The sequence below is a fragment of the Paenisporosarcina sp. genome, assembly GCF_057785155.1.
The window spans coordinates 1-57,671 of the sequence record NZ_JBYNRN010000013.1; the positions used below are offsets into that span (position 1 = coordinate 1).

The following is a 57,671-nucleotide window of genomic DNA, read 5'->3' on the forward strand; positions in this document are numbered from 1 at the left end:
GTTCGTCGAGCCAAGATTTTATTCCACGCTTCCTCCAGCCCTTACCTCACGATAAGTACCTTGCGCTTCCTTAGTGGTTGGTCGATGTGTACCCCCACAGTGGACTTTCACCACTTAGATAGTTGCCATGCCTGGCACACACAAAAAAGGCTGCAATAGCAGCCCAGATTAGTTCTTTTACGCTTCGCTTCCTTTAGAGCTACTAGCAACACTTGTGTCATGGAACTCAGAAAGACCTTTCTCTTTCAAGAGTTAATCTTTCTCATTCGCGTGATAATCTTGCTCTTTCAGGCTGACCTTTCACTCAAAGTCGATTTCTACGCACGAAAGACCAGGAGTTTCCAATTCCCTCAACTGTCGAAACAGTCACTTTTACTTATCATTTACTTTCTTCTATTTTATCTTCGATTCTCCAACCATTTTGCAGTTCACGAATCGATAATCCAAGAGTATATTCAAAGTGAGGATAGTCTTTAAAGCCACGCCAGTCGCCACCCCATGTAAAACCAAGTTCTTTTCCTATTTGGGCAACTTCAAACCAGTCTGCTTCTCCATTTCCATTGGAGTCTCTTTGTAAATCATAAGAAATGGATTTGTCTTGATTGAGTAAGGCAAAATCGATCGCAAGTCCGTAATTATGATAACTTTCGCCTCCTTTTGCATAGGAAACAATTGCGCCACTACTTGTTCTGCCCTGTTCGTATATTTCATTTTGTGATTCTATGGATCTAAATCCATCTGTAATGAGGATAGGAATTCCTATTTTATTCGCTTGTTCGACTAATTCCATACTCTTGTCTTCTACTATTTGGTGCAAACCGCTAGGCAATGGTCTTGCCTCTCGAATTCGCTTATTTTCGATTTCTCTTTCAATCCATACAAAAAGGAGTCCGCCTAAAACGAGTAAAAATAAGATATTTACGATAGATAGAAATTTTTTCACATTCGCGTCTCCTTTTCATAAAATCTAATCTTTATTGTCGATGTATTCTCAAAAAAATAGTATTCGTGTCGATATATAGGTACGTAGGGACTATTTTAGTTATTGTAAAAGGAAGAGGGACACGTGCATGGTGACTATGTTTAGAAGCAAAAAAGCTACAAATAAATCAATTGTGTTAGATCCACAAACTTGGCAAGAGCAGGTTATTCTTGACCTATCTCATAATAAGGAACTAGAGAAGCAGATTCAAATGATAGACTTAACCAAAAATGATTTGGCTGTCATTCGACAACTTCAACCACATATTCAACCTCATCTTGAGGATTTAGTAACTCATTTTTACAAAGCCCTTGAATATGGTTCAGGCTTAAATGAAATCATTCAAAAAAACAGTTCTGTCGATCGCTTAAAAGTAACTTTAAAACGTCATTTAGACGAAATGTTTGAAGGACAAATTAATCAAGCATACATAAACCAACGTCATACCATTGCACATGTACATGTTCGAATTGGTCTTGGAACAAAGTGGTATATGGGTTCATTCCAAAGCTTTGTTTCTGGATTAACTGATATTATTTTCTCATTAAATATGTCTGCAACTGACAACATTTTGGCAATTAAAGCGATCACAAAAGTACTTAATTTCGAGCAACAATTAGTTATCGAAGCTTACGATGCACAACATGAGCGTATTCGCCAAGAAGCAGCTGATACAAAGGAGAATTTAATTTCCACCGTTCGCACAACTGCTGAAGAATTAGGTGCAATTAGTGAAGAAACCAATGCATCGATTCAACAATTATCTGCTGAATCTGACGAAATTGCGAGCTTTACGAAACAAGGGTTATTCTTCGTTAATTCTACTGAAGAAAAATCGCAATCAGGTAAATTATTATTGGATCAACAAAGCAATCAAATGAAATCGATTTTGGACAGCGTGACAACTCTTGAAGGAACGATGACAAAGTTACGAATTTCTTCTCAAAAAATCAGCGAGATTGTTGGACTTGTAACATCGATTGCAGACCAAACGAACTTACTAGCGCTTAATGCTTCGATCGAAGCCGCACGAGCTGGTGAACACGGACGTGGTTTCGCAGTCGTGGCTGACGAGGTTCGAAAGTTAGCTGAGGAAACAAAATCTGCAGTCCAAAGTGTCTCGTCTTTAATTCAGCAAACTGAATTAAGCATCACGAACATGGAATCTTCGGTTCAGCATGTAGACACACAAATTAACGAATCGGTTGATACACAACAACAATTGTCTTTATCGTTTAACACAATTGTTGACGCAATGTCTGGTATTAAAGACCAAAGCGAGCGTACAACTGAACAAATCGTTACAATGGCTACCGTTTTAGACGAATTGACCAATGCAACGACACAGGTTGCAAGTTCATCTGATCGCCTTATTTCTTCCATCCATGATATTTAATAAGTAGAATGACATCGCTCCCACTATCGGGATGCGATGTCTTTTTCATTAAGTAAAGGCATATAAATTAATAATGTTTACATAGCATACACAGTGTTCAATTTCATTTAAATTCAAATTTAAAGGCTTATGATAATTCTTGTCGAATTAAATGATAAGAAATCATGTCATGTAGTGATTATAATGAATGTTAAGGAGACCTACCTATGAAAGCGATTGTCTATACAAATTACGGATCGTCTAATATCCTCCAACTTAAAGAACTAGAAAAACCTATTCCGAAAGACGATGAAGTCCTTTTAAAAGTTCACACTGCTTCCGTTAACCCCTTGGACTGGCACTTTATGAGAGGCACCCCTTACGTTCTACGCATACAAGCGGGGTTACGAAAACCAAAGAACAATCGTTTAGGTGTAGATGTGGCTGGTACGGTTGAATCTGTGGGTAAAGACGTTACGGAATTCAAACCAGGAGACGAGGTATTCGGAGGCTGCGATGGTGCGTTTGCTGAGTATGTTTGTGCTAATGAAAAGGCATTCGTGATTAAACCAAACAATGTGACCTTTAAGCAAGCAGCTGCTGTACCTATTGCTACTTTTACAGCATTGCAGGGACTACGCGATCAAGGTCAGATTCAGCCCGGTCAAAAGGTTTTGATTAATGGTGCGGCTGGGGGTGTAGGTACGTTTGCGGTTCAGATTGCCAAATCGTTCGGTGCGATTGTTACTGGTGTTTGTAGTACTCGAAATGTAGAAATGGTCCGTTCAATTGGAGCAGACCATGTCATCGATTACACGCTAGAAGATTTCACTCGAAGTGAACAACAATATGACCTCATTTTTGATGCTATAGGAAATCATTCGCTGACAGATTGTCGACGAGTATTGGACTCAAATGGAATTCTCGTCTTAGTTGGTGGTCCTGATAAGGGGCGTTTTCTCGGCCCTTTAAGTCGTTCGCTCCGAGCTCTAGTCTTATCTCGTTTCGTAAGTCAGAAAATGGTAATGCTCTTTGCGGTGCGCAAAAAAGCCGACCTGCACATAATACAAGAGTTACTGAGTTCTGGCAAAATAACCTCAGTTATAGACAAATGTTACACTTTAAATGATGTACCCGAAGCGATTCGATATTTAGAAGAAGGACACGCTAAAGGTAAGGTAGTCATAAATGTTATAGGATAACAAAACTAGAAAAGACATCGTCCCTTTTACTGGGCAACGATGTCTTTTTCATTAAGCTGTTATATCTCGTTTTGTAAATGACCAGTAACTGATGAATAAAAACAGCACCATATACATCAACAACACTGCTACTGAAAACGGCCATGTGATACCTTGAACGAACATATTGCCGTTAATATATCCCGTTAAATCAATATGCGTAAATAAAATATACTTTGTAAATTCATATTCTCTTAAGAAGTAGACAATATTAGGTCCCATGAATAAAAGGAAAATCGATAATCCGATGGCTAATGAACTTGTTCTGAATACACTACCAATCGCAAAAGCAAAGGTAGTAAAGACAATGACACCAACAAATTGTAGTGCATATAAGGCGATCACTCGACCCCAATAAGATATCTCAACAACTTTTCCATCCTGCACATCCAGCAATACGCCACTTCCTGAATCGTAGAAAATGAATCCCGCGATGACTGCTGAAATTATCGCAATTACTGTTAAAACGAACGCATACAGTATGGTTGTTACATATTTAGACGTTAGGATCTTCCAACGCTTAACAGGTCTGCTCAATAACATTTTGATTGTGCCTTGAGAGAATTCGGCAGCTACAATACTTGCAGCAGCGATTACCGCAAACATCAATACTAATGACAACATTGTATTAGAATCTAGAATATGTTGTTCGCGACTACCTGGGTCGATTGGTGGTTCATTTTGCGCCAATCGATAGTCAATAATCGCCAAATCTTCTTCAAGTTGCTTTTTATATTCTTTATCAATGTTTGGTTCAGCAAGTTGAGCTTTCGTGATTGTTTGATTTTCAGTCAAATTCTGTTCCCACGTTGGTTGATTTGCTGGTTGCATCATATTTGATTGAGCCCATTTCCCAATACCGGATACACCTATCAAGATGAGGACTAACAATCCTGCCATGATCCAAGTGGCTTTTTTATGCCATAATTTCATCCATTCATTTCTTATGAGATTCAGCAATTTGGCCACCTCCTGTCATTTCTAAGAATTGATCTTCTAATGTTTTGCGGAATGGTTGAACTGCAAACACTTCCATATTCGCAGCCACTAGTGCTTGAATGATTGAAGGAATTTGCGTTTGTTCCACTTTAGCAATAAACCCGGATCCACTAACTTCAGGCACAAGTCCTTGTGCAATAAGTAGTTCGCGCGTTTGTTCTGCAGGTTGCGCTTCAATATAATAATGAGCTTCCTCTACTTGGTTCATTTCTCTAAGATCAATCAGCTGACCATTTTGAATGATGGCGATACGGTCACACATGAGTTCAATTTCAGATAATAAATGACTTGAAACAAACACAGACACACCATCTTCGACAGCAATTTTTCTTAAATATGTACGAAACTCGCGTATCCCTGCTGGATCTAAACCATTGGTCGGTTCATCTAAAATAAGAAACTTCGGACGGTGAAGCAACGCTTGAGCTAGTCCTAATCTTTGACGCATCCCTAGTGAGTAAGAAGATACCTTCTCATGGATACGATTTTGCATTCCTACCTGTTCAACTACTTGAGTGATGCGTTCTTTCGTAACTGTTTTATCCATTCGCGCAAAATGCAACAGGTTTTTCCATCCAGACATGTATTTATACATCTCTGGATTTTCTACAATTACGCCCACTTTACTCATCGTCTCTTCAAAGTGATCGTTTAATGATTGCCCTTCAACAACGACTTCTCCACTTGTCGGTTTCATTAGTCCTGACATCATTCGGATGGTTGTCGTCTTCCCAGCACCATTTGGTCCTAAAAACCCTGTGATTTGTCCGGGAAATAAAGACAGATTTAAATTATCAATAATTTTCTTTTTCCCAATAGTCTTCGAAAGATGTCTCAATTCTACGATTGGTTGTTGCTCCACACTTTTCACCTTCCCTATCTAAAGTAGTATTTTTATAAGACGAAATATATCCAATAAAGTTCAATTCCGCATCGCCAATGTCTTTATTTACGAAACAAACCGAGTAAAGTTTCAAATTTAGCTTTTTATTCCAACATAACATCTTGAAAACGCAGAATTTCCCGGGAAATATGCATTCTACCACTTTGTTAATGAACGAATTTATTTTTCCATTAAAAAAAGAGAGACCTCAATATCAGCCCCTCCTTAAAAAATGAGATTTTCCAGTATTAATTGAACGATTAAAATAGCTGTAATGATTCGAAGAATAGGTTTCACAAAACGAGGATTTAACTTTTCAGCAATTCGAACACCGACTTGAGCACCAGTGATTGATCCAGCCATCAGAGCAAGTGTTAGGGGCCAAATGATGACACCTGAAGCAATGTAACTAATTGCTGCACCAAAACAACTGGAGAACGTTGCAAGTCTAACGAGACCAACAGATTTAATATAGGCGACATTTAAATAACTAAATAAGTACAACATTAAAGTTCCTTGACCAGGGCCAAACAAGCCATCATAAATCCCAATTCCGTATAGTCCGGGTCCACTAACCTTATTCAGAGTTAATTCTTTATTCCCCGTAAAATTATCTTTCCCAATGAAAGATGTTAGAAAGCCCAGTACTAATAAGACGATAGCGACGATGAATAAATATTTGGATGATAAAAGCGAGGCAATCCAGCCACCTGTAAGTCCGCCAATTAAACTGAACGGAATTATCCAGTAGGACTCTTTAAATGAAATTTGTTTTCTTTTATATAAGGTGAAAAAACTACTGAAGGAACTCACTGTATTCGAGACTTTATTAGCACCAATTGCAGAGTGTATTGGCATGCCTAGCAAAAGCATTGTTGGCAAATTAATAAAACCTCCACCGCCTGCAAGTGTACCAATCGTTGTGGCCACGACTCCAATGACATATAGTAGAATTAAATCCATTAACTTCACCGCCTTCTCTTCTATACTTGAATTGTACTTCGAGAGGCGTAATAAGAAAATGACATGGATTGAATAAAACTTTATAAGAAAAACTTATGACAGGGGAATACCTAATGTTTACAGGCAAAAAAATTCGCTTAACATCAATTAAAAAAGGGGATTTATCGACCTATCGAGTATGGAACGGCGTTGAAGCTTTTGGTCGATATTATAATGCTTTCCCTATCAGAGAAGAGTCAGAAAAAAATGCAGAAAAACTAATAGAAGAACATTCTGATAAAACATTCCGCTTTGCCATTCGTCCCGTAGGTAGCGAAGATCTTTTAGGAGTATGTGCGATCGAAGATATCATTTGGCCACACCGTATCGGATGGGTTTCCATTGCCCTTGGTCCTGACTACCATAGCAAAGGTTACGGAAAAGAAACGATGCAATTATTATTAAATTATGCTTTTAATGAAGTGAATTTACATCGCGTACAATTAAGTGTTTTCAGTTACAATGCAGGTGCCATAAAATTATATGAATCACTTGGATTTACTCACGAAGGAACGTTCAGAGAGTGGATGCAACGCGACGGCAGACGACATGATATGCATTTATATGGCATGTTAGCCTCTGAGTATCGAAAATAACGATAAAGGAAAAGGATGCCATCTTTTGATGACATCCTTTTTTAAGCTTTACTTTGAGTAAATCGGAGATATAATTTGTGAATTCCTGTCGTTAAAGGCAGTAAAAATAGCACGATCAATGAAATTTGGATAATAAACATGGAAGTGTCGGAAAATGTAATGACTCCGGTGCTATCTAAATGGTTAAGCCACATAAACACGAAGACGAGAAGAGCGATTGTCGCAATGAAAATCGTAATAATTATTCCAATTTGTATGAAAGATAATTTTTGAATATTTTTTCGAAGTCTCAAAAACTGAAACAAGACAAACAACACAAAAAGAATAATTGAAAACAGATTCGATTGGATGAAGACCGTATTTAATATGTAAAACAGCAATACTCCTATAATCAGTACATTTTGGTACTTGTCGAAAGATAACAACATGATAGTTTCTCCCCTTTTTTAATATTACGATTTTTATATAGAAAAGTTTCAAATTTGGTAATAAAAGAGAGAATTTAAGTCGTAATTAAGTAAGTTGAATACTTTTCTTGTCGGAACTCCTGGGCTTCATGGTCAACAACTCTCCACTTCCAGCGATTCCTTCAGAAGCGCAGCGTAAAAGAACTAATTAGGGCTGCGAATGCAGCCTTTTTCGTTAAATATCCAGGGATTTTTAATCTAGCTACAATCCCACTTTGCATCAAAGCCCCACTAATTCCATTCAAAAAGCGAGCAACAACTAGCTGCTCGCCAAAAATTAGTATTTCATTTTAATACGTTGCTTACGATGTTCTCGTCTGGCTGGTCCCGATTCAAATAATCGTGTTTCCGATTCCGTTTTAGGCGAAATGCCTGGCACTGGAATTGGTTTTCCTGCTTGGTCTATTGCGACAAACGTTAGGAATGACTCAGTTGTTAACTTCGTTTCGCCTGTTATTAAGTTCATCGATTGAACCCGAACGTAAATTTCCATTGATGTCCGTCCTGTTGAGCTGACGACTGCTTCTAGCTCTAACACATCGCCTACTCTTGCAGAAGAAAGGAAGTCTACGGAGTCGATCGAAGCTGTGACGACTCCACTTTTGCAATGTTTCATCGCTGTGATTGCTGCGATTTCATCTATGTAGGATAAGACCTTACCACCAAAGATGGTTTCGTGATGATTCGTATCTGGTGGTAAAACTAAGTGAGTTTGTATCGTTCTCGAGTCGCTCATAGGTATCGTATTTGTCATAATCTCTCTCCTTTTAAAAGGTTTAGATTCATCATACAAAACGATTTATGGAAAGAAAAGTTTCAGTGCCCACTCTCCGTTTTATTCATACAAATGACATGCGACAAAGTGACCTGGCTCATGCTCTTGCCAAGCTGGTTTGACTTGAGCACAGACTTCCATTGCATGAGGGCAACGTGTTCTGAACACGCACCCAGATGGAGGATTGATTGGACTCGGCAATTCTCCTTCAAGCAACATCCGTTCGCGAGATTCCTCAATATCTGGATCTGGTATAGGGATTGCTGATAACAATGCTTGCGTATACGGATGCAATGGGTTTGCATAGAGTTGGTCACTTGTTGTTAACTCCACCATATGCCCTAAGTACATGACGCCAATTCGATCGGAGATATATTTAACCATCGACAAATCATGCGCGATGAAAAGATAAGTTAACCCTTTGTCTTTTTGAAGTTTTTGTAAAAGTTTGACTACCTGCGCCTGAACGGAAACATCTAATGCTGAAATAGGTTCATCGGCAATAATGAAATCCGGATCTAACGCTAGCGCTCGTGCAATCCCAATTCGTTGACGTTGACCTCCTGAGAACTCATGTGGATAGCGGTTGGCATGGTCACGGTTTAGTCCAACGTCTTCAAGCAATTGATATACTCGTCTTTGCATAGCTTCTTTTTTCTTGTGTAAACCATGTACTTCCATCGGTTCTGCAATGATTTCAAACACGGTCGAGCGTGGATTTAGTGACGCATAGGGATCTTGGAAAATCATTTGCATATTGCGCAGAAATTCATATCGCTCTTTTTCGCCCATTTCATGCACATTTCTACCACCATACGACACTTCTCCGTCAGTACGATTGTATAATCCCATGATGGTACGTCCTGCTGTCGATTTCCCGCACCCAGATTCTCCGACAAGTCCAAACGTTTCTCCTTGGTAAATTTCAAAACTGATCCCATCTACCGCTTTGAGGATTTGGTTTTTACCTAGATCGAAATGTCTTTTTAGGTCTTTTACTTCCAATAAAACCTTATCAGCCATTACGCATCCTCCTCTATTCGAGCATATCGTCTCACTCCAACTAATTCATCCACGTATTTTGTGCCTTCTAATTCGATGATTTCTACGGATAGACCTGTTGAAGGAGAATGAATCATTTGACCATTTCCATAATATATCCCAACATGTCGAACTGAATCCTTACCTACTGTTGCAAAAAACAGTAAATCGCCTAGTTCCCAGTTCGATTTATCGTTCATATCCACTTCGATACCGTTTGTAGCTTGATCACCAGCATCTCGCGGAATAAAGTAACCATGTGCTTTGAACATATTGTATGTCAGTCCCGAACAATCAAATCCGTACGGTGACATGCCTCCCCAAAAATAAGGTAACTCTAAAAACGTACTTGCACAGGCAACGATTTCTGCTCCAGAACGTTCGATAAAGGATTCAATTCCTGGGGAAATTTCAACATGCTCGCTCCATACTAGTAAATCACCAAGTGGTGTATGAACCATCGTAAAGGAAGAATTGCTGTCGATTACAGGTAAAATCGTATTAAATGGAACAACCAGTTTTGGTTTTCGATCTAATGTCCATAATTGAACTTTTGGAATACGCACCTTGGCGTAACCAAAATCCGAGATTCTCGGAAGCTCCTTTAATTGCGAAACCGGTACCCACCCTGGATACCCACTCTCATGTTTTTTAGATGTCTGCCATGTGCAAATTACTTTTGCCCAGTCACCGACTATTTCTTCTACAATCACAGGTTCACCAAATAATAATTGAGTTTGGACACGATTTTCGTCGCACAAGTCTAGTAATTCTTTATTGGTCATAGCTTCAATCCATTTGTTCATGCGAACTGGAATGTCTATTCCTGGTTGATCGATTTCTCTTACTGATTCTGGTGTTGTCCATACGGTTGCAACCGCGACCGAACAAACCCAAGTTGTTGATGTTTGAACTAACATGTGAAATCCCCCTACTATTTACGCATGAATCGTTCATCCATACGTACTTTATCTATACCTAAACCACTCGTAATTGAAAATCGGATAATACGTCCTTCATAAATTACGCCACCTTCGACTATGTCCTCCGCTAACATAAGAGGTGCATCAAAATCGTAGCGAGTAATGTTTGGCTGGCTTGCGGCAAAGTGAGCTGCAGCAGTGATACCAAGTTTCGTTTCAATCATGCTTCCCGTCATACATTCTATGCCATAACTTTCGGCAAGAGCGTTGATCTTCAATGCTTTATATATGCCCCCAGCTTTCATCAGTTTAATGTTGATTAAATCAGCTGCACGTAATTGAAGGACTTGTAAGGCATCTTTTGGCGAGAAAACACTTTCATCAGCCATAATTGGCGTATATGTATGGGTGGTTACATGCTTTAATCCCTCGATATCATGAGCTTTAACCGGTTGTTCAATCAACTCGATTTGTAGACCCGCATCTTCCATCTGTCCAATTGCACGAACAGCTTCTTTTGCTTCCCAACCTTGGTTGGCATCCAGACGCAATTTTGTTTCAAAACCAATTTCTGCTCGAATCGCTCGAATCCGATCAATATCCTTTTCAATATCGTCAATTCCAACTTTAACCTTCAGTACATTAAAACCACTTTTCACATAGCGCAGAGCGTCTTCCGCCATTTCTTCTGCATCATTCACGCTAACGGTGAAGTCTGTTTCAAGTGTATCTCGATACCCGCCAAGGAAGGTTACGAGAGGCATTCCTGCCTGCTGTCCAAGCAAATCGTAAATAGCCATATCTAGAGCCGCTTTTGCACTCGAATTGCCTACCATACAGTGGTGCAATTTTTGAAAAACCCGCTCCGAATGTCGTAAATCTAAGCCGATTAGCTGAGGTCCAATTACTTGTTCGATAGCAAACTGGATACTGCCAAGTGAATCACCAGTAATAACATGAGTTGGCGGGGCTTCTCCCCAACCAACCATGCCATTATCTGTCGTTATTTTCACAAAAACTGATTCAGCGACAGTCACAGTACGAAGTGCCGTTTTAAAAGGTTTTGTTAGCGGAACAGCGACTTGAACTGTTTCAATTGAAAGGATGTTCACGTTCGGACACCTCCATTTATTCGACGCCTGGTAAGATTGTAAGTGTTTTCGAATCTCCATCTAATCGTGCTTCTACACCTAGAGGAATAGCAAAATGCGGTTCACAGTGTCCGATTTTGAATCCTGTAACAACCGGTTTACTTAAATCTCTCAAGTAATGTTGTAATACCTCTTCTAGTGAAAGGGTTTCTTTACGTTTTTTTGGTTCAGCACGAGCAAAATCGCCAACGACGATTCCAGCTGCCTCATTTAATTTTCCAGCTAAACGCAATTGGTTTAACATGCTATCAATTTGATATGGCTCTTCATCCACATCTTCTATTAATAACAGCTTCCCTCGTGTATCAATTTCAAACTTAGTTCCGAGTGCACTAACGAGTAACGAGAGATTCCCACCTACCAATTCTCCTTGAGCAACACCGCCACCCAATGAAGTAAGTGGTGAAATCGCTTCGGAATAATGAAGTTCGATCGGTTCAAACAATTGATTGAACATTTTAGCAGACAAGTCTTGGAATGTGTCCAACCCAACATCTGAAGCGAGCATTGGACCATGGAAAGTAACGACATTCGCATATTGACCAATTGTGGTGTGTAAGTAAGTGATATCGCTGTACCCCCACAATATTTTTGGTTGCTCAGCCATTAATTGCACATCAATTCGATCTGCATACCGTCCCGCTCCATATCCTCCTCCAGCACAAATGATGCCTTTGATTTTAGGGTCTGCAAGCATTTCATGCAAATCTGATAATCGGTCTTCATCAGTCCCCGCAAGATAGCCATGTTTGCTTTCAACATGTTTTCCCATTTTGACGTTTAAGCCAAGGTCTTTTAAGAACGATAGTGAACGTTGTAAGCTCTCTAAATTAGGTGGACTTGATGGAGAAATGATTCCGATTGTATTCCCTTTATGTAATCTCGGTGGTCTAATACGCATATGAATTACCCCTCTTTTTTGTTTGGTTTTGTTAAACATTACTGATGATTTTCTTTCAGGTTAGTCGGTTTCAATTACATTCGATATTTAAGTGAAGCGACCAGTAAGGAAAGCACGTCAACTGCTTTGGAGTCCTGTCTTCTATTAATAAAACAAGATATACCTCCTAAGTATAACTTCTTTTATTAACAGAAGTGTGCGGCGCGCTATTGCAACGCCGCAACCTCTTGTACTATTTAGCAGATTTATCTGCCCATTTCAACTCTAAGTAACCGACTGGATGACGAACAATCCCGCTCAAACCTGGCTTTTGTAAAGCCACTTGGTTATAGAAGTGAATTGGGAAAATAGGAGCTTCTTCCATTAATAATTCCTCAGCATCCATCAAATGCTTCCAACGTACAGCTGGATCTGTCTCAGCTTTTGCATCAGCAATCAACTTATCAAATTCAGCATTTGACCAACCTGTACGGTTCATGGATGAACCTGTGATAAAGCTTTCAATTGCGTTCACTGGATCCGCATAATCATGTAAGAAAGATGAACGTGATAATTGATACTTCAATTCTTTTTGTTCAGAAGCAAACACACTTGATTCCACATTCGCAAGCTCCACATCTACACCTAAAGCTTCTTTAAATTGTGCTTGTAAAGCTACTGCAATGTTTTGATGTGTATCTGAAGTAGCATATGTTAGAGTCACAGTTGGTAAAGTTTCGTAGCCTTCTTCAGCCATACCTTCTTCTAACAATTTCTTCGCTTCTTCTGCGTTAAACTCAACTAAATTTCCAACAGCATCACGGAAGTCTTTTCCGTCTGGACCTTGGAATCCGTAAGATACGAAACCGTGTGCTGGTTTTTCACCATTTTTCGTTACGAATTCTACGATTTGCTCTTGATTCACAGCAAGTCCAAATGCTTTTCTAATCTTAGCGTTTGTAAATGGCTCCATCGTTGTATTGAAACGATAGAAGTACGTTCCTGCTTGATCTTGAACAGACACTTCATCGCTATCCATTAGTTGCTCCGATAGTTCTGCTGGAACATCTGATACATCTAATTCGTTAGCTTCGTACATTTGGTATTCTGTATTCGAGTCATTTACCATTGCCCACTCGACTTTGTCTAACTTAACTGTTTCTGCATCCCAGTACTCAGCATTCTTTTCGAATACCATTTTCACATCGTGTTCCCATTTTGCTAATTGGAATGGTCCGTTACCCACAAATGAATCCGCTTCCGTGAACCATTCTGGATTTTCAGTTGCCACTTTTTCATTAACTGGGAAAAAGCTTGGGTTTGTAATAATGTTTAAAAATGCATCAGTAGGAGCTGTTAGTTTTACTTCAAATGTTTTTTCATCTACAACTTTCATTCCTACATCTTCAATCGTACCTTCACCCGTATTGAACGCTTCCGCTCCTTCGATGAAATAGCCTAAAAATGCAGCTGGTGATGCTGTATTTGGATCTAACATACGCGTCCATCCATATAAGAAATCATTTGCTGTTACAGAATCGCCATTTGACCATTTTGCATCTTCACGAATGTTGAATGTATACGTCAATCCATCTTCTGAAACATCAATTGTTTCAGCTGTTGCTTCTTTTGGTAAATGATCTTCGCCTAAACGAGTTAGACCTTCCATCAAGTTATTCAATGCATTCCATGAAACCGCATCAAATCCAACTGATGGATCAAACGTAGTTGGTTCATTTCCATTATTTAAGTAAAGAACTTTCTCTTCTGTTTTTTCGTCCCCTTTGTCGCTATCACCCGCTGGTTTTTCACCTGCATCATTATTGGCCGTACAAGCTGCCAATACTGTAACCAGCAACGCTGTCAATACTAATAGTAACCACTTCTTCATGTGTGTTCCCCCTTGGTTAATTGTTTGAACTATATCATTTTGCACATAAGTGCGTTCAACCTGTTTTTGAGTTGTTGCTCGCTAAAATGGTGCACGGTTTTCATGTACTAACATCCACAAACTTATACTTTTAATTCATTACGAAAAGCTTGCGCTCGTTCATCTTGTAACCAACAATCTACTTGGTGTGACGAAGACTTCACCGTTGTAGTTGGATGAATATGCTCACACACTTCCATTGCAAACGGACATCTCGCTGTAAATGGACAGCCCGTTGGTGGTGAGAATAAATCTGGTGGTGTGCCTTCAATCGGTTGAAGTTCTTCCTCAAGTAAATCAAGACGAGGAACCGATTTAAGTAATCCTTGTGTATACGGATGTTGAGGTGTGTAGAAAATTTCTCGCTTCGTACCAAGCTCAATGATTTTCCCTGCGTACATAACCGCAATTCGATCAGCGATTTTGGCGACCACACCTAAATCATGCGTAATCAACACAATTGAAACACCTGTCTTTTGTTGAATCTCTTCGAACAATTCTAGAATTTGTGCTTGAATCGTTACATCCAGAGCAGTAGTTGGTTCATCCGCAATCAATAATTCCGGTTCACAAATGAGTGCCATCGCAATCACAATACGCTGTCTCATTCCTCCTGAAAATTGATGGGGATATTGCTTCAGACGTTCTTGTGGATTTGGAATCCCGACTAAGCGAAGCATATCCAGCGCTTTTTCTTTTGCTTCTGATTTGCTCGCATTGGTATGTGTTCGGACACCTTCCGTTAACTGTTCTCCAATTGTTAACGTTGGGTTTAGCGCCGTCATTGGATCTTGGAAGATCATAGAAATGTCGACCCCTTGCACTTTTCGCATCTGTTTCTTAGTCATCTTGGTCAGTTCTTGATTTTTGAACATGACACGACCTTCAGAAATTCGACCTGGTGGCTGAGGAATGAGTCCCATAATGGCATTCGACGTAACCGATTTCCCACAACCTGATTCACCAACTATCGCGAGTGTTTCGCCTTTCCGAAGATTGAATGACACTCCTCGAACTGCGTGAACACTTCCACCAAAAGTACTGAATTGAACATGTAAATTATCAACTTCTAAAATGACTTCATCTGAAATCATTTTCTGTTTCTTTGTTTTATAACTAGGAACAGATTGACTCTGTTTCTTCATCCTACTGAGCTCATCCCTCTTTTCTCTTTCCATTTCTTTGGCTAAATCTAATTGATGTTCATTCATTTGTGTCACCCCCTCAACTTCGGATCGAGCGCATCTTGCAAACCGTCACCTAAGACATTAAATGCGAACATCGTAAATGAAATGAAGAATGCTGGGAAGAATAGACGCCACCAATGACCCGATAAAATAACAGGAAGTGCATCATTCGCCATAACTCCCCAACTCGCAAACGGAGCTTGAATACCTAAGCCTAAGAAACTCAAGAATGCCTCAGCGAAAATAGCACTTGGTACAGTCAAAGTCATTTGGACAATAATTGGACCCATTGTATTTGGCAATAAATTCTTTCGAATTATACGTGGTGTCTTAGCTCCGAACGATTTCGACGCAGTTACAAATTCGTAATTCTTAATTTGCAAAACTTGTCCCCGCACAATCCGCGCCATTCCTACCCATCCGGTAATCGTCAACGCAATAATAATGGTTGTTAAACTTGGCCCCATTACAACCATCAATAAGATCACAACCAATAAATGTGGCAAGCCATACAATACTTCGATGACTCTCATCATAATCCCATCAGCTCGTCCACCTTTATAGCCACTAATGCCGCCATAAATAATGCCAATAAAGAAATCAATTAGTGCTGCAGCTAGTGCGACAAACAATGAAATGCGAGCACCATACCAAGTTCGAGTAAAGACATCTCGTCCCATTTCATCCGTTCCAAATAAATGCTCAGCACTTGGTGGCTGATTTTGATTAGGCAAGTCCATACCATCTACCGCATGAGGTGAAAAAACCGGACCAAATATGGCAAGTAAGGCTAATATCACAAGGAATATTAACCCTGTCATAGCCAATTTATTTTGTTTTAGTCGTCGCCAAGCATCTTTCCAATAAGAGAGCGATGGTCGTACGACAGCTTCTGCTTCGATTAAATCTTTGTCTTTTTTACGAAACCACTCGTCTGGTATTTGGTTGGGTGATACGGTTGTTGATTCGTGGTTGTTTGTCATCACGCATCCCCCGCTTTCTTATGTAACTTAATTCGAGGATCTAGTAATCCGTAAACGATATCAACGACAAATAACATGAATACGAGGAACGTACTGTAAAAAACAGTCGTGCCCATGATAACTGGATAGTCTCGGTTATTTATGCTTTCAACAAAATATTTCCCCATCCCAGGAATGGCAAAGATTTTCTCAATAACGAATGTCCCAGTTAATATCCCTGCGAGCATCGTTCCCATAATCGTCACAACAGGCATTAGTGCATTTCGTAGCGCATGTCGTGCCACAATTCGAAATGGTGATAGCCCTTTTGCTTTCGCCATTCGAATGTAGTCTTGCGTTAGCACTTCTAACATAGACGAGCGAGTCAAACGGGCAATAATCGCCATTGGTCCCGTTGCCAACGCGAGTACCGGCAGCACCATATGCATGGGGCTCGACCAGGTCGCGGGAGGGAATATATTATAATCGACCGCTAGCTTTTGGATCAGCAACGTAGCAAGTACAAAGTTTGGAACTGAAATCCCTACAACCGCAAACGTCATGGCGAAATAATCGATGAAACCGTTATGTCTGAGTGCTGCAAAGGTTCCAAGTAATATACCGGAAATCACCGCAACTAAAATTGTCGTCATTCCAAGTTCAAACGATATCGGGAAACCTCTCGCTAGTAATTCATTGACCGTTTCATTTGGCTTTTTAATAGATGGTCCAAAATCAAACGTAACAATTGATTTTAAGTAATATAAGTACTGGACTGGCAAAGGCTCATCTAACTTATAGAATTTCTCTAAATTCGCTTGAATCGTTTCGTTAGTTGTCCGTTCTTCATTAAAAGGTGATCCTGGAATTGAATGCATTAAAATAAATGTCAAAGTCGAAATAATTAAGATTGTCACGATCATCATGAAAAATCGCTTAATTGTATATGCGAGCACTAGCGATTCCCCCTAACAGAACGTCGTTTGCATAGCTAGCTCCACTTGCACTAACATCGCACGATACGCTTCCAAAATGTCTTTTGCTTCAAACTTCACAATCGTCGTTCCATTTTCAATTTCTGTTCCAGGCATTAATGCTGCCCACTCTGCTTGGCCATAATTATTAAACTCAATTCTTAATGTCGGATTTTCCGGCGGAGTTAATGGTTTCACCAAATGCCGATTATCTACTGCCTTTTTAACATGTTCTTTTAATAAAGCTTGAGATTTTTTTGGATGAAGCGTCTTAACAGCTTGTCGCGTAATTGACTCTTTTACGGCGACTGTCGTGATATTTGGAATAAGTGCTTCCGCTTCGCGGCAAGCTCCATCGTCCCCAGCAACTAATATAACGGGTACTCCAAAATGCCCCGCAACATAGGCATTGAAACCCAGTTCTCCAATTACCACATCATTTATGTACATATTTCGAACACCAAACGTCATAGAATGGCTCATTACCCCGGGTTGACCAGCGCGAGAGTGATAACCTGCAAAAATTGCACCTTCGTATGTATGATCTAGCGATTGAACCATGGAATAAGGCTTGACCGCTCCTGTAATCAGTGTCGCCTCACTATGTAAATCTTCTACTAATAAATTATTCATCTTTGAATGACTATCATTCACAAGGATTTCTTTTGCGCCTTTTAAAAGGAGTCCTTCGATAATTGCATTCGCTTCTTCCGTCATGATTCGGCGGGCTCTCTCATAATTGTGTTTAGATGAATCAACAAAAGTGTAATCTGGTAATCCTGTGATTCCTTCCATGTCTATTGAAATGAAATACTTCATAAATCGTAGTGTTCCCCCTCGCTTTTTGGAGATATTGTTTAATTATCCTATGATTCCCTGCAAATGATTATTAAACTCTAACAATATTTTTAGAATATTTCCATATTTCATACGGTTTATTTTTCGATTACCGAAATGATTACATAGTTGTGATAGTGACGTAATTCGAACGTATTTTGAGTGCTTTTGAGGGTAGTTTGTCCTTATGCGTCCAGCGGTTTCTGAGGTTTCATCAAACATTTCTTTAAATTGTTGCAAAAAGATTTCGGAAATAGAGATTGTTTTAAATACTCATGACCTTACACGCTCAAGTGACGATCTTTCTCTTTCAACTGGAGATCTTGCTCTTTCAAAGCCATACCTTTCACTCTCAATCGATTTCTACGCGCGAAAGCCCAGGAGTTTCCAAAAAACGTGTTTATGATTGACAGATCCTACTAGACATAATAAGATGAGAACAACTTTTTTGTTCGGGATTTAAGGCAGAAGGTGTCGGGAGCGACATCGCCAATTAGAACAGATGAGCTGAGTACAGAAGAGAAGAGCCGAGAAATCAACGACAAAGAGAAGTAGCGTAAGGTCGTTCTTTTAGAGAGTCAGCGGGTGGTGGAAGCTGATAGAAACGAATTGCGTGAATGGACTTTGGAGAGTTTCCCAGAATGTAGTACGGGAAAACGTCTGATCTACGTTACAGATCCTAAAGTGAAAGCCAAATAGGCTTTTAAATGAGGTGGCACCGCGGTCATTCCGTCCTCTGCAGATGAACTTTATTGTTCACTTGCAGGGGACTTTTTTGCGTTCTGCGGTGCTTGAGTAGAGGAGAGTTGAGCATGAGTAGTGTAGTAAATGAAACAAATCGTCTCCGGATGAATGGCGACACATTAACACCAATCTCTATTTTTCATCGATTAAAGGGAAATCGGAAATTTTTATTGGAAAGTTCGTTAAAACACGAGGAATCTGGCAGGTATTCGTTTATCGGTTCCAATCCACTGAAAGAATATCGAGGGTTTGAAACAGAACTATTGGAAACCGATTTACGAACAAAAGAAATCAAGCAGCATATTGGAAAACCTTTTGATGTATTGAAAACATTACTGACATTCACAGAAGATGACGATGATGACTTCCCTTTTACTGGAGGTGCCGTTGGCTATATTGGATATGACGTAATTGCGCAGTACGAGTCCATAGGAAATCCATTGCTGGACGATCGTGACATGCCAGACATCCATTTGCTTGTGTATGAAACCATTATTGTTTATGACCATTTAAAGCAAGATGTAACGATTATACACAGAGGGACAGACCCAACTGAACTTACGAACATTCAGGAGCAATTAGAAATAAAAGAAAACGCTTCGGATGACACTTTAACTGCTGTTGCTTTTACACCAAACGTTACGCAAGAACATTATGTCGACCAAGTGAGAAAAGCAAAAGAACATATTCGCGCAGGTGATATTTTTCAAATTGTCTTATCCCAAAGACTCGAAGCACGTTTTACTGAAAATCCATTTACATTGTATCGGAAATTACGTAAGGAAAACCCATCACCTTATATGTTTTACGTGGATTTTGATGAACATGTCATACTCGGGTCCTCGCCCGAGAGTTTATTGAACATTAAAGGCAATCGAGTGACAACGAATCCAATCGCTGGTACACGAAAACGTGGGGCTACTAAAGAAGATGACGCTGCACTTCAAACCGAGTTACAAAATGACCCTAAAGAACAAGCAGAACATCGAATGTTGGTCGATTTAGGGAGAAATGATTTAGGCCGCATTAGTGAAATTGGGTCCATTCATCTCACGAAATATATGACCGTTGAAAAATATCAGCATGTGATGCATCTTGTGTCTGAAGTGTGTGGCACACTCAAACCAAATCTCCATCCTCTCGACGCTTTAATCGCATGTCTCCCAGCGGGCACCGTATCTGGAGCACCGAAAATTCGTGCGATGCAACTGATTCAGGAATTCGAAACTGTTAAACGAGGTGTATATGGCGGAGCCGTTGGTTACCTTGGATTCAACGGAAATTTAGACATCGCTTTAGCTATTCGAACTTTTGTGGTAAAAAATCAAATTGCTTATGTTCAAGCTGGGGCAGGCATTGTTTACGACTCCAATCCTGTGGCTGAATATGAAGAAACTTTGCATAAAGCAAAGTCATTGCTCGAGGTGTTGTCATGATTTTACTAATTGACCACTATGATTCTTTTACGTATAACTTGTTCCAAAGTCTATCCATGCTCGGCGAAGAGGTGCATGTGGCACGCTATGATGAGATATCTATTGAGGAGATTGAGTCAATGAATGTAAAAGCCATTGTTCTATCACCTGGTCCTGGTTCACCAAATGAAAAGAACCAATCGTTAGCCATCATTCATCAATTTCACCAATCCGTTCCGATACTTGGTGTGTGCTTAGGACATCAGTTACTTGGTGTAGCTTTTGGCGGGAAAATAAAACAAGCAAATCAAGTCATGCACGGGAAAATCTCGGTTGTTCGCCATTCAAATGGAGGAATGTTCGCTTATTTACCTCAGCCCCTCCCTGTTATGCGTTATCATTCGTTGCTATTAGACGAATCTTGTTTGCCCACATGTATAAAGAAAACTGCTCAATCTATGGACGACAACGCGATCATGGCCATTCAACACGTTGATTACCCGTTATACGGTGTACAGTTTCACCCAGAATCCATTGGCACTAAGGATGGACAGAAAATTCTACAAGCTTTTTTAAATGAAATAGCCTAGGCAGAGGAGAGATTGAGATGAGATCGTATCTAGAGAAGGTTCAACAAGGTATTTCCCTTAACGAACTTGAGATGAGAGAAGTAGCAGAACAGTTAATGTCTGCAGAAACTTCTAAAGATGACATTGCCCAATTTATTCAAGCTTTATCTTTTAAAGGTGAAACGATTGAAGAAATCACAGGCTTAGTCAGCGTGTTAATAGAAAAAGCGATTCAAGTGCCACTCCCACTTGGAGATGTATTTGATAATTGCGGTACAGGTGGAGATGGTGCAAATACGTTCAATATTAGCACCACAGCCTCTTTCGTTTTAGCCGGAGCAGGATTAAAGGTGGCTAAGCATGGGAATCGGAGAATTTCGAGCACAACAGGTAGCGCAGACGTGTTAGAAGAACTTGAAATCGCACTCGATTTCCGACCTGATGAAATTATAGAGTTGCTCGAACACACAAACATTGCCTTTTTATTTGCACCTTTCATGCATCCAAATATGAAACAAATCCAAGAAGTAAGGAGGTCACTTGGTAAGCCCAGTATTTTTAATCTAATAGGTCCTTTAACAAATCCAGTTGAACTGACTTCACAGTTAATTGGCGTTTATGATCAAAGCCGATTAATGGATTTAGCTGCAGTATCGCACCGACTGGGTCGAAAACGGAGTGTCGTCTTAACAGGTCCTAATGGGATGGACGAAGCTTCTTTAGCAGGTGAAAATCATCTTGTTTTAATGGATCAAGGCGAATTAATTCCTTTCACTTTAATTCCGGAAGAAGTCGGCTTATCCCCCGCTCCACTTGAAGCCATTCAAGGAGGCGATGCACGTGAAAACGCAAGGATTTTAACGGGCGTTTTACAAGGTGAACCGTCCCCCTACCTTGATACGGTTTTATTAAATGCAGGAATTGGATTATTTGCTGCAGGTGTCACTAGCACGATTCAAGAAGGAATTCACAAAGCACGTGAAAGTGTGAATTCTGGTCGAGCACAAAACTCACTCCATCAAGTAATCGCCTACAGCAAAAAACGACAATTATCGGAGGTTAGTCTATGACGATTTTAGAGCAAATTCTTGAAGTAAAGCGACAAGAAGTGAAAGAACTATTAGCTTCCAATCCAATTCTTAAGAGCTCAAGGATCCATTCAGGCAAACCTTCTTTATTTAACACTTTAAAAAAAGCGACACAGTTACAAGTCATTTCAGAAATAAAGCGGGCATCGCCTTCTAAGGGGATTATCAATGCCAACGTCAACCCTATCAGACAAGCCCGATTATATGAACAATCTGGAGCAGCTGCTATTTCCGTCCTAACAGATGAAGTCTTTTTCAAAGGGTCAATTGAGGATTTGAAAGATGTTACTCAAACCGTATCCATTCCAGTGTTGTGTAAGGATTTCATCATTGATTCTTCCCAAATCGATCGTGCTTATGAAGCGGGTGCTTCCGTTATTTTGCTCATCGTTGCAGCACTCAGTCAACAAACTTTAAGGCAGCTTCATGACTATGCTTCCTCTTTAGAATTAGAAGTATTAGTCGAGGTTCATAATTTAGAAGAATTAGAGCGCGCCTTGGCTATCCCATCCAAACTAATTGGGGTTAATAACAGAGATTTAAAAACCTTTAAAGTCGATTTAAGTGAAACCGAAAAGATTGCGGCTCAGTTCCCTTTCCATGAAGAACGTGTGCTTATTAGTGAAAGTGGTATTGAAACTCCGGGCGATGCAAAAAGGATTGCAAAAGCGGGAGCAAGTGCAATCTTAGTTGGAGAAACATTAATGAAATCAACTGACGTCGAACATACACTGCATTCATTTCAAGTAAAGCTTGGTGAAGCGCAATGACTTTGGTTAAAATTTGCGGTCTTCAGGAAGTTGAACATGTTCGAGCAGCTGTGGATGCTGGAGCTGATGCAATCGGGTTTGTATTTGCCAAAAGTAGACGTCAATTAACTCTCTCACAAGCACAGAAAATGACTGCCGTAGTTCCACAAGATGTGTTAAAGGTTGGTGTGTTTGTGAATGAAACCTCTGAAATCGTTGAGAAATACGCAAAAGAAATGCCACTAGATTATGTACAACTTCACGGAGATGAATCGATTGAGTATGTAAATTCAATTAGTGTTCCTGTCATTAAAGCTTTTTCCATATCTTCAAAAGAAGATGTTCAAAACGCTTTAACCTATGAGGTAGACCTGTATTTATTTGATACCCCAAGCATCGAGTTTCGAGGCGGTTCAGGAAAAACCTTTGACTGGGGAGTACTAGATAGCGATGATCTACCGAAGGATAAATTGATTTTAGCCGGAGGTTTGAATGCAGAAAATGTTCGAGTTGCGATACACACAGTACATCCTTTTATGGTGGATGTATCAAGTGGAGTTGAGACAGATCAGCGTAAAGATGAAAGCAAAATTCGCGCCTTTATTCGCGCAGTAAGAGATGAGGAGAGATGAGCATGGTGACAACATACAATCAACCAGATGAAAAAGGACATTTCGGCAAATATGGTGGGCGGTTTATTCCAGAAACTTTAATGCAAGCAGTTATTGAATTAGAACAGGCTTATGATGAAGCAATACTTGATGAGAATTTCCAGAGAGATCTTCGTTATTATTTAAAAGATTATATAGGCCGTGAAAATCCACTTTACTATGCAGAGCGTTTAACTCAAAAAATGGGTGGCGCTAAAATTTACTTGAAACGAGAAGATTTAAATCACACCGGTGCTCACAAAATAAATAACACGATCGGTCAGGCATTGCTCGCCGTTCGAATGGGTAAGAAAAAAATCGTCGCAGAAACAGGGGCTGGTCAACATGGGGTCGCAACGGCAACGGTCTGTGCTCTACTCGATTTAGAGTGTGTTGTTTTTATGGGTGAAGAAGATGTTCGTCGTCAACAGCTCAACGTGTTTCGCATGGAGTTACTTGGTGCCAAAGTGATTAGCGTGAAACAAGGAAGCGGCACATTGAAAGATGCTGTGAATGAAGCCTTACGATACTGGGTCACAAATGTTGGCGATACCCACTACATTATTGGTTCTGTATTAGGTCCTCACCCCTTCCCTAAAATGGTTCGCGACTTCCAACGTGTGATTGGTGATGAGACTCGTAAACAAATCAAGGAAAAAGAAGGTCAATTACCGGATGCGATCGTCGCATGTATTGGCGGCGGAAGTAATGCAATGGGCATGTTTTATCCTTTCATTGAGGATACGGATGTGAAGTTATATGGCGTTGAGGCGGCTGGTAAAGGACTCGATACTGAAAAGCATGCGGCAACATTAACGAAAGGTTCCGTTGGTGTGTTGCATGGCGCACTGATGCATCTCTTGCAGGATGAGGCAGGTCAAATTCGAGAAGCGCATTCCATTTCTGCAGGTCTAGATTATCCTGGAATTGGACCCGAACATAGTTTTTTACAAGAAATCGGACGCGTTTCTTATACGTCAGTAACAGACAAAGAAGCTTTAGAAGGAGTGCAATTACTGGCTCGCACAGAAGGCATTATTCCAGCATTGGAAACCGCACACGCCATTCACTATGCTAGTCAGCTCGCTACTCAAATGGAACCCAATCAAATCATCGTCGTTTGCTTATCAGGAAGAGGAGACAAAGACGTCGTAACGGTTCGCGACGCACTTGGGGGTGGAAACCATGAGTAAGCATTTATTGCAAACTGCGATTGAAGATTTTGTAACTAAAGGTGACCGCGCTTTTACTCCTTATATTATGGCTGGTGACGGAGGACTGGATCGTTTAGGTGAGCAACTTATTTTATTACAAGAAGCGGGAGCTACTGCCGTTGAGTTAGGTATCCCTTTTTCAGATCCAGTCGCAGATGGACCAACGATCCAAGAAGCGGGAAAACGCGCTCTTGCTCATGGCGTTACTTTAAAAGACGTTTTACATGAAGTGGGTCGCTTGCGTAATGAAATACAGATTCCTATTGTATTAATGACGTATTTAAATCCAATCTTTCAATATGGAATCCAAGAGTTTGCTGAAGCTTGTCATACCGTTGGCATTAGCGGAGTAATTGTACCCGATCTGCCATTAGAAGAGTGCCAGATTCTGAAAGCTGACCTAACGAAACATAATATTGCAATGATCCAACTTGTCACTTTGACGAGTCCAATTGATCGTATTCAACGTATTGCTAAAGCATCTGAAGGATTTTTATATGCAGTAACTGTTACCGGTATTACAGGTGCTCAAAATGACTTCGCAGATAATCTACAGGAACATTTAGCTTTATTGAAAAAAAGTAGTTTAGTTCCTGTAATGGCTGGATTCGGGATTTCAACTCCTTCCCAAGTTCGAGAAATGAGTCAACTTGCAGATGGGGTAATTGTCGGGAGTAGAATTGTTGAAGCTATGCACTCAGGCGATTACAAGTTAATTCGTGAATTAATCGGAGCTTCAAAAAAACGCCAATGAAAATGAATGCGGATTGCGTCTAAACGTAAGAATAGTCAGATTATGGTTAAATCGATATGCTGTACTACCTTTAAATGACATGTTACTGTTACATATAGAAATTAAATCCAAATCATTTGGGGCCACTTAGACTATTCTAAGTCATCAATAGAATCAAGACTGAGTCCTAAAATTTCATAGAGGTGAAATATGGACGTACTTAATACGATGGATTTAACAGACATGAAAACAGGTCATGTTTTTTATCGCTTCGAATGTCATGAGGCTTATTTAAATAATTTATCTCATTTTATAAAATCCGGCTTAGATAGTAATCAACAAGTATTGATTATTGAAAGTATGCGAAATCTGCCTAAAGTACAAGCGATGATTGACAAAGTTATTAGTGAAGAAAATAAGCCGTCTATTCGCTTAGTAAATAACTTTGAATATTACCTAGCTAAAGGCGATTTTCACACAAAAACCATTCTTCACCATTTCCAAAAAGACTTATCTTCATTTAACAATCTTGATTCTTCGATTCGCACATGGGCTCATGTGGAATGGGCATCTTCAAAACCGGATGCAGATTTATTAAAAGAATTTGAATCCAGTGCTGATGACGTAGTCATGAATGCAAACTTACTTTCTGTTTGCGCCTATTCATCAGACCATTTATCACCGGACTTAAATACAGTTCTTGAACAAGTTCATAATTATGTCATGACAGATGAAACACTATTAGAATCAGCACTTTATGATAAATGATAATTTTATAACTAAAGATACGATATAAATTCGCTAGGAAGTTTCTATACTTCCTAGCTTTTTTTGTTCTATAAGTTATTACCTTTTCATATGATGAATTTTTATTAAGAATAAAGACTTTAGAAATAATTGCCATCAAAATGTAATTTGTTTGTCTCCAAATTTTAGGTGTGTGAATTCAAAATTAGGGTATACCTAGAATATGACTTAAATTTGATTGTTGGAGGGATTTTTTATGAGAAAAAAAGGAAATAGTGGTTCATTACTTTTTGCAGCACTAGCAGCGGGTGCTTATGCTTACTTACAAAAACCAGAAAACCGTGACAAAGCGATGGTGGCACTCAATAACTTAAAAACCAAAGCAAACGCATATATGTCTAATCAAAACGTGAAAAATTCACAAATGACAAAAACAGGTTATTCAGACCCTACAGATCCAGATGATAACCGTATGGTAGAAGAAGGCGCAATGACAAGTGTTCAATATTACAATGAAGGCGTTCAAGGTGCTGAGAAGAAAAAGGAAGCAAAAGCTGCTTTCCCGAAATCACAAAAGAAAAAATTGCCTGAAACGGCAGAGTCTTTACCGTCAGACAACAACGATTCGCCTGCAAAACAAGAAAATGCTGCAAGAGACACATTCGGACAACAATAAATCTATGAGGTGAAAACCGATGAATTTATTTAAAAGAGACGAAAAACATGAAGAAGAAAAAGAAGATCGTAAAAAAAAGAATGAACATTCAAAGTTAAAATTATCTTCGAATGACATTTCATCTGAAAAAAATGAAAATACCGAAACAATTGCGACTGAAAATCGCATCAATACTGAAGGTTTATAAAAGAAACGCACGCACATTAGATTCGATTCTAATGTGCGTGCGCTTTTTTCAATTCACATTTATTTTATCGATGCATCAAAATATACATATAAAGGTTATAAACTGCTGGTATTAATAACGCTAACGCAATACAAATAGTAGCTGCTATTTTAGATTGCTTGGTTACCCGCTCATCACCTTTACGTAATGACTCAAAAAATGTAAGAGTAAAATAAAAACAAGCAATCAAGAGAACTGGTGTAAGCACACCTAGCCAATTTCCTGTATTCAGGATTTCTAAATTCGACATTTAATCTGCCCCTTTGTATGTTTGTCTATGTTGTGATGAACTACTTTTGCTGAATGACTTCTACCGGAGTTTTAAGACTTCGTAGTTTCTGATCAATCCTAATTTTAGTTTGGACATCTAAAATTCCACCTTGCACCAGTTTCAACTGATTTTTATCTTGAAAGTAGATGACGTAGTAGGGCTTAAGCTCAAAATTATCTTGATTATCAAAGTATTGAACGCTTTGAACATCTGCCCAAGAATACGTTTGCTTTTCTTTATCGAACGGCAAACGATGTGTAATGGTATCGTCCGTTAGAGATGTAAAAGATAGGGACGCACCATAAAATAGTACACCCGATGCGACTGTCAATAAAAGAGCGATCGCAATCGTGATTGGTTTAATGTGTTTCAGCCAAAGTACTAACAATCCTAAAAGAAGCGCAAGTAGTGATAAGCCAACTAAAATAAAATTAATTCTCGGTAAGTAAATGACCCAATTCGAACGATCAAAGTACACCGTTTCCCCTACCACCAATGGTGCAAAAAGAATTAAAAGTGGTGAAAATACAACCAAACATATTGCGAACACCATAAAGATATGGCGTGGTTCCCCTCTGTTATTCAACATAATTCCCCCATTTATGATCGAATCCTACTTGTACATACGTATTGAATATGTCGTTGGTTTCGATACTTGGAAAATTTTGTGCGAGAAAATTTTTCAATCTTGATTCGTGTCTGGATTAATTATAGGTTCTTTCATTCTCGACTCATCAGTATATCGCTTACCAATAACTGAGTTGTTGATCCCCAATCTCACTGCATTTTCAATAATGATAAATAAAACAAACGCACCAATGAAAAACATTATAAGCATTTCCATATAATAACCTCCGTCTTAAATAGGCTAAAATTCATTCGGGTATTTAGCATTTAATTGTTTGAGTAAGTCTTTTTCAATATATTCATTGGTAATTAACTCTTCTTCAATCAACTTTTTATACCCAGGGACCGGATTGTTAGAATTTATTTGTGTATAAGCAACTAATGCCGAGTCTATTTTTTCGATATATCGATGCGTTAAACTATTTTGCACGATAGACTCCTCAGCTTTTTTTATGCTTTCTACAGCTTTTTCTGTATGTCCAAGTACAAGGTAACTTTCTGTTAAAATAAGCAGGTTGTTGGTCTTATATCCATCATTTTCTTTTTTATTTTTCACTTCAATTAACTTAATTACATTCTCATACAAACCTTGTTCGACATTTATTTGTATGGTTAAATCCTCTGCTAAATCAATACCCCTCTCGCTTCCTATTTCTTTAATTCTAGCTAACACACTTTCTGCTTTTTCATAATTCTTTTCTTCAATCGCGTCATAAGCTAATTTAATTTGTTGGTTTACTGCTTCGCGTTTTTCCAATAGATCAATAACGAGGGATTCTTTGAATTCACTCAAACTCTTTCCTGTGACATTTTCTAAATTTAAATAAAACTCATCTATCGTTTTAGACATCATTAACTCAGGTATAATTTCGACTCCATGGTTACTAACGAGAGAATTCACAGCTAGAAAGCTTTGTTCATATGGATTATAGTCTCCACCTCTTGTCTCTTGAAAGGAACTACTTGAATCAAGTAAATGGAAATCTAATATCTGTATAGCTTCTAAATTAATCCCTTCTATTTTTTCATTTCCAAAGAATTCAGCTGCTCCTTCTTGAAACCATAGTGGCAGTCTTTGCAATGGTAAATTATGCTTTTGAGAAAACTGATGCATACGATAGTGAGTATATTCGTGAAGAAATAAATTTTCCCAAGTGCCTTCATTTGGAATTAGATGTAGTGATGTATTTAGAGGTTGATAAAAACCTGCGACTTCCTTAGGCGCCAAAAAATTCTCATCAAACAATTTAGAATCTTTATGTATTTCAATCATGAGGTGATCTAAATTTTCTTTTCCCAAGACACGATCGAACGTTTCTTTTTCTGTTAAAAGGAAGGTATTGAATTTTTCAACAAAATGTTTTTTATCTGCTGAAAAATAGTAGGTAATGTCATTCAGTTCTTCTTTCGAAACATTTTTCTGTGATGGCACTTGTAGAAACTCGCTAGCAAGATACCTCGTCTTTTCCTCCAGTGAATAATTTTCACCATTTACTACATAATCAAGAACAGCATTAATGAATAAAACTCCCGATAGACCAATTCCAAGCAATATGGAAAAGAACATTAATATAGTCACTTCAAATCGATTTCTAAGTTTAATAAAGTTTAAATGCCCCATCACTAACCCAAAAATCCCTGCGCAAAAAATTAAAAAGCATAGGAAGATAAATGATAACCAAACTACACCACTCAAAATTACGTCCAAACTAAAAATCAGTACGTATCCTACCAGTAAAAATAATATAAATATCACAATGTAAACAAACCACTTCAATAGAATCTTCATGTAATCCTCCCTGCCTAAAACCGCTCCCATTAGGGCACATTATTGTTATATTCTACAAATTATACCATTACCTCTTTACGGCATTGTCATTTTCTTGAAAAAAATAAAAGAGTTGCATCTGCAACTCCTAGTATTAAGGGATATATTTTTCGGCAATCAGAACAACTTTATTGTTTACAAAGTACAGATCATATAATCCTTCATGATCGGTTGGATCAAACTCAGCAAAGGGTTTATAGCCGATTGTGGCTCCATTTAAAATGTATACTTCCACATTTGAGTGAAGGTTCACTTTTTCATGATCTCCTTCTTGATCGACAATATGACCTCCATTGGGTTCATCTGCTTTTTGTTCCCAGTTAGCATAATCCACAATCATTTCATTTTCATTCACTTCTAATATAAAACCTTGCTTTCGTGTAATATCAGGTAAATGTTTAATTAATTTTTCATTCATAGCAACCAATGTGCTAAGCTGATTGATGCTTTCTCTATCATAATTTTTGAGAGACTCAACCAACTCTTCTAATTCCACCATCTTTTTTGTTTTTTCCGCTAACTGATTCTCAAAGCTTAATAGCTCTTTATTCAATCTCTCAATTTCAATGTTTACTTCTTCTAGTTGTTTCGTTATTATCTCCTCATTTCTAGAAGCTTTATTAGAACAACTCGTTAAAACAACCACACTTAGTATAAGAATAAGTAACTTTTTCATTATGCTTTATTCCGCTGATATCGTTTAAACCAACTCGTTAAAATCGTCCCCACAATGAAGATAATACCGATGTATAAAAGCATGTTAATGGTGGGGTTTTTTAAATTCGACTCTTCTGTAGAACTTGCTAATACGTTTGGTTCTTGTGATGAACTCTCTAAAACTTTTTGATAAAACAATCTTTTTTCCTCATCACTTTCAATCACTTGACCATCTTGAACTTGAATCATTCCATTTGGACCGCCAACGGGTAATAAAAATTCTTCCCCTTCTTCTAAAAATAAAAGAAATTCTCCCCCGTCGTTTTGAAACTCATCCACCCATCCAATATCGAATGGATCAATGCCTACCGTTATTTGACTTGCCGATTCACCTTTATAAACATCTTTAACTTTAAATGCTCTTCCGTGAAAAACCATTTCAGTGCCATTCGTTAATTCATCTGAAAAGTCATACGTGCCATACACAATCACGTTTGCACGTTCAGCCACTTCTTCAACTGAAAGCTCTACCCAAGATGTTGCGAGAACCTGAGTGAATGTGAATAAAGATAAGAAAACAGTTACCATTAATAGTCCAATACGTTTTTTCAAAGGGACATTCTCCTTAAACATCGATTTATTTCTTCTGAATAGTTCTATGTATATTCTACAAAGCACCTCAAAAATCCTGTTTAATATTTCCAAAATAAATATTTTCCAATTAAAAAAAGAGCTGCCGAAGCAACTCCTTAAAATACCGTTTTCATTGTAATAAATTTCGTTTCTGTCATTTCATCGACGGCAAACTTCACACCTTCACGCCCGTAACCACTCATTTTAACGCCACCATATGGCATATGATCCACACGGAATGTAGGGATGTCATTAATAATGACTGCTCCCGCTTCAATTTCATCTGCTGCCTTCATGGCATCGGTCAACACATTCGTATAAATAGCAGCATTTAAGCCAAACTGAGAGTCGTTGACTAGCCCAATCGCTTCATCTAGATCGTTATACGGAATTAAAGAGACGATTGGAGCAAATACTTCTTCACATACCACGTTCATATCAGCTGTCACATTCGTCAAGACGGTTGGAGAAAGGGATCGGTCGGTAAAGTCGCCACCTGTTGCAACTTCGGCACCTTGGGATTTTGCTTCCTCAATCCACTTCACGATGCGATCCACTTCACCTGGGTGAATCATCGAACTAACATCCGTCTCTTCATTGAGCGGATCGCCAACCTTTAACTTCTTCGTTTCTTCAATGAATAATTTCGCGAAATCCTCATAAATTTCTTGATTCACATAAATACGTTGCAAAGATATACATACTTGTCCCGAGAAACTAAATGCACCCTCTGCACATCGCTTCACAATTTTTTCAATCGGTACACTTGGCTCTACGATCAGTGCGGAGTTCGATCCAAGTTCTAAGGTGATCTTACGTAAACCAACTTTTTCTTTTATTTTTAATCCGACAGGAACGCTGCCCGTAAACGTCACTTTTTTTACATCGGGATGCGTAATAAGCGATTCACTTAATTCGCTTCCGCTTCCCGTTATAATTTGTAAAGCTCCATCAGGTAATCCTGCTTCTTTAAAAATTTCAGCCATTGCTAAAGCACTCAATGGCGTCTGTGTAGCCGGTTTTAATACGACCGTATTTCCAACTGCAAACGCTGGTCCTAATTTATGTGCAACTAAGTTGAATGGAAAGTTAAAAGGTGTAATTGCCGAAATGACGCCAATCGCCTCTTTTTTCGTCCATCCAATTCTGTCAGTAACGCCAGGTGCCGCATCCATTGGAATGGTTTCCCCACGGTATTGCTTCGCTTCCTCTGCAGAAAATTGATACGTTGCGATTGTACGGTCAATCTCTGCTCGAGCCGTTTTTAGTGGCTTGCCTGCTTCTGAAGCTAATATTCGAGCAAGATCTTCCTTCTGCTCACGCATAATCGTTACCACTTTATATAACATCTCAGCTCGATTATAAGCTGTCCATTTTTTGAATGAATGAAAAGCTTGTTCTGCACCAGCAATGGCTACTTTAACATCTTCAGCGGAACCTTTCGCTACTTTAGCAATCAAGTTCCCATCATACGGTGCTTTCAATTCATACGTCTCCGAAGATTCTCTCCAATCACCGTTAATCCACAATTTTGTTTCTCTCAAAAGAAACACCTCCCAATATCAAGGATATACCCTAATTATCTAACCTATATGAATACGATAGCATATTATGCGATTGAATTTATTATAATATTGCGAATTTAACCGTTTGCAAATAAAAAAGTTAAAAGAGTAGTTCCAAGAATATTGGGCAAAACAATAATAATATATGTTGAAAGGATGTTTATTCATGGCAAAGTTGATGAAATCTTTATTACCATCCGTATTCCTCATTTCCATCATCTTCTTAGGTGCTTGTGCAAATGACGATGAAGTAACAAATGACACAACCAATAATAATACGGCTGATGATATTGAAGATACGGAAACTGGTGAAAATCCAGCGAATGTAGTGGGAGAATCGTTTGACTTCAAAGGAATAGATATTGAAATTGACGTGGCTGATCAAGAAGATGCGATTATCGTGCATTACGATGAAAAGAAAGATGCGACAGATGTTCAGTATAAAAATACTTTAACGAATGAAGATGTGCAGGGTTCAGATGCCATGACATTGTTAGAACCTATATTTGAGAAGTTGTCTATCGCTGAATCTCATACAAACGAAGAAGTTGTACGTCAGCTCGCTGAAGGTTTTGGCGTTGCGGAAAAATACACTGAATTAAAAGCTGAAATCACCTTTTTTAATAAACATAAACAAGCATATGAAGGGAAAAAGTAGTGATGAAATTGTGTGGATTTCATGAATACTTGAATAACAACTGCGAATCCTAGAATGAGGCGTGTGAATTCGAGAATAGCCCCATTGAAATGGAGAACATACCGATCGAAGCCTTGAATGCACCCTTTGAATCCTTGAATACCTCTCTACCTCATCACTCCCCATATAAAAAGCCGAGTAAGGAATCTACATTCCTACACTCGGCCTTTATTCATTATCCTTGAAAATCCTCAATCAATATAACACGTGCGGGTGCTGCGTCTGTGCCCACTAATTTTAATGGTGCAGCTACCATGAAATACGATCCTGCATTTACTTCACTTAAGCGCAATCCTTCAATCACAAGAATATTTGCTCCAAACAACGCTTTATGTGTTGGATGATTTGGTTGGCTACGTTCGACGCCAAGTGCATCAATGCCGACACCTTTAATTTTAAGCTCAGCTAAGTATTTCGCACCGTCTTCTTTTAAAAAGATGAACTCTGGATTAAAGTCTTCATCAAGTGAATTTTTTGTTTTAAATAAAATGAAATCATTCTCTTGAAGGTCAAAAGCTGCCAAGTCATCTTTCGTGATACCGTCTTCAACATCCATGAAATCGAGAACTTTAACTGGACCAACCAATTGGTCAAGTGTGATCGTTTCAAAAGTCGCACCATTATTCATCATGTGTAAAGGAGCATCAATATGTGTTCCTGTGTGAACGTCAATCTCAAGACGTGATTCCGTTACATGTGCATTCGTTACACGAGAAATCTTCGGTTGTTTTTCAGGTTTGTTTTTGTAAACTGGCATCCCTTCAAAAATAGGAGCAGTAATGTCATAAATTTTCATCGTATCCTCCTTCTTTTTTATCGATGCAGAATATCAGGCATCCACAGATTTTAATATGAAATGTCTAAATCACTTTACCTGTAAGTGTATCATTATATAATGAACACACGCATTAATATACACATTCCGATTACTTCAGTAGTCAACCCATTCAGATTACTCACCATCGTAAGGAATAACTATCTCCAAACAAAACCGTTCTCTTCCAATAAATCATCGGCCGCTTTTGGTCCCATTGTTCCTGCTGAGTAAGTGTGGAGAGGTAAGCTATTTTCTTCAAATGCTTCCAAAATCGGTTGCACCCATTTCCACGAAAGTTCCACTTCGTCCCAGTGCGCAAAGAATGTAGAGTCTCCTTGTAAAGCATCCTCAATCAGCAATTCATAAGCTTCAGGCATTTCCTTCGTGTCTGCAGAGAATTCGACCGTAATTGGATCTACTTTGCCGTGATCGTTTTGGTTATGACTATTTAGCTGCATCGTAATTCCTTCATAAGGACCAATATTAATAATAAGCAAATTTGGTTCAGCTTGTTGGTTCACCAACGGATACAGCCTGTTAAAGTGATTATTAAACTCAATCACAATACGAGTCGATTTTTCCTTTAAGCGTTTTCCTGTTCGCAAATAAAACGGGACACCTATCCAAAATGGATTATCAATCCATGCTCTTGTAGCTATAAACGTGTCATTAGTAGATGATTCAGGAATTCCAGGTTCATCTTTATAGCCAACAACTGGATTGCCAACAATTTCACCTTGCTCATATTGTCCTCGAATGACAGAGAGACTAACATCTTCTTTTGATAAAGAACGTAATGACCCCATTACATGTTTTTTCTCTGAACGAATATCATTCGCACTAATACTTCTCGGCAAGTTCATCGTCGTCATCATGAGCATCTGTAACATATGGTTTTGGAACATATCTCGAATAGCTCCAGCTTGATCATAATAACCTGCACGATCCTCGACACCGACTGTTTCACTTGCTGTAATTTGGATATTCGCTATGTACTCACGATTCCAAATGGCATGAATAACAGGATTCAAAATAACAAGGGTCGCTAAGTTTTGAACCATCGATTTCCCTAAATAATGATCGATACGGTAAATCTCATCTTCTTTAAAGACTTTACTCAATTGGTCATTTAATCGTCGTGCAGAAACTAAATCGTGTCCAAAAGGCTTTTCAATGACTAAACGTCTCCAGCCCATTGTCGAACCTAAGCCACTTTGTTCAATGTTGTATGCAATAACTTCAAACAATGAAGGACCAACTGACAAATAAAACATTCGATTTTGCGGGATATCAAGAACTTCTTCTGTCTGTTGAATACCTGCTAATAAGCGTTGGTATCCTTCAGGCTTTGTTACGTCAATTTGCATATACTGCAGTGTTTTAGAAAATTCGAGTAGCTGTTGTTCATCCACTTTTGTTGTTCGTGAATACATTTGAACAGATTCCATCACGTACAACTGAAAGTCATTTGTCGACATCTCTTCTAAGCCAGTTCCAAAAACAGAAAATGCTTTGGGCATTTTTTTATCTACGAATAAATGATATAGCGCAGGAAAGATTTTTCTCTTAGCTAAATCTCCACTCGCACCAAATAATACAAATGTCATTGAATCCATCTAGAGATCACATCCTTCCATTACACATTTAAATCTTAAAGTACTAAGCAAAATATTGCTCTTCCTTAATGTTTGATATTCTGGCACACCAAAAAAACAGGGGGTTATCCTGTTTTTGGTTTACCTACTATTCATCATCATACCAGTGAAATCGTTTGCACAATCAAACGATTTCACTGATTTCATCTGTGTTTATACGCGAATACGAACTTCGCTTTCTTCATCAAAGAAGTGAGAACGTTCCATATTGATTGAAAGATCAATCATTTCACCAGGATTCACAATTTCACTTGAATCTATTCTTGCGATAAATTCTTGGCCTTCAATTGTGGAATAAATCATAATTTCAGCACCTGTTAACTCAGAAACTTCAACTAAAGTACGGATTTTATAGTGTTCATTTGTTACTTCGTTTGTAATTTGTTCAGGACGCACACCAAGAATAAGGTTTTTACCTTCATAACCTTTTTCAACAAGTACTTTTGCTTGATGATCAGGTATTTTAATTGATTGTTGACCTAAAACGAATTCTCCATTTACAAAACTACCTTTCAAGAAGTTCATCGATGGTGACCCAATAAATCCGCCAACAAATACGTTTTCAGGTAAGTCATAGACTTCTTTAGGTGTTCCAACTTGTTGAATAACGCCATCCTTCATAATGACAATTCGTGACGCCATCGTCATTGCTTCCGTTTGGTCATGTGTCACATAAATCGTTGTTGTTTTTAGACGTTGATGTAATTTTGCAATTTCAGAACGCATTTGCACACGTAGTTTTGAGTCAAGATTTGATAAAGGCTCATCCATTAAGAAGATTTTCGCATCACGTACAATCGCACGACCTAAAGCAACACGTTGACGTTGACCACCAGATAGAGCTTTTGGTTTACGATCTAAGTAAGGTTGTAACCCTAAGATGCCAGCTGCTTTTTGAACACGCTCATCAATCTCTTCTTTTGAGAATTTACGAAGCTTTAATCCAAATGCCATATTATCGTATACCGTCATATGAGGATACAAAGCATAGTTCTGGAATACCATCGCAATGTCGCGTTCCTTTGGTGGTACATCATTCATTTTCTTCCCATCAATCAAGAAATCACCTTTAGAAATTTCTTCAAGACCTGCAATCATGCGTAATGTTGTTGATTTACCGCACCCAGATGGTCCAACAAAAACGATAAATTCTTCATCATTAATAGATAAATTAAAATCCGAAACGGCTGTTACTTTGTTGTCGTATACTTTTGAAATATTGTCTAATACTATTTTCGCCATTTATCTCACATCCTCTATATTTTTCGAAGCGCTTTCATTTACATTATCTATTACAAGTAAGGCTGCACCAAGCATCCCTGCTTCATTTCTAAACTGAGCTTTCTTCAACGTAAGTGGTTTCAATAATAAAGGCTCCAAAGCTTCCTCTAAATAATGCCACCATTCGTTTGCTGATTCAGAAACTCCACCACCAATGACCACGCAATCCATATCTAATACCGCTTGAAGTGAACTAATCACAATTGCTAAATCACTTGTGAATTTTTTCGTTAATGACAGTGCCTCTACATGACCTGCGTTTGCCATACCGAACAATTGATGCGGTGAGATCAGCTGTTGATTGTCATCTAAGATTTGTCGTTCTCCGATTTGTCGTCTTAACGCCGTTCCAGATACATATTGCTCACTGCAACCTGGACGTCCACAAGTACAGACATGACCATTTGGATATAAAATCAAATGTCCAACTTCGCCACCACCACCGTGTGCTCCGTTCAAAATCTGACCATCTAAGACGATTCCGCCACCTAATCCAGTTCCAACTGTTAAACAAACCGTTCGTCGGAAACCTTTAGCAGCACCTAATCTAGCTTCTGCAAGACCTGCGCAGTTTGCATCATTGTTAACTTCAACGCGGAGACCCGTCGCTTTTTCCAACAATGATTTCACTTCAGTACCCTGCCAACCTGGTAATGTTTCAGTTTCAAACGTGATGACGCCATTTTCAGCATCCACCATTCCACGTGTTCCAATACCAATTGCTTGAATCTGTGGATATTTCTCAATTAATTTTAGAACGTTTTCTTCTAGAAACGGATAAAGAGGGACTTGAGTAGGAACTACATGGTCCGCTACTACTTGGCCATCCGAATCGATCATTCCCATTCGAATTTTTGTCCCCCCAATGTCTACACCAAGGACTACCATTTACACTTACCCTCCAGTTAACTAAAGTCTATAAAATATTGAATATATCCTTTAATCATACCTTATTTTAGGGATTCGTCCATCTATGATTTGTCTCATATTCCTATTCGTTATGTGATAAGTAAAAAGCTACGGCTTCATATGGACGTAAACGAATTGATTTATTCGCCAAAAGATCCTTATAATTTTGAATCAGCACTTCCCCATTTTCAAGATACGGCAGAATGTCTTGATGTTCAAAAAGAATTTCTTGATCACTAAAATGACAGATGACGAGTAGTGATTCTTGATCAGTTTTACGTTCATACGCAAAGACATTCGGGTTTTCTCGGTCAATTAATCGGAAATCACCAGTTGTAATCACATCCACATTTTTTCTGAATTGAATCAACTGTTGATAGTAAGCAAAAATTGAATCTTTCGATTGAGTGGCTTGTGCGACATTAATTTCTGTGAAATTTGGGTTTGCCTCGATCCAAGGAGTCCCTTCACTAAAGCCACCATTCTTTTCATTCGTCCATTGCATTGGTGTGCGGGCATTGTCTCTCCCTTTTACATAAATAGACTCAAAAATTTTGTGCTCGTCGATTCCTTGCTCCATTTTTTCGTTGTACATATTTAGTGTTTCTAAATCTCGATATTGATCAATCGATTCAAACTTCACATTTGTCATACCAATTTCTTCTCCTTGGTAAATATAAGGAGTTCCTTGAAGCAAGTGTAAGCATGTCGCGAGCATTTTTGCTGACTCGACTCTGTATTCACCGTCGTTCCCAAATCGAGATACAATACGAGGCTGATCATGGTTATTCCAGTACAAGCTATTCCAGCCAGTTCCGTGTAAATTCGTTTGCCATTTCTCGAAGTTCTCTTTTAAATCCACCAGATGTAACGGTTTAAGATCCCACTTTTCAAACGGACCACTATCTAAACTCATATGCTCAAATGTAAATACCATATTCAACTCTTTATTCGCAGGGTTGGTATAGATTGACGCATCCTCTGGCGTTACCCCTGGCATTTCTCCGACGGTTAAAATGTCATACTTCGATAACACTTCTTCATTCATTTCTTGTAAATAATCGTGAATTTTTGGTCCATTCATATAATAAGGGCTGCCGTCACCAAAACGTTGACCTTCATTCTGTGCGCCGTTTGGAAGATCCGGATGCTTGGAAATTAAATTAATAACGTCCATTCGGAACCCGTCAATTCCTTTGTCCAACCAAAACTTCATCATTTCATATACTTCGTGTCGCAGCGGTTCATGCTCCCAGTTCAAATCCGGTTGCTTTTTAGAGAATAAATGCAAGAAAGATTCTTCAGTATTTTGATCATACTCCCAAGCAGAGCCACCGAAAAATGATCCCCAGTTATTCGGGGCTTGTTCACCTTCCCCTTTTTCCCACACATAATAGTTTCGATATGGACTTTCTTTAGATGACTTGGACTCAACAAACCATGCATGTTCATCTGACGTATGATTGACTACTAAATCCATAATAATCTTGAGACCGCGTTCTTTTGCTTGAGCAAGCAGCTCATCAAAATCTTCCATCGTGCCAAATTCATTCATGATTTCAATGTAGTTCCGGATATCGTACCCATTATCATCATTTGGTGAATCATAAATTGGGCTTAACCAAATCACATCGATTCCTAATTCTTTTAAGTAATCTAGTTTTTGAATAATCCCTTGAATATCCCCTATCCCATCGCCGTTGCTATCGTAAAAGCTTCTAGGATAAATTTGATAGACCACACTTTTCTTCCACCACTCAATTTCGGATTGTTTTAATTCCAACTTGAGAGCCCCCATTCTTTTTCAATTTTATATAGGATGTCTTAAAATCATGTTCAGTTTTACTTTTATATTGTAACAAAAACAGGCGAATTCATTTTGATTTTATTTGAATCACTTTCTGACATTCCTTCATTTGGAATAGTCTTATACAATGGAAGTATAAAACAATTGGAGGCAACAACTTATGAGTGAATTCGACACAGTACAAGCCACTAAATCATTTCAATCCGTTGACACTTTAAAAAAGCAATTACACGCACTGGGAATAAAAGCTGGGGACTCTATAATGGTCCATTCTTCATTAAAACAAATTGGCTGGTTACCAGGGGGAGCTAAAGCCGTAATAGATGCCTTACTTGAAACGATTACGGAGGAAGGTACGATTGTCATGGCAGCTCAATCTGCAGAGAACTCGGAACCGTCATACTGGATGTTACCTCCTGTTCCTGCTGATTGGCACGAACCAATCCGCCAACATATGCCTGCCTATGATCCTCACCTCACCCCTTTACGAGGGATGGGTAAAATCGCGGAATGTTTCCACCGACATCCTAAAACGATTCGAAGCTATCATCCCGTTCATAGTTTCATGGCTTGGGGCAAACATGCCGAAGAATGGATGTTAGAACACCCATTGGAAGACTCATTTGGTATGAGCTCCCCACTCGGAAAATTGGTAAATGAAGACGTGAAAGTCCTCTTACTCGGCGTAGGATATGATTCGTGTACAGCTCTGCACTTATCCGAACATTTACTTGAGAATAAAACCTATACAAACCAAGCTGCAGCCATGATGGTTGACGGAGAGCGACAATGGATAGAGTTTCAATCCACAGATGGTGATTCTGATCGTTTCCCAGAAATAGGTGAAGCTTTTGAACAAGCACATCCTGAAGCTGTCATACTTGGTGATATCGGACAAGCGAAAAGCCGTTTAATCGACATGAAGCCATTAATTGAATTTGGTTTGAAGTGGCTAAAAGAGCATCCGTTTGAAGAGTAGATTGCAGACCAGCAGATTTATAGCACAACTTAAATAATAATCAAAAAAAGGACTGTCTCTTAAACCATATAGTGGCTTAGAGATGGTCCCGTTTTCTATTGATTGAATTCCGTTCTATAATACGCAAACATCCGTTTGTAGAATTTGGACCTAATTAATTAGTTACCAATTTCATTTTAGATTGTTTAATGAATAATTAGCGCATCGCTTTCAATGTAGCTATTGTAAAGGTCGTTAACATAAGATTCGATTTCTTTTCCCCATTCTTCTCCATCTTCAATGGAATTTGGTTCACCGAATTTTGATTTAATATATGATTGCGAGTATTCATTTCTCTTAAGATAAGTCAATGTCCACATATCGAAGTATTCATCATTTGTCATTCCTAGAGCTTCTGCTTCTTTTGCATTGAAATTTTCCATTTCAACTGATTCAGCATTAGGATATACCATATTTTTCAATTGTTTTATTGACTCTTCTGAAACTGTAATTCCAGCCTTCAAAGCCTCATCTATAATAATTTCCTGTTTCATATAAATTTCAATATTTTCATCTGTAAGAGTAAATTGTGAAATAATATCTTTTACTGTTATATCATTACCATTAAAAGTAGCAACAACCTCGTTTAAGTCGTATTCCTTCTCATAAGTTTGCTCTGAACAAGCTACTAATAAAAAGAATAATATTAATCCCATTACTACCAATTTGAATTTCACTGTAATCCCCCCATAAAATGCCTTTGGTTTTAATACGAATGAAAGGAATGCAAGTTACAAATAATTAAACTTATCATTAAATTTTAATATTTGTGTAACAAGAAAAAGCTTTACCCCACCTTGAAGTAAAGCCATCTTTTAAAAAGAACCCGCTTGTTACCGCCAAGCTCATAATTATCTCCATTTAAATTGCTGGTCATGAAGTAATTGTAAAAATGCATCGACGACATGCGGGTGAAATTGTGAGCCTCTGCCTTTTATAATTTCTTCAATTGCTTGATCCACCGTCAAAGCCTCGCGATAAGGACGATTTGTCGTCATCGCATCAAAAGAATCTACCACGGCAATTATGTATGCTTCTAGTGAAACTTCTTCTTCTTTCAAACCAAAAGGATATCCTTTTCCGTCATATCGCTCATGGTGCTGCTCAACGATAAAAGCTGCTTCACGTAACCAGGCAATTTCATGATTGCGCATCATTTCTGCTCCGTTGGTTGTATGTGCTTTCATCAATTCCCATTCTTCTGGTGTAAGTTTACCTGCTTTATTCAAAATTTCTAAAGGTACTGACAGCTTTCCAATGTCATGGAAATAAGCTCCCCATATTAGCATGGTCACCCGTTCAATAGGTTGGTCGAGTTTCTTCCAAAGTTCAATCGAATAATCTTTAATTCTTGAGCAGTGCTGATATGTATAGCCATCTATTTTTTCAATTTCTTCTGCTTCCTTTTGTATCATTTCGATATCAGTAAACGTTGATTCAAAAACACTTTCTGTCGTCTCTACTAAAATTTCAGCACCTGATTCACTATAAACCGTTATTAACCCCTCATATTCTGAAGCATCAAGTGTTTCACCTGCTTGAAGTTTAAACTTCCGGTTATTATGTTCTACTTCGACTTCCCCGAGAACGACCGTATATTTTTCAATTACTTCGTTCTCTTCTTCTTCATATCTTATCCAAAATGATCGATCTGGACGATGAGAATGTAGGACGTATGCAATTTCATCTGACTTTCCGATATATGTATATACCGCATTTCCTCTATCTAATCGATCGAGTGAAGATCGTTCTTTAATATCTTTAATTTGTTGTCTAGTAAGTGGCATGATGATCTCCTTACGATGATTAATTCAGAATAATCAATTTTTTATTAAGTATACCTTTTTTATATCCATTAGTCATTAGAATTTGCATAATATTGTATGAAATCACATTCTTTTGTTATGTTTAATGGAGAAATCTTAAAACAGGAAGGATTACTGAAATGCCCAATATACGAATTCAAGAATTAAGAAAAGAGACACAATGGATTGACGCCTTCTCTCTCATGTCTCAATTAAGAACTGAGCTAAATGTTGAGGAGTATGTAAAACTCTTAAAGAAAATGACATTAGAAGGCTATCAACTTTTTGCTTTATACGAAGAGAATCAAATGAAATCCTTAATTGGATTAACTATACGAACCAATTTTTATAATAAATCACACGCATACATATATGATTTCGTTTCAGATCAAACTGAACGTTCAAAAGGATATGGACAACATTTGTTGTTATATATTCATCAATGGGCAAAAGATCAAGGAGTAGAATATATGGCTCTTGAATCAGGCATTCAAAGAACAGAAGCTCATCGTTTTTATGAAGAAAAAATGGAATATGACAAATGGTGTTATTCCTTCCGAAAAAAATTGGATTGATTTTTATTGGATATAAAAGGAAGGTTTTCAGTTTACTAGTAGCGAATAATATAGTTAACAAACATCTTAATCTACTAGGAGAATGAGAAATGGTGGATCCACCGCTACAATTTATTGAATTTCTTCATATGGACGAAAAAGATATGAATTCATTTAGTCCTTTAGCTGGCTCATATGCCATCATCCAAGTTCGTGACGAGATTCTTTTTGGTTATAATCGATTCCGAAATAGATGGGAGTTACCTGCAGGCAGAAGAGAAGGAAATGAAACACCTAAAGAGTGCGCTATTCGTGAATTATTCGAAGAAACCGGACAACAAGTTGAGCATCTAACATTTCAAGGAATCGCTAAAATAAAAAACCTTCATAAACAATCCATTAAATACAATCCAATTTTCTATTACAAGATTGACGAACTGAGTGACTTTATTCCAAATGAAGAAATGGATCGTATAACACTATGGGACTTAACAAGAGATATTGGTCCCTTCGATCAAGTCGACCTGCAAATTTGGAAGGCTTTAAGGGAGTTCACTCAAATAGATTAAGTTTAGGAGATGATGAAACTGGAACAATGGAAAACGATTTGCTCACATTATATTTATCAATCCCCTTTTGGAAACTTACGTAAAGATACATGTGAATTACCCAATGGTCAGATCATTCATGATTATTATGTAAATGAATATAGTGATTGGGTCAATGCGGTCGTCATTACGAAAAAGAAGGAAGTTGTATTAGTTAAACAATACCGCCACGGCACTCAAAGTAGTTTTCTAGAAGTTCCTGCTGGGAAGCCTGAAAATAATGAAACATTGGCAGAAGCAATTGCTCGTGAGGTAAAAGAAGAAACTGGATTTGTCTCAAATCTACCACCTGTTTTATTAGGTGAATTTTATGTGAATCCAGCAACACAAAACAACAAAGTTTATAGCTTTCTAATAACTGAAGCTGAATTAGTTGCTGAACAAGAGCTAGATGACACTGAAATAATTGATGTAAATATGTTTGACTTGGGAACCATGAGCCGTTTAATAAAGACAAATGAAATTAATCATTTATTTACGGTTAATGCTTTTAATCTAAGTAAGAAATTTTTGATGACTTAGAGTGACCAAATTTATTCACTCCTGAACGTCTAATAAACTAAAGGATTCTTTAACGAGGAAAGTTGAGGGGATTTCTTGAAACAACCCGCCTTTGAATTCTTTCCTTTCGATACGATTAAAGGGGAAGAAATTGATTTACTTATTGAACGAAAAGTACCGGGAAATGTAGAAAAAAACTATGTTCCCGCTTATTGGTATGCGATAAATTTATCTGGAACGAACCTAACGATCGGAACGATAGATCTCCGAATCGGGACTAATTCACGTACTTATTATGGTGGAAACATTGGATATGCAATTGATAAAAAGCATAGAGGAAACCATTACGCTGCAAAGGCGTGCCAATTGCTTAAACAAGTAGCCCTTGCACACGGACTCCATGAAATCATCATTACTTGCAACCCCGATAATATTGCTTCCAATAAAACTTGTATTCGACTAGGCGCAGAACTACTCGAAGTTGTCGACTTGCCTATAGATAATGATATGTATTTAGAAGGTGAGTTTCAAAAATGCATTTATAAATGGAGGATTTCTTCATGACGACAGTCTATGTAAACTGGGGTCAATCTTATGTGAAATTAACATGGAACCCAACATTAGAACCACCTCAACCAGAAAACATCACAAGCGTTCACGGAATGTGCTTTTATGAAGAAAAACTACTTTTAGTAAATATTAAAAGCCGAGGGTGGAATTTTCCTGGCGGGCATATTGAGTTAAACGAAACTCCCATAGAATGTGTGAAACGTGAAGTTTTAGAAGAAGCTTGTGTTGAAGGTGACTGTGAATACCTTGGATACGTTGAGGTTAATCACTCTGAAAATCCAACTTGGAGTTCTGACAGCCCTTATCCTTTAATCGGTTATCAAGCTATTTTCCGTATGAATGTAACGACAGTCCACCCGTTTGATGCGAACTACGAATCTTCTCATAGAAAATTCATTCATCCACATGAAGCGTCTACTCTCAATGAAGATTGGCATGAGGTTTATGAGGGAATTTTGCAATCTGCTCTCTTGGTCAATACGAAATAAACATATTTTTGAAAAGGTGTTGTTTGACATGATTGAAGAATTTGCTTTCCCAATTAAAGCTTTTAATCACGAAAGAACAATTCGAGTATATACGCCTAGAGGTTATCAAGAAGAAACAAAACGTTATCCAGTTCTGTATATGCATGATGGGCAAAATGTCTTTGAAGATCAAGATGCTATACATGGAGTTTCTTTAGGTTTAAAAGATTACTTGGATTCAAACGAGATAGAAATTATTGTTGTTGGAATAGACACGAATACTGAAGGAGAAGAAAGAAAAAACGAGTATTGTCCATGGGTCGACGGTGAATTTAGCAAGAATTTATTAGGTAAGCCAAGTTACACTGGCGGCAAAGGAGATGCTTACGTAGATTTTATTGTAAGTGAACTTAAACCCTATATTGATTCTCAATATCGAACTTTAACCGAGGCGACCAGTATTGGAGGAGTTTCATTAGGCGGATTAATTTCAACCTACGCCGCATGTAAATACCCCAATATTTTTAAAAACGTGGTTGGTATTTCTTCAGCTTTTTGGCGCAATCAAGAAGAAATTGAGAAACTCTTAACAAACACAAATTTAACTTCTATAGAAAAATTCTACATGGATAGTGGAACATCTGAAGTAAGAAATGATGAACGAATTAGTAAGGGATTCTTAGAATCTAACCAACGGATTCATAATATTGTTAAAGAAAAAATTCCTAACTCAACATTTCTTGTGATTAAGGATGCTGAACATCATTATTCTTATTTTAAAGAAAGAGTACCAGGTATTTTCACATACTTACTCTCTTAAATACATTGGTGACAATCTAGAAACATAAAAACGCTTGGAATATCCAAGCGTTTTTCTGATTTAAATTCCATCTAGCCACTCGAGTAAATCTTTCACCATTTCAGAAGAAAACTGATGGTTATTATTTTCATAAATTATAAAGTTAACATTAACTCGACCTTCATTTTCAATAAGATATTGATAATAATCCTGCTGTCCTTTTATTGAAATAATTGCATCTGAATCACCATGCATGAGAAGTACAGGGGCATTACACGTAGTTCGACCAATCGGGTTATACTTCTTCATCACCTGTTCTTCTTCAAATGGAAGTGAATTTCGATGATCTTTTTCTCTAAATAGTTTTTCTGACAATAGAAAAGAACCTGATCCGTTAATATTGACTAAACCACCCATGTTTTTGTGATTAGCAAAAATACCATTTGCGATAAAGCCACCCATCGAGCTCCCAACCAGAATTACTTCCTCCATTGGAACATTTAAATGTTCAATGAAATCATCAAACTCGTCAATTGTCTTATATATGGTTTCCCAAAAATAACGTTGTGTAGATTCAATATTGAAATGGTTTTCTAACGGCTTTCTTGTGTCGTGATAGATAATTTCTGGAACAACAACTCTATGCCCCCTTGATGTCATTTCTTTTGAAACATCATTATTGCTTTCCACACTTGTTCCCCAACCATGATAAAAGATAACGGTCTTACCGCCAGAGCTTTGTACTTCTGGTTCAAATAACTTATATTTAAAATTTTGAGTCTGCACTTTATTCATGAACTTTACCTCTATCATTTGTTCTTTTTTTTACCTTATCATTTGCATCATTTGTTTAAAAGGGCAGGTTCTTGATTTAGAAAAAGGCCTTACGCCTTCAATGGCAGTAAGACCTTTCGCATGTGTATTAAATTACATCATCTTTTTTTGGCGTTGTTTCTTCATACTCCACTTCGTGTTTTGTATCATGAAGAGATGATCTATTGCTATCATCTTTTTTACCTTCCATTGCATCATGGAATGGAGCGTATTGATTAAGAGGAAGTCTGCGATGAGTAAATAATCGGCTTAAAGTCCAAACAATTACACCGATTAAGATAATCAGCATGATATATCCCATGTTCTCTCACTCCTTTTCTTTTATTGTACATCACGATCGTGTTGAGGAAGTATATTTAATGTTGTAATTTTTACAGCTATTCTAGTAATTTCCGCACCTAATCTAGTAATTTTTAAAGCTAATCTCGTAAAACAGCCATTCTCACCACTAAAAAACCGCCTCCAAAGAAAAACTGGAGGCGGCAAACTCTTTAATTCGAATTAGCTTGTACTTCTTTAAATTCATCGTCGGTGAAAGCACGTGATCTTGTTAAAAATCGTTTACCTTCTACGCCTTCTAATGAAAACATGCCACCTCGTCCATCGACAACGTCAATAATAAGCTGGGTATGCTTCCAATAGTCGTATTGGCTTTTGTGCATATAGAAAGGACTGTCGCCGATTGAGCCGAGTAGCACGTCTTGGTCTCCTACCAGTAAATCGCCTTCTGGATAGCACATAGGTGCTGATCCGTCGCAGCAACCGCCTGATTGGTGGAACATGACTGGACCGTGCTTGCTTTTGAGTAATTCAATTAGTTCAAGCGTCGCGTCCGTAGCGATAACACGTTCAATCATTGTCATTCCCCTTTCGATCAAAAGAATCCTAATTTGTTTTCATTGTAGCTAACTAGCAAGTTTTTCGTTTGTTGGTAATGGCTTAACATCATCAAATGATTTTCGCGGCCGATACCAGACATTTTGTATCCACCAAACGCAGCATGTGCTGGGTATGCATGGTAACAGTTTGTCCAAACACGTCCCGCTTGAATCGCACGACCAAAACGGTATGCTGTGTTCATGTTACGAGACCATACACCTGCACCTAGTCCATATAAAGTGTCGTTCGCAATTTCAAGTGCTTCTTCATGCGTTTTAAATGTCGTTACCGACACAACTGGCCCAAAAATTTCTTCTTGGAAGATACGCATATTGTTGTTTCCTTTGAAGACAGTTGGTTTTACATAGTAACCGTCTGTGAAGTCTCCATCGATGTTGTTTCGCTCTCCACCAATTAGACATTCTGCGCCTTCTTGTTTACCGATATCCAAGTAAGACAAGATTTTCTCTAATTGTTCATTAGATGCTTGAGCACCCATCATTGTGTTTGGATCTAATGGATTACCTGTTTTAATCGCTTCAACGCGTGCCAAAACTTTTTCCATGAACTTGTCATAGATTGATTCTTGAACTAATGCACGTGAAGGGCATGTACAAACTTCCCCTTGGTTTAATGCGAATAAAACGAATCCTTCTACCGCTTTATCTAAGAATGCATCGTCATGATCCATTACATCTTCGAAGAAAATGTTTGGTGACTTCCCACCTAATTCAAGCGTCACTGGTATTAAGTTTTGAGATGCATATTGCATAATCATACGACCAGTTGTTGTTTCACCAGTGAAGGCAATTTTTCCGATACGAGGATTTGATGCTAGTGGTTTACCAGCTTCTAATCCAAAGCCATTTACGATATTTAGAACACCCGGAGGTAATAAATCCCCAACTAGTTCAGCGAATACGAGAATACTTGCAGGTGTTTGCTCTGCAGGTTTTAATACCACACAGTTCCCTGCTGCTAATGCAGGTGCTAACTTCCATACAGCCATTAATAGCGGGAAGTTCCAAGGGATAATTTGTCCCACTACACCGATTGGCTCATGGAAATGATAAGCAACCGTATCGTCGTCAATTTGGCTCAAAGAACCTTCTTGTGCACGAATTGCTCCTGCGAAATAGCGGAAGTGGTCGATCGCTAAAGGCAAGTCCGCATTAAGTGTTTCACGTACCGCTTTTCCGTTATCCCATGTTTCAGCTACAGCTAACATTTCTAAATTTTCTTCCATGATGTCTGCAATTTTATTTAAAATAACCGCACGTTCAGCTACTGACGTTTTTCCCCACGCGTCTTTTGCTGCATGCGCTGCGTCTAATGCTAATTCAATATCTTCTGAAGTTGAACGAGCAACTTGTGTGAAGTTTTTACCAGTGACAGGTGTCACGTTATCAAAGTATTGACCCTTAACAGGGGCTGTCCATTTTCCGTTAATGTAATTATCATATTTCTCTTTAAATGTTACGAGTGAACCTTCTGTGTTTGGAAATGCATATACCATTCTCATGTTCCTCCCTTTGTACGAGTAATTCCTATTGTATGCGCTTTCACTAGTTTTCATGAAAACTAGTAATCTAGGAAATCCTTCACTTCAATATTGTCAGATAAAATAGAAAATTACAACTTTTTTATTTGATGGGTATGGTATTAACACTATGAATGTGTTCTTTAATAGAAAATGCAACTTACAATATTCAAACAGCATATGCAAGTCAAGTTTTCAATATGGTAAAAACGAAAATTAACTTTTACAACATAAAAAATGAACTGCCCTTCGTCATGTTTCATGACTTTCAGGACAGTCCCTTTTCTATTTCGATCAATCTTCTAATGTGTTTAATTCAACAATCATGCCGACTAATAAGATGAATACGATGAAAAATGAGATTAACATTAAGACCATTTCACTCAACTCCTACCAAGTTTTGAATCCTTCTGATCCAGGAGGTGCATGGTGAATCATGCCGTATAACGGGATGGCATAAGCAATGATGATTAATGCAAATGCGATACCAATCCAAATCCACCAGTTTTCCAAGAATTTTGGTGTATGTTCTTTGTCACTATCAGCCATTGGGAATTCTACGAAATCCGCTTCGAGTTCAGCTTTTGGTGATAAGAACATCGTCATCACAACAATGTAAATCAATAACATAGCCGATAAGAACAAAATACTTCCGCCGACAGCCATTGTTACGTGATTTGTTAAAATGCCGTCAAACCATTCTAAAGCGGAAGGATGGTTGTTATAACCAGTGTAAGCAGTTCTTCTAGGTGCGCCAAGTAGTCCTAAAATATGTTGAGATGTAGACATTAATAACATACCAATTGTCCATGTGATGATTTGAATAAAACCTAGTTTCTGCATAACTTTCGAGAATTTACGACCAGTTAAGTATGGAACTAACCAGAAAGTAAGACCCATAAATGTCATCGCAACAGGTGTTCCAACTGTAATGTGGAAATGTCCGACAATCCACATCGTGTTATGAACGACTTCGTTTAATTGGAAACTTGCATTGATAATCCCTCCCGCTCCACCAGGAATGAAGAAGGCCATAGCGACAAATATAGAAGTAAAACGAACATCTTTCCAAGGTAACTTTGTAAACCAACCAAACAATCCTTGACCACCATTTTTACGTCCAGCTCTTTCAAATGTGCCAAACATAGAAAATGCTGTTAAAAGTGATGGAATGATAACCATAAACGTTAGTACGACTTGCAAGAACTTCCAGAAATTCGAGATACCTGGTTCTGTTAACTGGTGATGGAATCCAACCGGTATTGAGAACAAGATAAATAACACAAATGCTAAACGTGCTAATGAATCACTAAATACTTTAACGCCAAGTAATTTTGGAACAATCACATACCAAGCCATATATGCAGGTAGCAACCAGAAGTAAACTAGGGGGTGACCAAAATACCAAAACAATGAACGACTTAACTCAACGTTAATTGTATCGACCCAACCGAATGCCCAAGGAATGTATTGGAATAAAACCGTAGCTACTACCCCTAAACATGCGATAATCCACATAATAATTGTTGTGATGGTCATGAAAGCAAATAGTGGACTCAATTCACCTTTATGAGCTTTGCGCCAAACCACATAATGTCCGACTAATGCGAAGCTGCTTATCCATGTTCCGACAATAACCAATGCAAGACCGACATAGTACCATCCGCTCGCTTTAAGTGGTGCATAGAAAGTATAGAGCACAGAAGCTTCACCAGAAATGATCATGACTGTCGCCATCACCGTTCCGATTGTCGTAACCCAGAATCCGATCCAAGAATAAAGAAGAACTTTAGGTCCGAAACTTCCTAAGCTTTTACTCATTCCTGTAACAAAGAATCCAAAAATAAAGTATGTCGTAAAAATAAGGGCAAGTAGAACACCATGTGCCGTTAAAATTTGATAATAATCTAACCAACTTGGTAATTGCAGGGCATCATTTCGAATGAAAACCTGTAATAATCCGCATAATGTTCCGATAAGGAACGCGATATAAGCAACGCCGATATTCCATAGTGCTAATTTGCGATCTTGTGCAGCAATCATGATCAATACACCTCAATTTCTGTAGACATGAAATGATGTCCAGAACCACAGTATTCATTGCAAAGAATTAAATACTTGCCAGGTTTGTCAAACGTATATGACTTCGTTGTGATTTGACCCGGAACGACCATCATATTCACTTTCGTGTTATCTATCGTAAAACTGTGAACAACATCTATACTCGTTACTTTAAAAATAATTTCTTTTCCAGCAGGGACTTTCAATTCAGGTGCTGTGTAACTAAAAGCCATCGCTACAATCGCCACTTGATACGTATCATCATCTAATTGTGTAACTCCTGGGTTATCAAATGGTGCTGTTTCATTTACTTTTTTCGGATCAATCGTGTCCATCCCTCCTGCAGGCGTATGGCCATGAGAAAAGGCACTGATACCTACAACACTTAAGAAAACAACTAGTGATGCGATACCAAAAATCAACCATATTTTTTCAAATTTATGAAGATGCATTTTTTCCACTCCCTATTTAACGTGCTACATACATGTAATAAACGACTACCCACATGACAATGATGATTACGCCAACAGACATGACGCTTACAAATGTTCCTTTTAGATTCTCTTCCTTAGCTGGCTTCGTTTTCTTCAAATTCCTCACCTCGAAATTCATTCTTCCATTATGTTATGTTCAGCCTAATTGATTGAGAGGTAAATCATTGTGACTTTTATCACACTCAAGCCGGTTTTCATTCAAGTGTCAATAAATAGACAAAAAAAAGCGATTCACCTCGAAGGCAATCGCTTGTTAATCAATTTTACAAAACGCTATTGGGCAATCTTCACATAGAATTTCATCTTTTAAATACTGGAGATCATGAATATAAATTTTCCCATTCACCATGGATACTTTACTTAGTTTTTTCAACTCGTTTAATAACCGATTCACCACTTCTCTCGTCATTCCACAGAAGTTAGCCAGATCTTGGTTCGTCAACACCATATCAATTAAAATACCATGTTCATCTTTCTCGCCATAACTATTCGTGAGACGGATTAAGGTTGAATAGAGCGCACCCTTTTTCCCATGTAAAAGTAAGTCCCTAAATTTAGTCTGGGTTTTTTGATGGTTCACACCCATCCATTTCATAAAGGCAACTGCTAAATCCGCATTTTCAGCTAATTCCTTTTCAAGGTCATCAATGCTTACTTTGACGCACGTAACATCCTCTAATGCTTTTGCATCTAACATATATTTAGCATCTATCGAAAAGAGCGTAACTTCCCCAACCAATTGGTTTCTTCCGCAAATTCTCAAGGTCAATTCTCTACCTTCAGAAGTCACCTTACCAATTTGAACTTTCCCTTGTTGAATGAAATAAACACCTTTTATCGAATCGCCTTCTCTAAATAGATAACTATCTTTTTTATATTCTTTTACACTATGCCGAATGGAAAGTAACTCTTTTAACTCGGAAGAAATAACTCTTTTTTCTTCGCTCAAAATAAGTCCTCCTTCCTCTATTTCCCTCTTATTTTAATGGTATCATAGTCTTAATTTTAAAGGTAGGGAATTCCAACTGTCAGCTGACTCACCTAAATCATACAACTCTTCATAATAGGTTATAATGAAGGTACTAAAAAAAGCAGGTGATGATAGATGCGTATCAACAAATATTTAAGTGAAGCTGGAATCGTTTCTAGACGCGGTGCGGATAAATGGATCGAGGATGGCCGAATTACGATAAACGGCGTAAAAGCTGAACTAGGTAGCAAAGTTGAACCTGGAGATGAGGTCCGTGCAGACGGAAATCTAGTTAAACATGAAGATCCTTATGTCTATATCGTTTTAAACAAACCCGTTGGAATTACAAGTACTACGGAACGTCATATTCAAGGGAATATAGTCGACTTCGTCAATCATCCTTTGCGTATTTTTCATATTGGTCGCCTCGATAAAGATTCACATGGTCTGATTTTATTAACAAATGACGGTGACATTGTGAACGAAATTCTTCGAGCTGAAAATGAACATGAAAAAGAGTACATTGTGAAGGTGGATCAACCAATTACACAGGATTTCCTTCAAGAAATGGCAGAAGGCGTAGAAATATTAGATACCAAAACACTCCCTTGTAAGGTGGAAAAATTGTCATCTAATATCTTCAAAATCACGCTAACGCAAGGATTGAATCGTCAAATTCGTCGCATGTGTACAGCCCTCGGTTATGAGGTAAAAAGCTTGCAACGTATCCGTATTATGAACATCTCAATTGATAACTTACAAATTGGACAATGGCGCGAACTTACGAAAGATGAGTTAAGCGAATTATTTTCCATGCTTAACTACACGCCAAAGAGGTAATAGAAGAGTAAGAGATGGAGGCGATTTAGATGCTATCAATTACACATACTAAAAATCTGACAGGCGCAATTGTAAGCGGAGACTATTGGGATCTCGATGAACTCAATCACGCTATCTATGCTGTGATTGGTGAAGAAGGAAAATACTATGATTTAGAGGGTTCACGAGCACGCATCCTCAAAGTATGTCATGACTTCCGCCAAGCAAGCCAAGGAGAGCGTAACATTGAATTTGTTAGGAACGGTCTTCATAAAGATTCAATGAAAGAACATGATTTGGTCGCTCCAGAAAAAAATGTGTATTTTACGGTTCAAATATTATGGCCAGAACTCATTTTTGCAGCGATTGCTTTGAACGATTTCATTAAGCTTTACCAAAAGAATCATTCTTTCCCATTACTCGACGCTCACGTAACAACAATTCGCAAGTTCCAATCAGCGGTTGGTGCATCCTTAAGTGAAACTCTTGATGAAGAAGAATTTCAGAATTTCATGAAATTGCTAAACAATCAAGAAACGAATGTGCATAAGTACGCCATTCAATTTGTCGACGTGTTAAATTTAAACTACATTAAAATGACGAAAGAACAACGTGAAGAAAGTTTAGGAAAGTATGCATTAAAACTCGCTGTACAGGATCATGAGTATGTAGTTTTTCGAAATCAAGTCATTAAATCTGCAAACGTTACAAAGAGTACAATTCACGACCTCGCGCTAACAGCGGAATACCCAGAAGACATTGAATGGTAAAAGAGTGCATTTCTGCACTCTTTTTTCTTTGTTCGAGTAATTTCTATTTCTTTGGAGCTTCAATAAATTATGGTGTTAATTGTTTCATCAACAATCCATCTTCAGTAAGCACTTGAAACTCCAAATCTCTAAGTGACAGCGAAAAGACAGGTGTCATTAATAATTTCACAGAAATTCATTAATTCTTATCTCAGACTCATAAAACTCAATAAAAAGCTGACTAGAACTCAAACTACCGTCTTTTTGTTTAAACTTTAGATTAACTTCTGTAACAGGTTCTCCTTCGCTATTAATAATACTCTCAATAGAAAATGAACTATAATCAATATTTTGGTACATTTCAATAAGCGTTTCTATGTCAGTATCCGTAACTGAATTCTGTGCATACTTTTTAACTTCATTTAAATCTTTATTCTTAAGCCCTTCTAAATACAAAATAAATATGCCCGCTGCTGCTTCATCATCAATTATTTTCCCATCTAGAAGAGTTTGATACATATTCTTGTAATAGGAGTGTTTGGCTACTAAAGATTTAACTTCAAACTCATTTGGATTAGGATAACCTATTGCTTTTAATTCATCTGGCGTCATCTTTTCTAACTCTTCCAGAGAATAAAAATTAGGGCTATCAGCATTTAAATCACCAGTATCGAGTGATTCACCATATCGATTCATTGGTTCGTAAGTAAATTCTAACCATTCACACCAATCGTTAAAACTTTCTTCAAATGTAAAGTAGACTGCATTTACTTTTGGATATTTAAAAACTATATCACTTAAAGGGGCGAGGAATAACCCTTTTTCATTTGAAGTCAAGCTTCCAAAATCACTACGGAAGTCTTTAAATTCAATTACAACAATTCCCTCTTCATTGATCGACACACCATTTACCGAATTCTTCAAAACCTCAGTATTTCGAAAACTCAATTCTTTATAACCATCTTGCATAAGATTGTTCAAATCGTTTTCTAGTTCAGGAAATGCTTGACCATGTGTATTTAAATCAAAAACATATTGTCTGAACATAGGCTCAATAATTCCTATCCACTCCTGCCAAGCAGTAAGATTACCATCAAAGCTAAATTGAGCAGATTTAACTTCCGAGTATTTAAAAATAACGTCATAAAGTGTCCCTAAAAATGCAGTTTTTAATTCTGAAGAAGGACTAGGAACTTTACTTCTAAAATCTTTAAATTCTACTAGTACCATGCCTTTTTCATCAATGGAAACACCATTAATAGAATCATTCATTGACTCTAAAATTCCTAATTCTAAATTTGGACTTAACATAATTTTTCTTAAATCATCCTCTAATTTTTGAAATTGTTCCCCGTGGCTACTCAATTCCATTACAAGGTGACTAGGATCTACAGGTTCTACTACTACATGCTTTTCTACTATTTCATTATTCGCTTTATTTGCAGTAGTAAGTTCGTCATTTTGTCCAATAGAGAAGAAAACAAAAATGACTGCCCCAATACTAAGAAATAACAAAGTAAATGTAGGCAATAACCTATTTATTAGAGAGATTCGTTGAGGCTTTCTCTTATGTGCATTGGATAGAACTCGATTTCTAAATTGGTTGGTAAACAATTTTTCTTTCCCGATGTAATGTTCAATACTTTCTTTGATTTTTTTCTCATCCATTTATAGTTCTCCTCTCTTTTCAAGATGGACTTTTAATTGTTCACGAGCCCTGCGTAGTCTTGTTTTAATGGTATTACTCGAACAAGCTAAAATTGTTGCAACTTCTTCAATACTTAGCTCTTTATAATAGTAAAGAACAATCACTTCTCGATATTTGAGATCTAAAGACAAGACCTCTTTCCCTATCGTGTGTCGATCATCGTTTGTAATAACTTCACCTTCAGTAGTATTTCCACTTTGAAAAAATGAACTAAGTTTATCTGAAATTCTTACATTTTTATAAGACCAACTTCTTAAATAATCGTAACAACGATTTATCGTCATACGGTATAAGTAGGTTCTATAAGTTGAATGACCTTTAAAGGCTTCTCTTTTCTCGTATGCTCGTAAAAAGACATCTTGTATAATATCTTCGGCTGCTTGCTTATTTTTCACATAGGTATATGCCAATCTCATGAGTTCTTCACCATATTGGTCAACTAAGTCCTCAAAAAAGAAATGATTATTAAACTCTGAACTCTCACTACTCGATAACATCCATTTTTCAACCTCCTGTAAAACGTTGAACATTAGACGGAGCACTTCAGTTCAAGGTTTCAAGTTTTATAGAAAAAATAAAACGCTAACGATTGTTAGCGTTTTTATCTTTAATGCTGTGGTTTTAAGCATTTGTATAAGTTAAATATAAATTTTTCTTGCATTTAGAGTGTGAAAATAAATTCATTTCGAGTAATTTCTTATTCTTTCAAATGGAGCTAAGTTTTCTGGTAATAGAAGGTCTTCCTTTTTTAAAGGTGTTTCTCTTAAATTATCCATCAAAGCTAGTTCCACCTTTAAGCCTTCCATCATGCCTTTAGCAGATAGAATCAGAATGGTAATAAACAAAATTGGGATGAAGGAAATCCAGGGATAAGTTGTCCAAAGGAATTCCCACCACATGCCTAGCAATCCTGCCCATTCGTTTGATAAAGACACCTTTTGTGTTTGGCCAAATAAATCGTCTCGGAAATAATACCCACCTATAAATAATCCCAGTACAGCCAAATGCGACATCAAAATGAGCGACTGAATAAAATCTCGAATAAAAATAATCGCTATTTGAGGGACTAAGAAGGGCTTAATATGTTTCGATACGATTCTCCAGTTAGTAGCACCTAAAACTCTAGAACACTCAATGAATTCTTTGTTCATGATTATCTTCACTTCATTTGCGATTAATACCGAATTTGTTGGAACAAAAAGTGAGGCTAATATAATGATAAATAATACAACACGATGCCAATAAGGGAGTGGCTGTGCTCCTTCAACCAGTGCCCCATCAACTAAGATCATGCTGACATCTTGTATGAGAATCACATTTAAGAGAAGATAGGCAAGCAAGGTCATTGGAAAATAATTTAATGAGTCAACCATAGATTTGATGGGTCTCTCGAGTTTATTAAAATAAAAATGAAGAATTAAACCGAAAATGATCGAAGGAAAAACTCGTAAGAATGTAATGATTAATGCAGCTGCAATTGTATATTTGGTTCCAACAATCATCACAATTAACAAATCCCGTCCAAATCTATC

At 37.9% G+C, this 57,671-nt stretch carries 63 protein-coding genes and 1 other annotated feature (1 of these 64 running past the window's edge); of the genes, 23 read left to right on the forward strand and 40 right to left on the reverse strand.

Annotated elements, in window-relative coordinates; all coding sequences use genetic code 11:
- Positions 1-379: 379 nt before the first annotated feature.
- Positions 380-943: a M15 family metallopeptidase gene (locus tag AC3EA5_RS06230; RefSeq protein ID WP_488607537.1), complete on the reverse strand. Its 564-nt coding sequence runs from the start codon at positions 941-943 to the stop codon at positions 380-382.
- 127 nt (positions 944-1,070) lie between these two features.
- On the opposite strand from AC3EA5_RS06230, the gene AC3EA5_RS06235 reads away from it, so the two are divergent.
- The gene (locus tag AC3EA5_RS06235) at positions 1,071-2,378 is read left to right on the forward strand and encodes a globin-coupled sensor protein (protein ID WP_488607538.1); all 1,308 of its coding nucleotides are present in this window, start codon (positions 1,071-1,073) and stop codon (positions 2,376-2,378) included.
- A 206-nt stretch (positions 2,379-2,584) separates the two neighbouring features.
- On the forward strand, positions 2,585-3,559 hold the full coding sequence (locus AC3EA5_RS06240) for an NAD(P)-dependent alcohol dehydrogenase (protein WP_488607539.1): 975 nt from the start codon (positions 2,585-2,587) through the stop codon (positions 3,557-3,559).
- Positions 3,560-3,610: 51 nt separating this feature from the next.
- Here the strand turns inward: AC3EA5_RS06240 and AC3EA5_RS06245 are convergent, their stop codons facing one another.
- From AC3EA5_RS06245 to AC3EA5_RS06255, 3 genes are all read right to left on the reverse strand, one after another.
- Complete coding sequence (locus AC3EA5_RS06245; protein ID WP_488607540.1) at positions 3,611-4,558, reverse strand: ABC transporter permease; 948 nt, start codon at positions 4,556-4,558, stop codon at positions 3,611-3,613.
- Positions 4,536-5,459 (reverse strand): ABC transporter ATP-binding protein, encoded by a 924-nt coding sequence (locus AC3EA5_RS06250; RefSeq protein WP_488607541.1) that lies wholly within the window; start codon positions 5,457-5,459, stop codon positions 4,536-4,538. The genes AC3EA5_RS06245 and AC3EA5_RS06250 overlap by 23 nt, the downstream gene beginning before the upstream one ends.
- A 246-nt stretch (positions 5,460-5,705) precedes the next feature.
- A complete protein-coding gene (locus AC3EA5_RS06255; protein ID WP_488607542.1) occupies positions 5,706-6,443 on the reverse strand; it encodes a sulfite exporter TauE/SafE family protein in 738 nt (245 codons plus the stop codon).
- Between the two features lie 113 nt (positions 6,444-6,556).
- Between AC3EA5_RS06255 and AC3EA5_RS06260 the strand changes: the two genes are divergently transcribed.
- The gene (locus AC3EA5_RS06260; protein WP_488607543.1) at positions 6,557-7,078 is read left to right on the forward strand and encodes a GNAT family N-acetyltransferase; all 522 of its coding nucleotides are present in this window, start codon (positions 6,557-6,559) and stop codon (positions 7,076-7,078) included.
- Positions 7,079-7,119: 41 nt separating this feature from the next.
- Here AC3EA5_RS06260 and AC3EA5_RS06265 read toward each other — a convergent pair whose 3' ends face one another.
- The 11 genes from AC3EA5_RS06265 to AC3EA5_RS06315 form a co-directional block, all read right to left on the reverse strand.
- A complete protein-coding gene (locus AC3EA5_RS06265; RefSeq protein ID WP_488607544.1) occupies positions 7,120-7,506 on the reverse strand; it encodes a hypothetical protein in 387 nt (128 codons plus the stop codon).
- A gap of 316 nt (positions 7,507-7,822) precedes the next feature.
- The gene (locus AC3EA5_RS06270) at positions 7,823-8,299 is read right to left on the reverse strand and encodes an acyl-CoA thioesterase (RefSeq protein ID WP_394190775.1); all 477 of its coding nucleotides are present in this window, start codon (positions 8,297-8,299) and stop codon (positions 7,823-7,825) included.
- Positions 8,300-8,380: 81 nt separating this feature from the next.
- The gene (locus AC3EA5_RS06275; protein ID WP_488607545.1) at positions 8,381-9,343 is read right to left on the reverse strand and encodes an ABC transporter ATP-binding protein; all 963 of its coding nucleotides are present in this window, start codon (positions 9,341-9,343) and stop codon (positions 8,381-8,383) included.
- Positions 9,343-10,281: a C40 family peptidase gene (locus AC3EA5_RS06280; protein ID WP_488607546.1), complete on the reverse strand. Its 939-nt coding sequence runs from the start codon at positions 10,279-10,281 to the stop codon at positions 9,343-9,345. The genes AC3EA5_RS06275 and AC3EA5_RS06280 overlap by 1 nt, the downstream gene beginning before the upstream one ends.
- A 14-nt stretch (positions 10,282-10,295) precedes the next feature.
- Positions 10,296-11,396, reverse strand: coding sequence for a dipeptide epimerase (locus AC3EA5_RS06285; protein ID WP_488607547.1), 1,101 nt, complete (start codon positions 11,394-11,396; stop codon positions 10,296-10,298).
- Between the two features lie 16 nt (positions 11,397-11,412).
- Positions 11,413-12,336, reverse strand: a complete 924-nt coding sequence (locus tag AC3EA5_RS06290) for a S66 peptidase family protein (RefSeq protein ID WP_488607548.1) — start codon at positions 12,334-12,336, stop codon at positions 11,413-11,415.
- 232 nt (positions 12,337-12,568) lie between these two features.
- Entirely contained in the window at positions 12,569-14,206 is a 1,638-nt protein-coding gene (locus AC3EA5_RS06295) for a peptide ABC transporter substrate-binding protein (protein WP_488607549.1), read from the reverse strand.
- Between the two features lie 122 nt (positions 14,207-14,328).
- Entirely contained in the window at positions 14,329-15,339 is a 1,011-nt protein-coding gene (locus tag AC3EA5_RS06300) for an ABC transporter ATP-binding protein (RefSeq protein WP_488607640.1), read from the reverse strand.
- A gap of 122 nt (positions 15,340-15,461) precedes the next feature.
- Positions 15,462-16,415 carry an ABC transporter permease gene (locus AC3EA5_RS06305; protein WP_394190764.1) on the reverse strand — a complete coding sequence of 318 codons (954 nt, stop codon included), beginning with the start codon at positions 16,413-16,415 and terminating at the stop codon, positions 15,462-15,464.
- Complete coding sequence (locus AC3EA5_RS06310) at positions 16,415-17,350, reverse strand: ABC transporter permease (RefSeq protein ID WP_394190762.1); 936 nt, start codon at positions 17,348-17,350, stop codon at positions 16,415-16,417. The genes AC3EA5_RS06305 and AC3EA5_RS06310 overlap by 1 nt, the downstream gene beginning before the upstream one ends.
- Positions 17,351-17,362: 12 nt before the next feature.
- Positions 17,363-18,187, reverse strand: coding sequence for a M55 family metallopeptidase (locus tag AC3EA5_RS06315; protein WP_488607550.1), 825 nt, complete (start codon positions 18,185-18,187; stop codon positions 17,363-17,365).
- A 547-nt stretch (positions 18,188-18,734) separates the two neighbouring features.
- Positions 18,735-18,945, forward strand: a binding site (T-box leader).
- 72 nt (positions 18,946-19,017) lie between these two features.
- Here AC3EA5_RS06315 and trpE point away from each other — a divergent pair.
- From trpE to AC3EA5_RS06365, 10 genes are all read left to right on the forward strand, one after another.
- Positions 19,018-20,385 carry an anthranilate synthase component I gene (gene trpE, locus AC3EA5_RS06320; protein WP_488607551.1) on the forward strand — a complete coding sequence of 456 codons (1,368 nt, stop codon included), beginning with the start codon at positions 19,018-19,020 and terminating at the stop codon, positions 20,383-20,385.
- Positions 20,382-20,954, forward strand: coding sequence for an anthranilate synthase component II (locus AC3EA5_RS06325; RefSeq protein ID WP_488607552.1), 573 nt, complete (start codon positions 20,382-20,384; stop codon positions 20,952-20,954). Before trpE ends, AC3EA5_RS06325 begins: the two co-directional genes overlap by 4 nt.
- A 17-nt stretch (positions 20,955-20,971) precedes the next feature.
- On the forward strand, positions 20,972-22,003 hold the full coding sequence (trpD, locus tag AC3EA5_RS06330) for an anthranilate phosphoribosyltransferase (protein WP_488607553.1): 1,032 nt from the start codon (positions 20,972-20,974) through the stop codon (positions 22,001-22,003).
- Positions 22,000-22,791 (forward strand): indole-3-glycerol phosphate synthase TrpC, encoded by a 792-nt coding sequence (trpC, locus tag AC3EA5_RS06335; RefSeq protein ID WP_488607554.1) that lies wholly within the window; start codon positions 22,000-22,002, stop codon positions 22,789-22,791. The genes trpD and trpC overlap by 4 nt, the downstream gene beginning before the upstream one ends.
- Positions 22,788-23,402 (forward strand): phosphoribosylanthranilate isomerase, encoded by a 615-nt coding sequence (locus tag AC3EA5_RS06340; protein ID WP_488607555.1) that lies wholly within the window; start codon positions 22,788-22,790, stop codon positions 23,400-23,402. The genes trpC and AC3EA5_RS06340 overlap by 4 nt, the downstream gene beginning before the upstream one ends.
- A 2-nt stretch (positions 23,403-23,404) precedes the next feature.
- Positions 23,405-24,613, forward strand: coding sequence for a tryptophan synthase subunit beta (gene trpB, locus AC3EA5_RS06345; RefSeq protein ID WP_488607556.1), 1,209 nt, complete (start codon positions 23,405-23,407; stop codon positions 24,611-24,613).
- Positions 24,606-25,388, forward strand: coding sequence for a tryptophan synthase subunit alpha (gene trpA, locus AC3EA5_RS06350; protein ID WP_488607557.1), 783 nt, complete (start codon positions 24,606-24,608; stop codon positions 25,386-25,388). The genes trpB and trpA overlap by 8 nt, the downstream gene beginning before the upstream one ends.
- A gap of 189 nt (positions 25,389-25,577) precedes the next feature.
- Positions 25,578-26,135, forward strand: coding sequence for an MEDS domain-containing protein (locus AC3EA5_RS06355; protein WP_488607558.1), 558 nt, complete (start codon positions 25,578-25,580; stop codon positions 26,133-26,135).
- 235 nt (positions 26,136-26,370) lie between these two features.
- Positions 26,371-26,790, forward strand: coding sequence for a hypothetical protein (locus tag AC3EA5_RS06360; RefSeq protein WP_488607559.1), 420 nt, complete (start codon positions 26,371-26,373; stop codon positions 26,788-26,790).
- 19 nt (positions 26,791-26,809) lie between these two features.
- Positions 26,810-26,977, forward strand: coding sequence for a hypothetical protein (locus tag AC3EA5_RS06365; protein WP_488607560.1), 168 nt, complete (start codon positions 26,810-26,812; stop codon positions 26,975-26,977).
- Between the two features lie 64 nt (positions 26,978-27,041).
- On the opposite strand, the gene AC3EA5_RS06370 is transcribed toward AC3EA5_RS06365, so the two are convergent.
- The 7 genes from AC3EA5_RS06370 to AC3EA5_RS06400 form a co-directional block, all read right to left on the reverse strand.
- Positions 27,042-27,266, reverse strand: a complete 225-nt coding sequence (locus AC3EA5_RS06370) for a hypothetical protein (RefSeq protein WP_488607561.1) — start codon at positions 27,264-27,266, stop codon at positions 27,042-27,044.
- Positions 27,267-27,306: 40 nt separating this feature from the next.
- Entirely contained in the window at positions 27,307-27,873 is a 567-nt protein-coding gene (locus AC3EA5_RS06375) for a hypothetical protein (RefSeq protein WP_488607562.1), read from the reverse strand.
- Positions 27,874-27,969: 96 nt separating this feature from the next.
- Positions 27,970-28,131 carry a hypothetical protein gene (locus tag AC3EA5_RS06380; RefSeq protein WP_488607563.1) on the reverse strand — a complete coding sequence of 54 codons (162 nt, stop codon included), beginning with the start codon at positions 28,129-28,131 and terminating at the stop codon, positions 27,970-27,972.
- Positions 28,132-28,155: 24 nt separating this feature from the next.
- Positions 28,156-29,703 (reverse strand): collagenase, encoded by a 1,548-nt coding sequence (locus tag AC3EA5_RS06385; RefSeq protein ID WP_488607564.1) that lies wholly within the window; start codon positions 29,701-29,703, stop codon positions 28,156-28,158.
- Positions 29,704-29,836: 133 nt separating this feature from the next.
- Positions 29,837-30,418, reverse strand: a complete 582-nt coding sequence (locus AC3EA5_RS06390) for a lipoprotein (protein WP_488607565.1) — start codon at positions 30,416-30,418, stop codon at positions 29,837-29,839.
- Positions 30,418-31,011 (reverse strand): hypothetical protein, encoded by a 594-nt coding sequence (locus tag AC3EA5_RS06395; RefSeq protein WP_488607566.1) that lies wholly within the window; start codon positions 31,009-31,011, stop codon positions 30,418-30,420. The genes AC3EA5_RS06390 and AC3EA5_RS06395 overlap by 1 nt, the downstream gene beginning before the upstream one ends.
- Before the next feature lie 137 nt (positions 31,012-31,148).
- Complete coding sequence (locus tag AC3EA5_RS06400) at positions 31,149-32,576, reverse strand: aldehyde dehydrogenase family protein (RefSeq protein ID WP_488607567.1); 1,428 nt, start codon at positions 32,574-32,576, stop codon at positions 31,149-31,151.
- A 187-nt stretch (positions 32,577-32,763) separates the two neighbouring features.
- Here AC3EA5_RS06400 and AC3EA5_RS06405 point away from each other — a divergent pair, with 187 nt between their 5' ends.
- Entirely contained in the window at positions 32,764-33,255 is a 492-nt protein-coding gene (locus AC3EA5_RS06405; protein ID WP_488607568.1) for a YusW family protein, read from the forward strand.
- Between the two features lie 214 nt (positions 33,256-33,469).
- Here the strand turns inward: AC3EA5_RS06405 and AC3EA5_RS06410 are convergent, their stop codons facing one another.
- The 5 genes from AC3EA5_RS06410 to AC3EA5_RS06430 all read right to left on the reverse strand — a co-directional run bounded on the left by AC3EA5_RS06410 (position 33,470) and on the right by AC3EA5_RS06430 (position 39,739).
- Positions 33,470-34,090 carry a cyclase family protein gene (locus AC3EA5_RS06410; RefSeq protein WP_488607569.1) on the reverse strand — a complete coding sequence of 207 codons (621 nt, stop codon included), beginning with the start codon at positions 34,088-34,090 and terminating at the stop codon, positions 33,470-33,472.
- 179 nt (positions 34,091-34,269) lie between these two features.
- Positions 34,270-35,727, reverse strand: a complete 1,458-nt coding sequence (gene zwf, locus AC3EA5_RS06415) for a glucose-6-phosphate dehydrogenase (RefSeq protein ID WP_488607570.1) — start codon at positions 35,725-35,727, stop codon at positions 34,270-34,272.
- A 192-nt stretch (positions 35,728-35,919) separates the two neighbouring features.
- On the reverse strand, positions 35,920-37,008 hold the full coding sequence (locus AC3EA5_RS06420; RefSeq protein WP_488607571.1) for an ABC transporter ATP-binding protein: 1,089 nt from the start codon (positions 37,006-37,008) through the stop codon (positions 35,920-35,922).
- Entirely contained in the window at positions 37,009-37,935 is a 927-nt protein-coding gene (locus tag AC3EA5_RS06425; protein WP_488607572.1) for an ROK family protein, read from the reverse strand.
- A gap of 103 nt (positions 37,936-38,038) precedes the next feature.
- Positions 38,039-39,739, reverse strand: a complete 1,701-nt coding sequence (locus AC3EA5_RS06430; RefSeq protein ID WP_488607573.1) for a glycoside hydrolase family 13 protein — start codon at positions 39,737-39,739, stop codon at positions 38,039-38,041.
- 184 nt (positions 39,740-39,923) lie between these two features.
- On the opposite strand from AC3EA5_RS06430, the gene AC3EA5_RS06435 reads away from it, so the two are divergent.
- Entirely contained in the window at positions 39,924-40,742 is an 819-nt protein-coding gene (locus AC3EA5_RS06435) for an AAC(3) family N-acetyltransferase (RefSeq protein WP_488607574.1), read from the forward strand.
- Positions 40,743-40,927: 185 nt separating this feature from the next.
- Here the strand turns inward: AC3EA5_RS06435 and AC3EA5_RS06440 are convergent, their stop codons facing one another.
- Both AC3EA5_RS06440 and AC3EA5_RS06445 read right to left on the reverse strand, forming a co-directional pair.
- The gene (locus AC3EA5_RS06440) at positions 40,928-41,458 is read right to left on the reverse strand and encodes a hypothetical protein (RefSeq protein ID WP_488607575.1); all 531 of its coding nucleotides are present in this window, start codon (positions 41,456-41,458) and stop codon (positions 40,928-40,930) included.
- Between the two features lie 174 nt (positions 41,459-41,632).
- Entirely contained in the window at positions 41,633-42,568 is a 936-nt protein-coding gene (locus tag AC3EA5_RS06445) for an HD-GYP domain-containing protein (protein ID WP_488607576.1), read from the reverse strand.
- 158 nt (positions 42,569-42,726) lie between these two features.
- Between AC3EA5_RS06445 and AC3EA5_RS06450 the strand changes: the two genes are divergently transcribed.
- From AC3EA5_RS06450 to AC3EA5_RS06475, 6 genes are all read left to right on the forward strand, one after another.
- Complete coding sequence (locus AC3EA5_RS06450; RefSeq protein ID WP_488607577.1) at positions 42,727-43,161, forward strand: GNAT family N-acetyltransferase; 435 nt, start codon at positions 42,727-42,729, stop codon at positions 43,159-43,161.
- A gap of 89 nt (positions 43,162-43,250) precedes the next feature.
- Complete coding sequence (locus AC3EA5_RS06455; protein WP_488607578.1) at positions 43,251-43,709, forward strand: NUDIX domain-containing protein; 459 nt, start codon at positions 43,251-43,253, stop codon at positions 43,707-43,709.
- Positions 43,710-43,721: 12 nt separating this feature from the next.
- Positions 43,722-44,270, forward strand: a complete 549-nt coding sequence (locus AC3EA5_RS06460) for an NUDIX hydrolase (protein WP_488607579.1) — start codon at positions 43,722-43,724, stop codon at positions 44,268-44,270.
- 75 nt (positions 44,271-44,345) lie between these two features.
- Complete coding sequence (locus AC3EA5_RS06465) at positions 44,346-44,813, forward strand: GNAT family N-acetyltransferase (RefSeq protein ID WP_488607580.1); 468 nt, start codon at positions 44,346-44,348, stop codon at positions 44,811-44,813.
- Positions 44,810-45,307 carry an NUDIX domain-containing protein gene (locus AC3EA5_RS06470; RefSeq protein ID WP_488607581.1) on the forward strand — a complete coding sequence of 166 codons (498 nt, stop codon included), beginning with the start codon at positions 44,810-44,812 and terminating at the stop codon, positions 45,305-45,307. The genes AC3EA5_RS06465 and AC3EA5_RS06470 overlap by 4 nt, the downstream gene beginning before the upstream one ends.
- A 28-nt stretch (positions 45,308-45,335) precedes the next feature.
- Positions 45,336-46,106, forward strand: a complete 771-nt coding sequence (locus AC3EA5_RS06475; protein WP_488607582.1) for an alpha/beta hydrolase — start codon at positions 45,336-45,338, stop codon at positions 46,104-46,106.
- A gap of 60 nt (positions 46,107-46,166) precedes the next feature.
- On the opposite strand, the gene AC3EA5_RS06480 is transcribed toward AC3EA5_RS06475, so the two are convergent.
- From AC3EA5_RS06480 to AC3EA5_RS06515, 8 genes are all read right to left on the reverse strand, one after another.
- Positions 46,167-46,880: an alpha/beta hydrolase family protein gene (locus AC3EA5_RS06480; protein ID WP_488607583.1), complete on the reverse strand. Its 714-nt coding sequence runs from the start codon at positions 46,878-46,880 to the stop codon at positions 46,167-46,169.
- Positions 46,881-47,007: 127 nt separating this feature from the next.
- Positions 47,008-47,220 (reverse strand): hypothetical protein, encoded by a 213-nt coding sequence (locus tag AC3EA5_RS06485; RefSeq protein WP_488607584.1) that lies wholly within the window; start codon positions 47,218-47,220, stop codon positions 47,008-47,010.
- Positions 47,221-47,410: 190 nt separating this feature from the next.
- Positions 47,411-47,776 (reverse strand): DUF779 domain-containing protein, encoded by a 366-nt coding sequence (locus tag AC3EA5_RS06490; RefSeq protein ID WP_488607585.1) that lies wholly within the window; start codon positions 47,774-47,776, stop codon positions 47,411-47,413.
- 17 nt (positions 47,777-47,793) lie between these two features.
- Positions 47,794-49,314, reverse strand: a complete 1,521-nt coding sequence (gene adh, locus AC3EA5_RS06495) for an aldehyde dehydrogenase (protein ID WP_488607586.1) — start codon at positions 49,312-49,314, stop codon at positions 47,794-47,796.
- Between the two features lie 414 nt (positions 49,315-49,728).
- On the reverse strand, positions 49,729-51,381 hold the full coding sequence (locus AC3EA5_RS06500; protein WP_488607587.1) for a b(o/a)3-type cytochrome-c oxidase subunit 1: 1,653 nt from the start codon (positions 51,379-51,381) through the stop codon (positions 49,729-49,731).
- Between the two features lie 2 nt (positions 51,382-51,383).
- On the reverse strand, positions 51,384-51,851 hold the full coding sequence (locus AC3EA5_RS06505; protein WP_488607588.1) for a cytochrome c oxidase subunit II: 468 nt from the start codon (positions 51,849-51,851) through the stop codon (positions 51,384-51,386).
- Positions 51,852-51,867: 16 nt separating this feature from the next.
- Positions 51,868-51,999 (reverse strand): cytochrome C oxidase subunit II, encoded by a 132-nt coding sequence (locus tag AC3EA5_RS06510; RefSeq protein ID WP_394190678.1) that lies wholly within the window; start codon positions 51,997-51,999, stop codon positions 51,868-51,870.
- Between the two features lie 147 nt (positions 52,000-52,146).
- On the reverse strand, positions 52,147-52,842 hold the full coding sequence (locus AC3EA5_RS06515) for a Crp/Fnr family transcriptional regulator (protein WP_488607589.1): 696 nt from the start codon (positions 52,840-52,842) through the stop codon (positions 52,147-52,149).
- 156 nt (positions 52,843-52,998) lie between these two features.
- Here AC3EA5_RS06515 and rluF point away from each other — a divergent pair, with 156 nt between their 5' ends.
- Both rluF and AC3EA5_RS06525 read left to right on the forward strand, forming a co-directional pair.
- The gene (gene rluF, locus AC3EA5_RS06520) at positions 52,999-53,703 is read left to right on the forward strand and encodes a 23S rRNA pseudouridine(2604) synthase RluF (protein ID WP_488607590.1); all 705 of its coding nucleotides are present in this window, start codon (positions 52,999-53,001) and stop codon (positions 53,701-53,703) included.
- A gap of 29 nt (positions 53,704-53,732) precedes the next feature.
- Entirely contained in the window at positions 53,733-54,452 is a 720-nt protein-coding gene (locus tag AC3EA5_RS06525) for a DUF6904 family protein (RefSeq protein WP_488607591.1), read from the forward strand.
- A 165-nt stretch (positions 54,453-54,617) separates the two neighbouring features.
- Here AC3EA5_RS06525 and AC3EA5_RS06530 read toward each other — a convergent pair whose 3' ends face one another.
- From AC3EA5_RS06530 to AC3EA5_RS06540, 3 genes are all read right to left on the reverse strand, one after another.
- Positions 54,618-56,099 (reverse strand): hypothetical protein, encoded by a 1,482-nt coding sequence (locus AC3EA5_RS06530; protein ID WP_488607592.1) that lies wholly within the window; start codon positions 56,097-56,099, stop codon positions 54,618-54,620.
- The gene (locus AC3EA5_RS06535; RefSeq protein WP_488607593.1) at positions 56,100-56,636 is read right to left on the reverse strand and encodes a sigma-70 family RNA polymerase sigma factor; all 537 of its coding nucleotides are present in this window, start codon (positions 56,634-56,636) and stop codon (positions 56,100-56,102) included. It lies immediately after the preceding gene.
- Positions 56,637-56,819: 183 nt separating this feature from the next.
- A protein-coding gene (locus AC3EA5_RS06540) for an ABC transporter permease subunit (protein WP_488607594.1) crosses the window boundary here: on the reverse strand, positions 56,820-57,671 show its 3' portion. Its footprint extends 198 nt past the window's final position; only the last 852 of its 1,050 coding nucleotides appear in the window; its start codon lies off the right edge, out of view; it ends in the stop codon at positions 56,820-56,822.

What these genes read in the sequence shown, in the direction of transcription:
- AC3EA5_RS06235 (WP_488607538.1), top strand. Translation starts at nt 1,071, where the DNA reads ATGGTGACTATGTTTAGAAGCAAAAAAGCTACAAATAAATCAATTGTG.
- AC3EA5_RS06240 (WP_488607539.1), top strand. Translation starts at nt 2,585, where the DNA reads ATGAAAGCGATTGTCTATACAAATTACGGATCGTCTAATATCCTCCAA.
- AC3EA5_RS06255 (WP_488607542.1), bottom strand. Translation starts at nt 6,443, where the DNA reads ATGGATTTAATTCTACTATATGTCATTGGAGTCGTGGCCACAACGATT.
- AC3EA5_RS06260 (WP_488607543.1), top strand. Translation starts at nt 6,557, where the DNA reads ATGTTTACAGGCAAAAAAATTCGCTTAACATCAATTAAAAAAGGGGAT.
- AC3EA5_RS06265 (WP_488607544.1), bottom strand. Translation starts at nt 7,506, where the DNA reads ATGTTGTTATCTTTCGACAAGTACCAAAATGTACTGATTATAGGAGTA.
- AC3EA5_RS06270 (WP_394190775.1), bottom strand. Translation starts at nt 8,299, where the DNA reads ATGACAAATACGATACCTATGAGCGACTCGAGAACGATACAAACTCAC.
- AC3EA5_RS06275 (WP_488607545.1), bottom strand. Translation starts at nt 9,343, where the DNA reads ATGGCTGATAAGGTTTTATTGGAAGTAAAAGACCTAAAAAGACATTTC.
- AC3EA5_RS06280 (WP_488607546.1), bottom strand. Translation starts at nt 10,281, where the DNA reads ATGTTAGTTCAAACATCAACAACTTGGGTTTGTTCGGTCGCGGTTGCA.
- AC3EA5_RS06290 (WP_488607548.1), bottom strand. Translation starts at nt 12,336, where the DNA reads ATGCGTATTAGACCACCGAGATTACATAAAGGGAATACAATCGGAATC.
- AC3EA5_RS06295 (WP_488607549.1), bottom strand. Translation starts at nt 14,206, where the DNA reads ATGAAGAAGTGGTTACTATTAGTATTGACAGCGTTGCTGGTTACAGTA.
- AC3EA5_RS06300 (WP_488607640.1), bottom strand. Translation starts at nt 15,339, where the DNA reads ATGATTTCAGATGAAGTCATTTTAGAAGTTGATAATTTACATGTTCAA.
- AC3EA5_RS06305 (WP_394190764.1), bottom strand. Translation starts at nt 16,415, where the DNA reads ATGACAAACAACCACGAATCAACAACCGTATCACCCAACCAAATACCA.
- AC3EA5_RS06315 (WP_488607550.1), bottom strand. Translation starts at nt 18,187, where the DNA reads ATGAAGTATTTCATTTCAATAGACATGGAAGGAATCACAGGATTACCA.
- trpE (WP_488607551.1), top strand. Translation starts at nt 19,018, where the DNA reads ATGAGTAGTGTAGTAAATGAAACAAATCGTCTCCGGATGAATGGCGAC.
- AC3EA5_RS06325 (WP_488607552.1), top strand. Translation starts at nt 20,382, where the DNA reads ATGATTTTACTAATTGACCACTATGATTCTTTTACGTATAACTTGTTC.
- trpD (WP_488607553.1), top strand. Translation starts at nt 20,972, where the DNA reads ATGAGATCGTATCTAGAGAAGGTTCAACAAGGTATTTCCCTTAACGAA.
- trpC (WP_488607554.1), top strand. Translation starts at nt 22,000, where the DNA reads ATGACGATTTTAGAGCAAATTCTTGAAGTAAAGCGACAAGAAGTGAAA.
- AC3EA5_RS06340 (WP_488607555.1), top strand. Translation starts at nt 22,788, where the DNA reads ATGACTTTGGTTAAAATTTGCGGTCTTCAGGAAGTTGAACATGTTCGA.
- trpB (WP_488607556.1), top strand. Translation starts at nt 23,405, where the DNA reads ATGGTGACAACATACAATCAACCAGATGAAAAAGGACATTTCGGCAAA.
- trpA (WP_488607557.1), top strand. Translation starts at nt 24,606, where the DNA reads ATGAGTAAGCATTTATTGCAAACTGCGATTGAAGATTTTGTAACTAAA.
- AC3EA5_RS06355 (WP_488607558.1), top strand. Translation starts at nt 25,578, where the DNA reads ATGGACGTACTTAATACGATGGATTTAACAGACATGAAAACAGGTCAT.
- AC3EA5_RS06360 (WP_488607559.1), top strand. Translation starts at nt 26,371, where the DNA reads ATGAGAAAAAAAGGAAATAGTGGTTCATTACTTTTTGCAGCACTAGCA.
- AC3EA5_RS06365 (WP_488607560.1), top strand. Translation starts at nt 26,810, where the DNA reads ATGAATTTATTTAAAAGAGACGAAAAACATGAAGAAGAAAAAGAAGAT.
- AC3EA5_RS06370 (WP_488607561.1), bottom strand. Translation starts at nt 27,266, where the DNA reads ATGTCGAATTTAGAAATCCTGAATACAGGAAATTGGCTAGGTGTGCTT.
- AC3EA5_RS06380 (WP_488607563.1), bottom strand. Translation starts at nt 28,131, where the DNA reads ATGGAAATGCTTATAATGTTTTTCATTGGTGCGTTTGTTTTATTTATC.
- AC3EA5_RS06385 (WP_488607564.1), bottom strand. Translation starts at nt 29,703, where the DNA reads ATGAAGATTCTATTGAAGTGGTTTGTTTACATTGTGATATTTATATTA.
- AC3EA5_RS06390 (WP_488607565.1), bottom strand. Translation starts at nt 30,418, where the DNA reads ATGAAAAAGTTACTTATTCTTATACTAAGTGTGGTTGTTTTAACGAGT.
- AC3EA5_RS06405 (WP_488607568.1), top strand. Translation starts at nt 32,764, where the DNA reads ATGGCAAAGTTGATGAAATCTTTATTACCATCCGTATTCCTCATTTCC.
- AC3EA5_RS06410 (WP_488607569.1), bottom strand. Translation starts at nt 34,090, where the DNA reads ATGAAAATTTATGACATTACTGCTCCTATTTTTGAAGGGATGCCAGTT.
- zwf (WP_488607570.1), bottom strand. Translation starts at nt 35,727, where the DNA reads ATGGATTCAATGACATTTGTATTATTTGGTGCGAGTGGAGATTTAGCT.
- AC3EA5_RS06420 (WP_488607571.1), bottom strand. Translation starts at nt 37,008, where the DNA reads ATGGCGAAAATAGTATTAGACAATATTTCAAAAGTATACGACAACAAA.
- AC3EA5_RS06425 (WP_488607572.1), bottom strand. Translation starts at nt 37,935, where the DNA reads ATGGTAGTCCTTGGTGTAGACATTGGGGGGACAAAAATTCGAATGGGA.
- AC3EA5_RS06435 (WP_488607574.1), top strand. Translation starts at nt 39,924, where the DNA reads ATGAGTGAATTCGACACAGTACAAGCCACTAAATCATTTCAATCCGTT.
- AC3EA5_RS06445 (WP_488607576.1), bottom strand. Translation starts at nt 42,568, where the DNA reads ATGCCACTTACTAGACAACAAATTAAAGATATTAAAGAACGATCTTCA.
- AC3EA5_RS06450 (WP_488607577.1), top strand. Translation starts at nt 42,727, where the DNA reads ATGCCCAATATACGAATTCAAGAATTAAGAAAAGAGACACAATGGATT.
- AC3EA5_RS06455 (WP_488607578.1), top strand. Translation starts at nt 43,251, where the DNA reads ATGGTGGATCCACCGCTACAATTTATTGAATTTCTTCATATGGACGAA.
- AC3EA5_RS06460 (WP_488607579.1), top strand. Translation starts at nt 43,722, where the DNA reads ATGAAACTGGAACAATGGAAAACGATTTGCTCACATTATATTTATCAA.
- AC3EA5_RS06470 (WP_488607581.1), top strand. Translation starts at nt 44,810, where the DNA reads ATGACGACAGTCTATGTAAACTGGGGTCAATCTTATGTGAAATTAACA.
- AC3EA5_RS06475 (WP_488607582.1), top strand. Translation starts at nt 45,336, where the DNA reads ATGATTGAAGAATTTGCTTTCCCAATTAAAGCTTTTAATCACGAAAGA.
- AC3EA5_RS06480 (WP_488607583.1), bottom strand. Translation starts at nt 46,880, where the DNA reads ATGAATAAAGTGCAGACTCAAAATTTTAAATATAAGTTATTTGAACCA.
- AC3EA5_RS06485 (WP_488607584.1), bottom strand. Translation starts at nt 47,220, where the DNA reads ATGGGATATATCATGCTGATTATCTTAATCGGTGTAATTGTTTGGACT.
- AC3EA5_RS06490 (WP_488607585.1), bottom strand. Translation starts at nt 47,776, where the DNA reads ATGATTGAACGTGTTATCGCTACGGACGCGACGCTTGAACTAATTGAA.
- adh (WP_488607586.1), bottom strand. Translation starts at nt 49,314, where the DNA reads ATGGTATATGCATTTCCAAACACAGAAGGTTCACTCGTAACATTTAAA.
- AC3EA5_RS06500 (WP_488607587.1), bottom strand. Translation starts at nt 51,381, where the DNA reads ATGATTGCTGCACAAGATCGCAAATTAGCACTATGGAATATCGGCGTT.
- AC3EA5_RS06505 (WP_488607588.1), bottom strand. Translation starts at nt 51,851, where the DNA reads ATGCATCTTCATAAATTTGAAAAAATATGGTTGATTTTTGGTATCGCA.
- rluF (WP_488607590.1), top strand. Translation starts at nt 52,999, where the DNA reads ATGCGTATCAACAAATATTTAAGTGAAGCTGGAATCGTTTCTAGACGC.
- AC3EA5_RS06525 (WP_488607591.1), top strand. Translation starts at nt 53,733, where the DNA reads ATGCTATCAATTACACATACTAAAAATCTGACAGGCGCAATTGTAAGC.
- AC3EA5_RS06530 (WP_488607592.1), bottom strand. Translation starts at nt 56,099, where the DNA reads ATGGATGAGAAAAAAATCAAAGAAAGTATTGAACATTACATCGGGAAA.
- AC3EA5_RS06535 (WP_488607593.1), bottom strand. Translation starts at nt 56,636, where the DNA reads ATGTTATCGAGTAGTGAGAGTTCAGAGTTTAATAATCATTTCTTTTTT.